Here is a 41048-nt window from a genome sequence, read left to right on the forward strand (position 1 = left end):
ATTACTCTCGAATGATTCCCGCCTAACCACTTTTCCCACTTGTTTGGGAATCATTACTCTCGAATGATTCCCGTCTAACCACTTTTCCCACTTGTTTGGGAATCATTACTCTCGAATGATTCCCGCCTAACCACTTTTCCCTCTTATTCGGGAATCAAACGCCAATCCGACAAAATAAAAAGCCCTTCATAAAAAAGGACTTTGTGTAATTATCGTTTTTTCCTCTTCGCTAGGTCTGCTGCTGTAGGCTTATTTTTAACTACTACCTTCTCTACCATAATCTGTACATGTACATGTTTGTCATCTACCTGATTAACATCAGTGACCTTCCCTTTACGACCTTTAACGGTAATCATTTCACCGACGGATGGAACACTTCCAAGAAGCTGATTTAATAGTTCTATCTTGTCTTCAAAAAAATGAACAACATACATGATCCTCACCTATTTCATATTGGATTCTTCCTTATAAAATATTTGATTTTCACCAATTTTAGACCAATACCAGATAAGTTTAATTGACAGCTAGACATGATTTGTTCACAATAATAACAAGAAAACACTGTCTCCAAAAGAGAAACAGTGTTTTCTTCAAAACCATTATGGACTCTTTCACGATGTTACTTAATCCTTCTTAGCGGGACGATTAAGCAGATGGTTGAAAGGGTCTATTTTTTTACTGCTGGCACTACTGGCTGTTGTGCAGGGAAGTAGCTATTAATAGCATGATTCTTTTTATTCTCATTTACAGCTTCAGCTTGTACAGCAGTTTTTACTTTCTCAATCTCAGAATTAACCTCTTCGATGCTGACACCTTTTTTCACTAACTCTTCTGTTGCAAGGTGAATAGCATTATTGGATTGTACAACTGACTCTCTTAATGAATCCATTGAACCTTGTGGATTGTGGAAGCCTGAAGAGTTTTCAGCGGCTACAATATCCCAGAACCATTGACCTTTACGGACAAATTCCTGAGCCTGCTTGATTTTGTCTTGGCTGACTCCAGAAGTAATCATCTTGTTAATGTAATAGTGAGCTGTGGTTGAAATATCCTGTGCTTCATGTAATGCACTTACGTTTGCATCTTGGATTTCAATAACACGATCTTTTAATTTGTCTAAATCTCTATCACCATGACACTGTCCGCAAGACGTATCCATCGTTTTAAGCGGTGAAGTCCAATAGTGTGAGGTGATTTTCCTTTTTCCATCTACACGTTCATATGGCATATGACAGTCCGCACAGGAAACATTTGCCTTACCATGTGTACCGCTCGCATGGGTTTCAAATTCAGGGTGCTGTGCTTTTAACATTGGAGTTCCTGAGATATTATGAACCCAGTCCTTTTCAAATCCTTCTTCTTTTGCAATTGTATTATAATATTCATACATCTCTTCAGGTTTGAAACCATTATTCCATGGAAAGGTTACTTCACTGTTATCTGCTGCGAAGTGGTACTCCACATGGCACTGTCCGCAAACATAACTGCGCATATCGTTTTTCGTTGGGTTGGAAGTATCAACTCCCTGAGCTTCTAAAGCCTTGTAAAAGCTTGGACGTGTAACGCGTAAGTCCATTGTTTCGGGGTCGTGGCAATCAGAACATCCAATTGGTGAGTGTCCCATTGCTTCCCCTTTTGGCCAAATGTCTTTATTAAAATTGGCTCCCCAGTAATCGTCGCCCATTTCTTCAATCATTTGAGGTACTGCCGTTGATTTACAAGTATAACAAGAACCTACTGATTTATCTGTAATCCGCTTTACATTACGAATATCTTCAAGAGCATATACGTGCCCGCGGTCTTCATTATATTCAGTAGCAAAACCATAGCCGTTAAAAAGAACTGGAAGTAAAGGTTCTTTATCTGGATCGTATTTACTGCGTTTTTCAGAACCATTGTACTTTGTATCTTCCATTTTTTCATTCTTCATATAGCTATTATATTGAAGTGGAAATAACTCTTTAAAGGCCTCATTACTTATCTCGTCTTTAGAAAGGCCTGTTGTACCCTTCGCTTCCTTAGCACTTGCCGTTTTTTCACTTGCACCGTCACTGGAATTGCTGCAGCCAGTAATGATGAGAACAAATACTAGTAGAAGGAGGGATGCCCCATAGCGGAACCTATTCATGCTTAAAATCCTCCCTTATTCTTTAATAGCTCACCGGACTTAGGTGGCTGATGGTAACTATCATCTTTAAAATCGCTTCCATGCGGTACGGTTTGGTGACATGACATACAGTTTTCCTTTGCGTCATGTGAGACATTATCAATTGTGCTCTTATGACACTCCGCACAGTTTTGATTGATGACTCTTAATGTTCGTGTTGTCGCATAGATTCTATCTGGTATATCTTCAGTACCCAGTGTGTTGTAGAAAATATGTGTCATCCCTGCACGGCCTTTAAAAAATAACTTTCCAACCTCACTTTCATGCGGCAAATGGCAGTCGTTACACTGCAATTCTGCATGAGTCGAATCCACAAATGATGTATACACAGACTTCATTGTGTGACAGTTTTGACAAAAACCTGGTGAATCTAAGTATGCCATTGTCTTAACTGTCCCGAATGAAAAGAGTACGCCAGCGATAAGAGCGCCTAGAACTAATACCCTTTTATCAATTGCCAGCAATTTTTTTAACCCTCTTTTTAACATTCTTTCACCTCCCATAATTTATATCTTTCTCTCTAATTTATTGAATAAAGTACATGAGCACTTTATTGCCAAAAGGAATGTTCTTACTAGGCTAGCTCTGTGGACGTTTTCTTCTCATTAAGAAAACGAATGCACCTGCAGCAATTAAACCTATTCCACTAACTGCTGCAACGGAAAGGATAGCAGGACTTTTTTTATTCTCTATAGTGTCAAGCGGTTGTTGTTCTTGTTTCTCCATCATCTCAACAGTAGGTGTCGTCTCTATTCGTTCATACGTCAGTGTAAAGCTTTTTTCCTCTCCAGCCTTGATTCCTTGATAGAAATAGGAGTGAACTCCTTTTTCATCACCGTGAGTGTTTTTCTCTTCAGGTGCTGGATCAAGTGCGACCTTTTCTGCCTTTATAGGCTCTATGAACGAAACATTGAATAAGCCAATATCCGTAAAGCTTTTAAATTGGTATGGCAAAGATTTCTTATCATTTTCAACCATTATGTTATCTGTATAAAATTCAATAACAAATTTATAAACATCATTTGGTTTAATTTCTTTACTCGTTTTCCAGGAAATAGTTCTTTTTTCTAGATCTAGTATGTACTCAATTTCATACACCTTGGATAAGTCGCTTGAATAATCAGCAACATATCCAATTCTGAAGTTCTTAGCATCTATAGGAAGAGGGATTTCAATCTGCCCTATTTGTGGCTGTTCAGATTGATTGCGCATGGTTCCTTGATAGCCGATTAGTAATGGCGGATGCTCTTTTTTGACATCATTTGGGTGGTAGGCAAATTCAGGCATTATTTTTATTGCAAGTTCTTCCATACTTAAGGTGTTTTTATTTTCTTCTGCTGCGATCATTAAAGGGTTTATTAGCAGCAGTAAATATAGGAAAAAATTTATGTTAATTAGTAATTTTTTCATCATTCTTACTTCCCTTCTTATTTGTGAAGAATTTGTGAATGCGTTCACAATCAATCTTAAAAAAATATATAGTGCGGAATTTCTTTATCTTATTTATCGCAAATTAGCCCAACGTATTCTGTGACCAAAATCACAAAAACATATTGAGTTATTTCTAATTTGTGAACTGGAATTTTACCTTATTTTCAAGGTGTTATTAGGACTTTTAAATATAAAAAGACCTTCAACAAATGTCGAAGGTCAAATAAATGTATTAAGATGATTGATTTTTTTCTTGGTGAAATTTTGATTTGACTGGCTGACCGCCTGATTTTTCATATTGCTTTTTTGCTTGTTTTACAAGGTCGAAATCCTGACCTAACTCGAGATCTTGATTATTGCTGCCATTTCTTGTCTTTTGTTCTGGGTTATTTTTTTTCGAGCGCTTTTTCAAGTTGGGTTTCCTCCTGTATAAGTCTGCCCCTCTAATATCATGGTGTTTTGAAGCTGCTGTATTTGTAATCTCATACGATGGAGTTGATCCCGCTGCTGAGAATTCGCACTATGAGCCATTTTTGCAATATCCTGATAGGTTTGTTCAAGATCCTGTAAGGCCTTGGTATAGTCATCATTATTGTAATGCTCTTGAAGGCTGCTTGTTTCAAACTGTTCTTTCGCATAGCGAATTGTATCCTCACACTGCTGAATTAAATTATCCATTGAATCACGAGTAGCCATTGTTGACCCCCTTTATTTTGGTGCCAAAAATACGTGAAGCGAATTGCTTCATTTGTTATTTTGTTCTCTCTGCATTTTCCTATTACATTAAATGATTGATAATTACTACCAAATTTGAAAAGCGGAGGCGCCTTGTTCAAGGAAAAAAGCAGTTCATTTTTTCCCAGGGGCGACAGGCATAAGGCGAGCCGGCAGGAAGGTTACGTTCTTTAACCTTCTTGACGGATTGACTTATGACCCCGAGCCCCTAGGCGCTGGAGCTAGATCATATACATTTATTACAAATGGATAAGCCCTTCTTTTCATGTTAAAATGTAAGTTATGTTGAAAATTAAAAAAAGGAGGTTTCTGATTTGACTCAGACCAACCCTTTTCCATATGCTACTGACGATAAACGTTATCATACATGGAATTATCACCTGCGCCAGCAATTTGGCCATAAAGTTTTTAAGGTTGCTTTAGATGGCGGTTTTGATTGTCCAAACCGTGATGGTACGGTTGCTCACGGCGGGTGTACTTTTTGCAGCGCAGCTGGTTCTGGTGATTTTGCCGGTGACCGTACCGATGATTTAGAAACACAATTCCTTGAAATCAAGGAAAAAATGCATACTAAATGGAAAGACGGCAAGTACATGGCCTACTTCCAAGCCTATACGAATACCCATGCACCGGTTGAGGTTCTCCGTGAAAAGTTTGAGAGAGTTCTCAAGCAGGAGGGTGTCGTTGGATTATCGATTGCTACTCGCCCTGATTGTCTCCCAGACGATGTTGTTGAATATCTAGCTGAGTTAAACAAGAGAACTTATCTATGGGTTGAACTTGGCTTGCAAACAGTACATGAACGGACAGCATTATTAATCAATCGTGCCCACGATTTCCAATGTTATGTTGAAGGTGTAAATAAGCTTAGAAAACATGGAATCCGGATTTGCTCTCACATTATCAATGGATTACCTCTTGAATCAAATGAAATGATGATGGAAAGTGCCAGAGAAGTTGCAAAGCTTGATGTTCAAGGAATCAAAATTCATTTGCTTCACTTACTAAAAGGAACGCCAATGGTTAAACAGTATGAAAAAGGAATGCTCGAATTTCTTTCTCAAGAGGATTATGTCAATTTAGTATGTGATCAATTAGAAATTTTACCGCCGGAAATGATTGTTCACCGAATTACAGGTGATGGACCGATTGATTTAATGGTAGGACCGATGTGGAGTGTGAATAAGTGGGAAGTACTTAATTCCATTGATGCCGAGCTAAAAAGTAGAAACAGCTATCAAGGAAAATATTATCAAGATAGGACCGTGAGGAACTAACCATGAAGCTAGATCGAATCCTTCCATTCGCAAAGAAATTACTTGAAAAAGCTATTACTAGCGGCGGAGTGGTTGTTGATGCTACTTTGGGCAATGGTCATGATACAGTCTTCCTAGCTGGTCTTATTGGTCCTAGCGGTAGATTGTATGGATTTGATGTCCAGGAGGAGGCCATTCGTACCAGCACGGAAAGACTGAAGAAACATGGTCTGGCTGATCGAGTCACTATTTTTCATGCAGGTCACGAACAGCTTTTTAAGCTAATCCCTGATGAACACCATGGTACGGTAACGGCAGCGATTTTTAACTTAGGGTATTTGCCTGGAAGTGATAAAGCAATTGTTACAAAACCAGAAACCACCATATCTGCAATACAACAATTGCTTGAGATAATGGCTCCAGAAGGAATCATTATCCTTGTGATTTACCACGGTCACACCGAGGGTGCTGTTGAGCGCGATGCTTTATTGACGTATTGTCAGGACATTGATCAAAAGAAGGCACATGTTCTACAGTATCAGTTTGTCAATCAACAAAATAATCCCCCTTTTATCATTGCAATTGAAAAAAGGTAAACCAGGCTGCTTTGGCTTGGTTTACCTTTTTTTACGAAAGTCTGGTAAACAATGAGGGAATCCATTTTTGTACAGAACGATAGGCTAGTCCATTGATATAGAAGAAATAGCTAATCATGCCGCCAGTCTTAATAATCCCCTTTGCTAATTTTCGGATATTCTTCTGTTTGCGAACCTTTCCATCCGATAAGTAAATCCCTAATAATCCTCGATTAATAAGCTGATGGAATTTTTTATGCGGCAGGAACTCCGTATGTCTGTCTGCTTCACTGACAAAATGTTTTAAACGTTTAAAAAGGGTTTCTGGGTTTTCATAATAAAAACAAAAATTCAAGTCGCCGCCTTCTCGATCTTCTTCTTGGTCGATAAAATAATCTAATAAAATATGAAGCCCCTGTATGTAAGGAAAATAACCTTTCCGAATATTTTCTCCATCCTCCGCACGAAAATCTTCTCTCATTGCATAAGAAATAAGACAGAATATCCCCAAAGTGGAACCCGAGCAGGCAGAAAACTCATACCATTCCATCTCCGGCAGGTTACTTTGATGGTCTGCAAACCATTTTTCCAGTCTGGGTACACGTTCTTCTTGAATCACATGCTTGTGGATTTGCAGGTTGCAATAATATTCGCAAAGCTCCAAAAGATATTCTTTTATTAAAGGATAATGTTCCACTTCATTTAATACAGATCTGCACGTTTTCGCTAAATCATTTAAATAACCGCCATCGTTTTGATCCTCACGGAACCGGTAATAGTTCTTAGGCTGGCTTTCTAATGTAAGCGCATCATGCATAGATTCATGGAGGGCTGCAAAATCCTCGGGATCAAGCGAGGTACTTCGGTCACAAAGATTATCTAAGTAATCACTAATGGTTTGATAGGCAACAATAAATTTCACTGCTTTCTTATACTCATCAATCGCGGATAAAGCTAGAATACCTCCGCCCTCACAGTGAAAGGTTTTATGTTCAATACTCGCCAGAGCCTGTGTCCTAAGCTCCTCATTAGGGATGCTTTCTGCCCGGGACCTCCAATACCCAAGTTCTTGATGAACAGCTGGAATAATTCGACGATATACCTTTGACATGAGTCTAATTGGCATCATGGAGAGTTCCTCTTTCCTTTCTTAGAGGCTCTTTTCTTATACTTTGTTACTTTTTGAACACAAAATATATAAGAAATGAGCCTGCAAACTAAATTCAAAAGCAAAATAACTATTTTCACGTTAAAATCGGCTTTAAGATTTTAACAACAATCTTTGAAAACATGCCTACTTAAACAATATAACCTATTGCTTTTAGTTGGCTGATGACAAAATCCCTCGCGTATTCAAATATATCTTCCCGTTCTGATTCATTAAAAATTTCATGATAATGCTTTGGCCATTCTTTAAACCTTTTTTCTGATAAAGGTGCATGGTTGAACCACTCCTTAACAGGAGCTTTATTAACAATTTTATCATCGCCGGCTTGCATGACCAGCATCGGCACATCCTTGGTGCCTTCAATAGACAGAAATGCCTCTTTCATGGCCTCAACTAATTCACGGTACCATCTAACAGAGACTTTTGTTATGTAGAGAGTATCATCGGCATCTGCCTCTATAACATCCTTGTTGCGGGTGGCCATATCAACCGTTATTCCTGAATTCATTCGAAAAGAAGGAAAAACCACATTAATTCCATGTGATAGTAAATCTAAAAATTTGGATGGTGATTGCATAAGTCCGAGACACGGAGAAGAGAGAATGACTCCAGCTAAGTCCATTTTTTCTTCCTGTAGCAACCGAATAGCAATTAATCCTCCCATACTATGCCCTAACAAAAAAACAGGCAATTCATAACGATATGCTGCTTTAATCCAATCTTTCACTTCACTTAGATACTCATCAAAAGAATCTATATGGCCCCTGCGGGATCTTGTTGTCATACCCTGCCCAGGAAGATCACCCATGATGACATGAAATCCGGACCTGCGCCACATTTCAATGAGCCAGCCGTACCGTCGATGATGTTCCATTGCACCATGAACCATCACAATCACAGCCTTCGCTTCCCCTTCTGCTTCCCACTTCCACATAGTTTTTCCCCCTAGAAAAATATTCTATTTAGTATAATATTAAATTGAATATGTATTTCAGTCAAAAAGGAGCGACGAATATGATCTATCCCTACAAAGGAAAGTATCCAAAAATTGCAGATTCTGCATTCCTTGCAGATTTTACTACTATTACAGGTGATGTTGAAATAGGCGAGGAATCGAGCGTCTGGTTTAACTCCGTCATTCGAGGAGATGTCGCACCTACTGTAATTGGGAAAAAAGTAAATATTCAAGACAACTCTGTATTGCACCAAAGCCCGAATAATCCATTGATTTTAGAGGATGAAGTAACGGTTGGACATCAGGTTATTCTCCATAGCTGCATTATTCGTAAAAAGGCTTTAATCGGGATGGGTTCGATTATTCTAGATCAGGCCGAAATCGGAGAAGGAGCCTTTATAGGTGCAGGCAGTCTCGTGCCGCAAGGTAAAAAAATTCCTCCTAATACATTAGCATTTGGCAGACCAGCAAAAGTTATTAGAGAATTAAATGAACATGACATTAGTGAAATGAACAGGATTTATACAGAATATGCAGAAAAAGCTCAATATTATAAGTCATTACAAAAATAATAGTATAGAAAAGCACCCATAAATTTTTTATGGGTGCTTTCTTCTTATCTTAATGTTTCATTGTCAGCAGTTCTTTTTGTCCTGAAAAGGAATACTTGCCTTCTACATATACTTGATGCCAAATCATAAAAATAAGAACGGTCCAGATTTTACGGCTGTTATCAGCTTTTCCTTGGCAATGATCCTCAAGAAGTTTTAAAACATAAGATTTATTGATTAAATGCTCTGTACTGCTTTCGCGAATAATTGTTTTTGCCCACTCATTCATTTCGTTCTTCAGCCAATGGCGAATTGGCACTGGGAAACCAAGTTTCTTACGGTTTAATACATGCTCAGGGACAATTCCTTCAGCAGCCTTTCGCAAGATATACTTTGTCGTACCATTAGCCGTTTTCAAGCTCGTTGGAATTTTGGACGCTGTATCAAACACTACTTTATCCAAAAATGGAACACGAAGCTCTAATGAATGCGCCATCGTCATTTTATCAGCCTTCAAAAGAATATCCCCGCGCATCCAAGTATGAATATCAATGTATTGCATGGTGTCAACAGGATCATAGCCCCTTGATTCTTTATAAAGCGGTTTAGTGATATCTGTGTAATGTAAGCCTTCACGATAGACAGAAAGCACTTCTCTCTTTTCTTCCTCAGTGAACATTTTCGCATTGCCAATATAGCGTTCCTCCATAGGAGTTACACCACGTTCAATAAAGCTTTTACCCTTCATTCCCTCAGGCATCATGTTCGCAATCCCTTTTAACAATACTTTTCCTACTCTTGGGATTTTATTAAACATTTCTAAATCCTGCGGCTCCCGGTAAATATTGTAGCCGCCAAACAATTCATCAGCCCCTTCACCAGAAAGAACGACGGTTACATGCTTCCTTGCTTCACGCGCAACAAAGTAAAGCGGGATGCAGGCAGGGTCAGCAAGGGGATCATCCATATGCCACATGATTTTCGGAAGTTCATTCATGTATTCCTGTGGTGTTATCACATAGCTGATATTTTCTACACCCAACTTTTCTGCTGTTTCCTTTGCTACATCGATTTCACTGAATCCCTGGTACTCGAAACCAACAGAAAACGTCTTAATAGCTGGGTGAAATTGTTTCGCAATGGATGCAATAATCGAAGAATCTATTCCGCCTGAAAGAAAAGAACCGACCGGAACATCACTTCTCATATGCATTTTTACTGAATCTATTAACACATCTTGTATTTCTTTAATAAAATCTGACTCTGATTTTTGGATCGGGTTAAAATGCGCTTTCCAATACCTTTTGATCTCCATTGGCGAGCCAATCTTTTTCGTAAAATAATGTCCTGGCTCCAACTTATGAATACCTTTAGACATCGTATTAGGCTCAGGGACAAACTGATAAGTCAAATAGTGCTGAAGTGAATCATAGTCTAAAACATCATTTTCAAGGGCTAAAAGGATACTCTTTTTCTCAGAAGCAAAGAATGTTCTCTCTTCATCCACAAAATAAAAGTATGGTTTAATCCCAAATGGGTCTCTGGCACCAAATAGTGTCTGTTCTTGTTTATCCCAAATCGTAAAGGCAAACATCCCGCGTAATTTTTCTACCGCCTTTTCTTTCAAATGGCTGTATAGAGCAATAATGACTTCTGTATCTGAATTTGTGGCAAACTGTAAGCCCTCTTTGAGCAATTCTTCACGAAGTTCTACGTAGTTGTAAACCTCACCGTTAAAAATAATCCAATAACGCTCATTTTCATATGTTAATGGCTGATGTCCACATTCAATATCAATAATACTTAAACGGCGAAAGCCAAATTGAATATGATCATCATAAAAAAAGCCATCATCATCAGGTCCACGATGGGTAATAATATCGTTCATATTTTTGAATTGTTGTTTTTGTTCATCACGATAGTTTTGTTCCTTGTCGTGTACACAACCAATAAAACCACACATTATGTACGTCACCTACTCCAATCTAAATATCCAATCTAAAAAACATACTCTCTTATCCTACCACTATTATTTGAAAAATGGCAGTGTGAAAGGTAGGAAAATTCAGGTATAAACAGTTTTTACATAAACACATTGCCCTAAACTTAGACGACTAAATGAAAAAGAGAGTTACATGTAAAATGCAACTCCCCTGTATTTTGGTTAAATATTTGCTTGTTGACGCAAAGTGTCTGCTTTGTCTGTACGCTCCCAAGGAAGATCAACATCAGTACGGCCAAAATGACCATATGCAGCTGTTTGTTTATAGATTGGGCGGCGAAGATCCAACATTTTAATGATTCCAGCAGGACGAAGGTCAAAGTTTGAACCTACCAGTTCAACTAATACATCTTCGCTCACTTTGCCAGTACCAAATGTATCAACAGCAATTGAAACGGGTCTTGCTACACCAATTGCATAGGCAAGCTGTACTTCAACTTTATCAGCAAGTCCTGCTGCTACAATATTCTTCGCAACATAACGTGCTGCATAGGCCGCAGAACGGTCAACCTTTGTAGGATCCTTACCGGAGAAAGCACCTCCGCCATGACGAGCATATCCGCCATATGTATCAACAATGATTTTACGTCCTGTTAAACCAGCATCCCCTTGAGGTCCGCCAATAACGAAACGTCCTGTTGGGTTGATAAAGTATTTTGTATTTTCATCGATTAATTCCTTTGGTACCACTGGATTAATAACATATTCCTTCAAGTTACGTTGGATTTGCTCCAATGTTACCTCTGGATTATGCTGAGTTGAAATGACAATCGTATCAATTCGAACAGGCTTATCATTTTCATCATACTCAACGGTTACTTGAGTTTTTCCATCGGGACGAAGGTATTCAAGAACTTTATCTTTTCTTACCTCTGTTAACTTACGAGCAAGCTTATGTGCAAGAGAGATTGGAAGAGGCATAAGCTCATTTGTTTCATTACAAGCAAAACCAAACATTAAGCCTTGGTCCCCTGCTCCAATTGCTTCGATTTCTTCATCAGACATTAGTCCTTCACGTGCCTCAAGTGCCTGATCAACACCCATTGCGATGTCAGGACTTTGTTCACCGATTGAGGTTAATACTGCACAGGTCTCGGAATCAAAACCATATTTAGCACGATCGTACCCGATACCCTTCACCGTTTCACGAACGATTTTTGGAATATCAACGTAAGTAGATGTAGTAATTTCCCCTGCAACTAAAACTAAACCAGTTGTTACAGAAGTTTCACAAGCAACTCGAGCATTTGCATCCTTTGCTAAAATTGCATCTAAAATCGAATCAGAAATTTGGTCACAGATTTTATCTGGATGACCTTCCGTTACTGATTCAGAAGTGAACAAACGTGCGTTTCTTGACATCTGATTTCCTCCTATATTATGAGATAAATCAAGGTTCACATGAAGGTTACAGGAATACTTCTTGAACCACTGACATTATTGATACGGTACTCATTCCCTTAGTATGAAATAAACAAAGGATTTTTATTAAGGCTATTTTCATAAAATTGTTGTTAAAATCCTAATCCGATTTTAACGCGGAACAATTTATTTTTGTGCTTGAGATTAAGGTTGCAGCTCTTTTCTTACAATGAAAATTCTTTTGCAACAATTCATTGCTCAACAAGGGCCTCAATCTACAATAGCAGCAAAGTATAAGAAAAGAGCCTTTATTAGCACATTAAATAAAAGGTCTTATACAAAACAAAAAACCTTACCACTTGAGGAAAGGTTGTTCCGGGCCTTTCACTCTTATCGTTCAAGGTCAAAGCCTTGCGTCAGATTAGCACCTTCGCACTTGAGAATTGAATCGAATATGCGATCCATTTCTCATAAAGCAGGTTGCTGGGTTTCATAGGGCCTGTCCCTCCACCAGCTCAGGATAAGAGAGTATCCGTTCAAATTAAAATCATACTTGAACATGTCGAACATTGTCAATAATTTTTTTAGCAAATTAAGGGTAAAAGTATGAATTTTTCCCACTTCTACATTATAGTAAATAATACAACCTAATTTCGCTAATTAGTATAGACTATTCAGTTCAATGTGTTATACTATTCGTAAATATATTGAATATTAAAAACCAAAAAAGGAAGGGTTTTCTCTGATGAATTCCGTATATGTTCCAAATGAATTAAGTCAATTGTTAGAAGAAAATAATGTTCACATTCAATTGTCAGTACCTCAATTAGTGGAAAAAGTCTTATCAAGGAATGAAGGAAAATTAACCTCTACTGGTGCCATTAGTGTATCTACAGGTAAATATACAGGACGATCTCCACAAGACAAATTTATTGTAATGGAAGAATCTATAAAGGATAAAATCGATTGGGGTCAATTAAACCAGCCAATTTCGGAAGATGTTTTTAACAACCTCTATCATAAAGTTTTAGACTACTTAAAAGAAAAAGAAGAAATATTTGTGTTTAAAGGTTTTGCGGGTGCAGATAAAAAGACACAATTGCCAATTCAAGTTGTGAATGAATTTGCATGGCATAATCTATTTGCGCATCAATTGTTTATCCGCCCAAATGCAGAAGAATTACTGACACATAAAGCCGGTTTCAACGTGATTTCTGCTCCAAACTTCAAAGCAAATCCTGCCGTTGATGGAACAAAGTCTGAAACCTTTATTATCATCTCTTTTGAGAAACGTACGATATTAATTGGTGGAACTGAATATGCAGGTGAAATGAAAAAGTCCATTTTTTCAATTATGAATTACCTATTGCCTGAGAATAATATTTTCTCCATGCATTGTTCGTCAAATATTGGTGTTGAAGGTGATGTTGCTCTGTTCTTTGGCCTTTCTGGGACAGGTAAAACCACCTTATCTGCAGACCCTAAACGTCGCTTAATTGGTGATGATGAGCATGGTTGGTCGTCAAACGGCGTCTTCAATATTGAAGGTGGCTGCTATGCAAAAACCATTAATTTATCTCGTGAAAAAGAACCACAAATCTTCGATGCCATCCGTTTTGGTTCTGTACTTGAAAATGTTGTGCTTAATCCGGAAACTAGAATTGCAGACTATGACGATGCGACACTAACTGAAAATACACGGGCAGCCTATCCGATTGAAGCGATTGATAATATTGTGAAGCCAAGTATTGCAGGCCATCCGAATACCATTGTCTTTTTAACAGCCGATGCATTTGGTGTACTGCCTCCAATCTCAAAATTAACGAAAGAGCAAGCCATGTATCATTTCTTAAGCGGCTATACATCAAAATTAGCAGGTACAGAGCGTGGTGTTACATCACCTGAAGCAACCTTCTCAACATGCTTTGGTGCACCATTTCTACCTTTGCCTGCAACACGTTATGCCGAAATGCTAGGTGAAAAAATTCTTGAGCATAATGCTAATGTCTTTTTAGTGAATACTGGCTGGACTGGCGGGGAATACGGAGTCGGCAGCCGGATGAAGCTATCCTACACAAGAGCTATGATTCAGGCTGCACTTGAAGGAGAACTAAACCTAGTTGAAACAGTTAGAGACGATATTTTCGGTCTAAATATTCCACTCCACATTGCTGGTGTTCCTGATGAGGTCTTGCAGCCAAGCAAAACATGGGTAGACCCACAGACATATGAAATGAAAGCGAAAGAATTAGCAGGTAAATTCCGTGAAAACTTCAAGAAATTCACGAAGGTCTCTGCAGAAATAGAATCAAAAGGCGGTCCGATCGCTTAAAGTGAAAGCCCTTATCGTTAATCGATAAGGGCGATTTTTTTAATTCGTGGAATTTAATGAAATTAATTGGTAGGTGATTATCGTGCTGCTGTTTTGCCATTCTACTTTTTTAATCACAGCTGTTCCGCTCGTATCGCTTTCAAGAGTTTTTCTAACATCAATTGGAATATCAATTGGATAAAGTCTATAGCCTTCTTTTTCTAATTGGAAAAGGTTTTCTTCTACTCTCTTCTCTCTGCCTTTTGTTACAATCAAAGTATTTAACTCAAAGGGCATACCCATATGTATCCGCTCCTCAGCTTTTGGACTTACTTTATTTTATCATCTTTTGATTTGATTTTTCATCCACTTCGATAAATCCTTCACGATTTTTCTGTTTACCACTGGAGGGAAGTAGTGAGTATACTCATCAAAATACCAGGATTCCACCTGCTTATCTAGTATCCTAAGTCTGCGTTCAAGTCTGTAGGCATGCTCCACGGATACATTATGGTCTTTTACCCCGTGGATGATGAGAACAGGAGCTTTAATCCTTTCAAGCTCATAGAGAGGAGTTCGTTCCTCATATCTTGTTGGATATTTCCCCGGTGTACCGCCAATGACCCTTTTTAGCATCTTCCGTAAGTCTTTTCTTTCTTCGTATGTTAAAAACATGTCACTTACTCCGCCCCAAGTCACAATGGAAGCTGCCTCAGGAAACTCAACTCCTGTCATCAATGCCATTACACCACCTCGGGAAAAACCAAATACATGGATATCTCTCACCCCAGGTATTGTTCTTAATAGCTCAAAGGCTGTAAATGCGTCGTGTCTATCCTCTCCAGCAAAATCTTCATTCCCCTCCCCTCCTTGATTCCCTCGATAATAGGGAGCAAATACGATGAATCCCTCAGAGGCAAATTGTGCAATTCTAGAAGGTCTTACCTTTCCAACGTTTTTAATGCCTCCTCGCAAATATAAAAAGCCGTCATAGCTTCTTTTCATTTTCGGTTCTGCCAGCAACCCTTTTACTCTCAATCCATTAGATAGATAGGTTATTTCCCATAATTCCACACGAGGATTGGGTGAAGGGAATCGATACGCCTCGATGATTTTTTCATTTGGTTTGATCACCTTACAGTTCACCCTTTCATTTCAATCATCAAAAAATTGATGTAACTGGGCATTCACACATTAATTACTTTATCATACGATATGGTAGGCAAACAGCCCAGATTTTTCCTTACCTAAAGGGGGTTTTAGTGTGAAAAAATGGTTTAAATTCGGTTTTTCAGCTCTTCTCATTGTGATTCTCATGTTTTCAATTGCAGCTTGTAACGCTAATGACACAACCGACACTGAGAAAATCGAAAAGGTCCGATTAGTGGAAGTTACCCGTTCTATTTTCTATGCTCCTGAATATGTTGCCATCGCAAAAGGATTTTTCGAAGAAGAAGGTTTAGATGTTGAACTATCAACAGCCTTTGGCGGTGATAAAACCATGACTGCTTTGTTATCAGGCGGTGCCGACATCGCCCTGGTAGGCTCTGAGACATCTATTTATGTGTACGCCCAGGATTCGAATGATCCTGTCATTAACTTTGCGCAATTAACGCAAACAGACGGTACCTTCCTTGTTTCAAGGGAAAAAATTGATAATTTCTCATGGGATCTATTAAAAGGGTCTACGTTTTTAGGACAGCGTACTGGCGGTATGCCGCAGATGGTTGGTGAATTTGTTCTTAAGAAACATGGTATCGATCCTCATCTGGATTTAAATCTTATTCAAAATATAGATTTTGCAAACATTGCCAGTGCCTTCGCTTCTGGAACAGGCGACTTTGTTCAGTTATTTGAACCTCAAGCAAGTATTTTTGAAAAAGAAGGAAAAGGACATATTATCGCTTCCTTTGGAACAGAATCAGGGCATGTCCCTTATACAACCTTCATGACAAAAGATAGCTACATGAAAGAAAACCAAGATATCGTAGAAAAATTCACAAGAGCCGTTTACAAGGCACAGCAATGGGTTGAAACACATAGTTCTGATGAAGTGGCTGAGGCTATTCAATCCTATTTCCCAGATACAGACCTTGAACTTATTAGTACAGTAGTAGACCGCTATAAAGAGCAAGGCTCCTTTGCTGCTGACCCCATCCTCGATGAAGAAGAATGGAACAATCTCCAGGGTATCATGGACGAAGCTGGTGAACTTCCGGAAGTAGTAGATCACAAAACACTTGTTAATACTGAGATAGCTAAAAAAGTAATAGAAGAATAATTAAAATGGGAGGCCGTCCAAATGAGTTTTTTAGCTATTAAGGATGTTCATCACACTTATTTCACTAAAGCCTCTGCAACCACGGCCCTCTCCGAGATTACCTTGCAAGTTGAGGAAGGAGAATTTGTTTCCTTCCTCGGCCCTAGCGGCTGTGGCAAGACAACATTGCTCTCGATCATTGCCGGGCTTATAAAGCCTACCCAAGGGACCATTTTACTTGAAAACAAACCGCTGTCAGGATTAAAAAATCAAATCGGCTATATGCTTCAGCAGGATTACCTATTCCCATGGAAAACAATTGAAGAAAATATCCTCCTTGGTTTAAAGTTATCTGAACAATTGAATGAAGAAACCAAGTTAGCTGCTTTAGACCTATTAAAGCAGATGGGTTTAAGCGGGATTGAGAAGCAGCTGCCCAAGCAGCTATCAGGCGGTATGAGGCAGCGTGCTGCTCTTGTAAGAACACTGGCAACTGAACCTAAACTGCTCATGCTGGATGAACCCTTTTCAGCTTTAGATTATCAGACTAAGTTAAAGCTAGAGGACCTAGTATCAAAGACGCTTGATGCATTCGGGAAAACAGCCATCCTTGTCACACATGATATCGGGGAAGCCATTGCTATGAGTGACCGGGTTGTCCTCTTTTCACCAAGTCCGGGCAGGGTTCATAAGGTATTTCAAATGCCAGATGAACTAAGAAGTTTATCTCCTTTTATTGCAAGGAACCACGAGACTTTTTCTAGTATCTTTCAAACAATATGGAAGGAGTTGGAGTCACTTGAGTCAGGGAAAGAATAAGGTGAACCTCCTCCATAAAGATTATTTACATTCACTTACGATTGAAAAAAGATGGGTTCGATTTTATCAGGCGGTCATATTCTTAGTCTTTTTCACAGGCTGGGAAATATCTAGTCAGGAGCGGTGGATAGACCCGCTGCTGTTCAGTTCCCCATCTAAGATTTGGAACCTATTTTTAGAGAAATTTCAGGATGGATCATTACTATCAAATCTTGGTGTAACCTTAACAGAAACTATTTTCGGTTTTATTTTAGGTACCCTGCTTGGAACTTTACTAGCTGCGTTACTATGGTGGTCACCGATGTTTTCGAAAATTATTGACCCATATCTGGTAATCTTAAATGCAATGCCAAAGGTAGCCTTGGGACCGATTCTAATTGTTGCCCTAGGTCCTGGATATCCTTCGATCATTGCGATGGGTGCCATTATCTCGATTATTATTACCACACTTGTGGTCTATACATCTTTTAGAGAAGTGGACCCTAACTATTTAAAAGTGCTGCAAACATTTGGGGCGACACGTTTTCAATGCTTTAAAGAAGCCATTCTGCCCGCGAGTTTCCCAACAATCATCTCAACTTTGAAGGTGAATGTTGGATTATCATGGGTCGGTGTTATTGTTGGTGAATTCTTAGTTTCCTCTAGGGGACTTGGTTACTTGATTATTTACGGCTTCCAAGTATTTAATTTTACACTTGTCTTTTTATCACTGATGGTGATTGCTGTCGTCGCCACGATTATGTATCAGCTGGTTGAACTGTTGGAGAAAAAACTTATCAAGGAATAGCGGCTTATAAAAATTTGCTGCTATTCTTTTTCAACTTGGAGCTTATTAATATAATTTATACACGCTGAAATCACTTCATCTTTCATAATAAAACTGTACTCATCTCCAAATCGTAATTGCAAAATATCTCCTTCCACCACAATAGGTCCATTCGTTTCGTAATAGTTATTTGCTTTACTAATCGATTTTATTTTGCCCCAAAAAACGGCTTTCACAAAAGATTCATTTCCTTCCGTTACTTTATATTCTGCTATCTGTGAAAGTTCGTCCACTTTTGCACCCGTTTCTTCATAAACCTCGCGACGAGCAGCTTCTACAAGGGTCTCCCCTTCCTCCACTTTTCCACCTGGAAATTCTAGACCTCGAACCTTATGATGGGTTAAATACCATGCACCCTTGTATTGACTAATGACAAGCACATGCTTTGCTTTTTTTTCGAATGCGTTTGTTGTAAAAGCTAGCTCCACCTTGTTCCCATATTTATCATAAAACTCCTTCATCTTTGCTCTCCCCTTGGGTTCCCTTTTTGCATTTATTATAATCGAAAAAAGCGGAAAATCCCTATTGAAAGGATTTTCCGCTTTTTTAACCTTCTTTTGGTAAAATATTCATCGACTCTATATGGTTTTTTGCTTCCTCATCTCCGAGGTTGTAAATCATCCCATATACTTGCTCTATAGTATTGTCATAGGCGTCGTTTTCACGGTCATGATGATATTGAACATATGGAACATGGGCTCTCATGAAGTTTTGCCATTCCGTTGAATAGTTTTGGTCAAATAGCTCTCTTAATTGCGTGATTTCCTCATCATTTGCTTGAATTTTAAAGCTCCAAGTGGAAGCAGTTGAACTTTGGGATATTTGTCCATGCCCAACGTCTATATAATAGGTCTTTTTTTGCTCATCCATTATGTCATCCCCTTATTAATATTATTTAGAATTTCCCACAATCAAATAAAATTTATTCTTTTTTCAAATTTCGATGTTTTTTTTAGAACTGAATCGTGTATAATTGTCATAATATTAAGAAAATGGATTAAAACTTTTTACTATCTTTTTGCATCCAAGATAAAGGATAATTTTCATCATTAAGGGAATTGAATAAGTAAGGAAAACTTTTTAAAAAATTCTTTGGAGGTGAACGAGATGAGGTTAGTCGATGAATTATTTCAAATGTATCGCGACAAGCTGACAGGTGATGAAGAGGATATTGATATGTTAGCATTCGCCTTCTTAGAAGAAATGTCACATGAGGATCTTCTCCATTTGATTAAAGAGATGGATAAACAAGAATTATATGATTTAATGGGGCTCTATTTAATTGAGAGCTTGAAAGGAAAATTCGCGCAAGAAGAGTACGGACAACAGCGCACCCATACTTATTATCCTAGAAATATCCACTAATGATTACATACTAGAGACCAAAAGGGAAGCTGCAATATGCAGTTTCTTTTTTTTCAGTGTAAAACCATGCTAGAATAGAAGAATACAAGGGGGAGAAAAAATGTATACGTTATTTGTGGTAAGCATTGTTATCATTATCGTAGTTCTATTGCTTGCAGTCATTACTACATCAAAAGCCTATTCCTTTAAACATACAGTGGATCCACTTGATGATAATCCATACGAAAATACCGGCAAAAAAGAGGAAGATGAAAAAAATCCATAAAAAATTCCTATTCTTAAAGAATAGGAATTTTTCCGTTTATGCAAAAACCTGTTTTAAGTCTTCTTTACTTTGTTCAAGCCAAAAACGCATTAAAACCTTTGCTCCTTCTAAATCGTGAAGCTTTGCTTGTCCGCATTGTCTTTCATTTGCTGCAGGAATCTCGGTAATTTCAACAGCAGTCTTCATAGTATCTTCAAGAAGATCAATGATTTCTTCTACAGTCGGCTCGCCGCTGACAACTAAATAATAACCTGTTTGACAGCCCATAGGTGAAATATCGATAATATCGAAATGATCATATTTTTCTACGTGTGCACGAAGATTAAAGGCAAGGAGATGTTCTAATGTATGAATGGCATCTGGCTTCATAGCCTGTTTATTCGGCTGACAAAAACGGATATCATATTTATTTACCATTCCATCGCTTCCTACCTTATGGACGCCACAATGTCTAACATAAGGTGCTTTAACGGCATTATGATCTAAATCAAAGCTTTCTACTGAAGGCATTTTCTCCACTCCTTATATATATCTAACATTAATCATACTATAAATTCCGAGTTTTTTCATCAACATTGTATCATTTAACAATTTAGACGTTTTTTCTTTTATATGATATCTTTTAGTAAACTGATAAAGGGAGTGTCTTATGTTAAAAAAAGTTTTTATTTCCATAATACGATTTTACCAAATTGCCATTTCCCCAATTAAACCGCCTAGCTGCCGTTTTTATCCTACCTGTTCCCATTATGGGTTAGAAGCCGTTCAAAGGTTTGGAGCTTTAAAAGGCGGCTGGCTAACGCTAAAAAGGATATTAAAATGTCATCCCTTTCATCCCGGCGGGGTGGATCCTGTTCCAGATAAAAAGGAAATTTAACTTTGATAACCATCGACCACAAGATCAAGTTTTCCTGTCTTAGGATCTATAACTAGTCCGTGTACCGGGACACCTTCTGGCATTAATGGATGGTTTTTTATTACCCCCACACTGTGCTCTACGCTTTCTGTGACATTATCGAATCCATGCAGCCATTTCTTTATATTTATTCCTGAATAAGTTAGGGTATCAATGGTTTCATCTTTTACCCCGCGGTTTTTCATACTTTCGATTACCGGCTCTGCCTTTAATCCGCTCATCCCACAGTCATGGTGAGCAATAACTAGGACTTCTTCAGCTTTCAGCTCATAAACAGCGATTAGAATACTCCTCATAATACTTCCAAATGGGTGAGACACCAAAGCCCCCGCATTTTTAATGGTTTTTACATCTCCGTTGCCTAGATTCAAAGCCTTTGGCAATAATTCCAATAATCTTGTATCCATACATGTCAGAATAACCATCCGTTTATTTGGGAACTTAGTCGTTTCATATCGCTCATATTCACGTGTTTCAACAAATTCCTTATTATATTCCAGTATTTCATTTAATAATGTCATAATTATCCCACCTTTTTTTTGGTTACTATAAGCATACATAAATACTAAATGAAGTATCAACTTTATGCTTGCAATTATCGTATTTTTTTTGTAAGATACATAAGGAAATCGGAATCGTTCCGTATTATATATTTTTAAATAATTCGAATCCCAAAAATTTTTCGACTATAAATCGTAATAACTCCGGTTTATTATTCTTTAAAGGAGCAAATATGAAAAAATTTATCTTTTTACCTATGATCATTTTATTACTGTTAATAACAGCCTGCAGTGCTGAAAAGGATGTAACACAAAAGGAGAAAGATCACATCACCATTTATACCACTGTATTCCCACTTCAACATTTTACGGAGCGAATCGGTGGTAAATTCGTTACTATAAATACTATTTATCCACCTGGAGCAGATGAGCATACCTTTGAACCATCCCAAAAGGATATGATTAAACTGGCTGATTCAGACTTATTTTTCTACATCGGTTTAGGATTAGAAGGATTTGTGGAAAAAGCTAAGGAATCATTAAAAAATGAAAATGTCTCGATGATCCCAGTAGCTGATAATTTGATATTAGAACCTGCTGAAGAACATGAAAAACATGATGACCATGAAGATGAGGGTCATGGAGATTTTAATCCCCATGTATGGCTTGACCCCATTTATTCGAAGGAAATGGCTGCTGTTATAAGAGATTCTTTAGTTGAAAAAATGCCCCAAAATAAAGAAGCCTTCGATCAAAATTATCAGCAGCTTGCAAAGGAATTAGATCAATTAAATTCTGTATTTGAAAGTACCATTCAAGATGCAAAACATAGAAATATCCTAGTGACTCATGCTGCTTTTAGTTATTGGGAGCAAAGATACGGTATCGAACAAATCAGTATTTCTGGTCTTTCTACAACCAATGAACCAACACAGCGAGAATTAGAAGAAATTATTACACTCGCTGACGAGCAAGGTCTGCATTATATCCTTTTTGAACAAAACGTCCAATCAAAATTAGCAGAGATTGTTCAGGAGGAAATTGGAGCAAGAGCTTTACCTGTCCATAATTTAGGGGTATTAACAAAGGAAAATATCAAGGATAATGAAACATATTTTTCTCTAATGAAGCAGAACTTAGAATCACTAAAAAAAGCCTTAAACTAGTTCATTAGTTCCCTTTTACTTACAGGGATGAGTAGAGGTAAAAAATCAAAAGCTATTTATGTATTACAAAGATTCTAAAGGAGTGATACAAAATGGCACAAGATGTATTATGTGAAGTTAACAACTGCTCGTATTGGGCAAAAGGGAATAAATGCAGTGCTGATAGTATTTATGTTGTCAGCCATAAAGGGAAAACAGCTGATAACAGTCAAGAAACTGATTGTAAAACATTTGAAGCTTCAGATATATAATCAAAAAATAAACCAGACATTTTTGTCTGGTTTATTTTTTATCGAATTTAAATAATTTCTCTACTACTGTGGTTTTTCGGAGCCTTTTTTCATTTATACTAAATCCAATTCCCAGTGTATCTGGTACATCGACATATCCATTTACTACTTTTACTTCAGGTGTAATGATATCTTCTTCCCAGAATCGATTGGAAGCGGAGATATCGCCGGGGATCGTAAAGCCTGGAAGTGAAGCAAGCGCAATATTATGCGCACGAGATATTCCAAATTCAATCATTCCCCCGCACCATACTTCTATTCCCTTATCAAGGCAATAATCATGAATCCTTTTTGCTTCATAAAGACCGCCCACTCTTCCTGCTTTAATATTTATGATCTTACAGCTTCCCAGGTCAATCGCATTTTTAGCATCTTCAAAGCTCACAATACTCTCATCTAAACAAACTGGGGTCTTTAACTCTTTTTGAAGCAATGAATGCTGAATGATATCGTCGCTTGCCAGCGGCTGTTCAATCATTAAGAGATTAAAGTCATCAAGTGCTTTTAATCTCTCCATGTCTTTCAATTTATAAGCAGAATTGGCATCAGCCATTATAGGAAGTTCAGGATAATGGAGCCGGATACCTGCTAAGAAGGAATAATCCCGTTGAGGATTAATCTTAACTTTAATTCGCTGGTAACCTTCTTCAAGGTATTTTTCGATTTGATTAAGAGAACTGCTTAGAGAATCAGCTGCAACCACCACACCAGAAGCAACTTTTTTCCTAGTACCGCCAATATTATCCGAAAGGGATTCAGTATTCCTTTTTGCATGCAAATCCCAGATGGCCATTTCTAGACCAGCCTTAGCCATATTGTTTCTTCTAATGGACTTAAATAAGATAGCTGCCTCATCAGGATGTTTTATTGGGTTCTTCATGAGCAATGGGATTAATATATCGGTTAACATATGTAAACTGGTCTTAACCGTTTCTTCTGTATACCAGGGCGTAGAAAAGGCCACTCCCTCCCCGAAGCCTGAAACTCCATCAGAATCGATTACCTCTAGGATGATTCCCTCACGTTCTGTTACTGTACCTAGGTGAGTGTGAAAAGGCGATTTCAAAGGCATACTTATTACGTTAAGTTTAATTTGTGCAATGTGCATACGCTATTCCTGCCCTTCTAAACCAATTCACACAGCTTTCTGCGCAGTAACTTTTTAGCAGCGTTCCTTGGAAGTTTTTCAGTAAAATGGAACGTTTTTGGAACCTTGTATTTCGCCAAGTTTTCTAAACAAAACTGTTTGAGTTCTTCTTGAGTAACACAAGCCCCTTCTTTTCGTACAATAAATGCAGCGGGAATCTGTCCCCATATTTCATCATCAAAGCCTGTGACTCCAGCATCAGCTACGTCGGGATGGGCTAATAAAACGGATTCAATTTCGGCAGGATATATGTTTTCACCACCTGAAATAATGAGATCAGAGCGTCTATCAAGCACATATAAAAATCCTTCTTCATCTAAGTAACCAATATCTCCTGTATGAAACCAACTTTCTGTAAATTTTTCCTTAGTGACCTCTGGACGATATAAATAACCCATAGTCACATTTGGACCTTTAACAATAATTTCACCAGCTTGTTTTGGCGGTGCTATTTTTCCATCCTCCAAAGTAATCTTAAGCTGGGAAGGAAATAACGGCTTACCTGCAGAACCAAGTTTTGTGATGCTGTACTCCGGAGATAGTGTAACGAACTGTGAAGCAGTCTCAGTCATTCCATAGGATTGAAAAACTGGAATGTCCTTTGCCTTACAGTTCTCTAACAACGGTAAAGGGGCAGGACCGCCTCCTAAAAGCGCACAACGGAAATGATTTGGCAGCCGAGTATCCTTCAAAGTTTCAACCATCCTAAATAGCATGGTTCCTACCACTGACATAATAGTGACTCGTTTCGTTTTTATATCCTCTATTATTTTGCCAGCGTCAAATGTTTCATGTAAAACGATTGGCATCCCATAGATCACACTCTTCATTAATATGGAATAGCCGCTAATATGAAAAAGTGGAACACTGCAAAGCCAGCGGTCAGTTTCGGTATATCCTAAATTTAATGCTGATCCGACAGCACTCCACCAATGGTTTCCGTATGTTTGAATAACACCCTTCGGATTTCCTGTTGTACCTGATGTATACATGACCGTACAGATATCTCCTAAATTAATTTCTTCTTGTATTTCAGGATCATTTGGAGTCACTGCAAACAATTCATCTTTTGTAATAACTGGTACTTCTACTTCTTGCTTTATTTCATGAAAATCATTTTCGAGAATTAACGAGGCTGCCTTTGAGTCATGTAACTGCCAAATTAACTCTTTTGTCGTTAAGCGATTGTTAAAAATAACAGCCTTGATTCCTAATAGCTGAAGTGCAAATAAAATCACGACGGTATCAAGATGATTCTTAAGTAATACACCTATATATTGATCCTTTTTCAATCCTAAGCTTTGGAGCTTCCCAGCACTTTGATATGATTCCTCATATAATTCTTTAAACGTTAATGTTCTTTCATTAAAATAAACAGCAACCCTATCCGGTGTAAGGAACGCCCTATTTTTCATAAAGTTAGACATTGTTTCGTTACTCAATATTTCACCTTCTTATTTTGTCTAGCGCAAACGGCCAAGGCGCTGGAGCATTTCGATATAAAAACAGCCTGATGGAGTCCATCAAGCTGCGTTCAAAAATTTTAAAATCAAGGGAAGCGTGGGAATTGACCAAAATCTGGCTTGCGCTTTTCTTTGAATGAGTCACGTCCTTCTTTGGCTTCTTCCGTAGTATAGTAAAGCAAAGTTGCATCACCAGCGAATTGCTGAAGACCTGCTAATCCATCTGTATCTGCATTCATTGCTGCCTTTAAGAAACGAAGGGCAGTTGGACTTTTCTCAAGAATTTCATTACACCACTGAATGGTTTCCTCTTCAACTCTTTCAAGTGGAACAACTGTATTAACTAAGCCCATATCAAGAGCTTCCTGTGCATTATACTGACGGCATAAGAACCAAATTTCACGAGCCTTTTTATGACCCACAATTCTTGCTAGATAGCCTGAACCATAACCAGCGTCAAAGCTTCCTACCTTTGGACCAGTTTGTCCAAAAACGGCATTATCGGCTGCAATCGTTAAATCACAGACAATGTGTAAAACGTGGCCGCCGCCAATCGCATATCCCTTAACCATCGCAATAACTGGTTTTGGAATAACACGAATTAAGCGTTGTAAGTCTAGAACATTTAAACGTGGGATTTGATCATCTCCAACGTATCCTCCATGACCACGTACACTTTGATCACCGCCTGAACAAAATGCCTTATCTCCAGCTCCTGTTAAAACGATAACTCCTACACTAGAATCATCACGCGCAATGGCAAACGCATCAATTAACTCCATAACGGTTCTTGGTGTAAATGCATTATGTACATGTGGGCGATTAATTGTGATTTTCGCGATTCCGTTATATGTTTCGTATAGAATTTCTTCATATTTACGTCCTGCTACCCATTCTACTGTCAAAACAATCTCCTCCTTAGTTTTTTAACAAAAAGTCACTTACTATTGTACCAAACTTTTCTCTTTGTTCCACATGAATTGCATGGCCACTATCATTAATTACAATCCCTGCAGCCTTTTTCATATCCTCTAGCATTTTTTCGGCTATCTTACAGAATTTTTCATCCTTTTCCCCTGTTAGCAATAAAACTTCACCGTTGAGGAGGCTTAATTTTCCCCACCAAGATGGCTGAGAACCTGTTCCCATCCCTAGCAGGCTATTTGCAAGACCCATAGCATTATTGGATAATCGTTGACTCCTAATACTTACTTGAATCGACTCGGGAAGATCCTTCATTGTTGAAAAGAGTGGAATTCCCTCCCAATAGTCAACAAATGATTTAATTCCTTGGTCATTTATAAAGTTTGCCAGTTCCCTATCTTTCATACGGCGATGCATTCTTTCTTCTTCCGTCCTCAGTCCTGGTGACACACTTTCCAATATTAGCTTTCTAACTCTCTCCGGATAAAGTATTGCAAAGGTCAGAGCAAGCCTTCCTCCCATTGAATACCCTAGCAAATCCGTTTGTTCAATTTCCAGCCCATCTAAAAGCTTAAGCAGGTCTTTAGCAGCTGATTCGATATTATAGTGATTTACATCTATAGGTGATTCTGTTTTACCGTGACCGATAATGTCTGGAATGATTAAATTAGAATGCTTGCCCCAAGCAGAGCAAAAAGGTGTCCAAGTGGAAGAATCCCCAGTAAAGCCGTGTAATAAAAGTAATGGAAATCCTTCCCCGCACATTTCGACATGGTATCCAATATCATTAATCTGTAGCTGCATTACTGAATACCTTTGACAAAATTTGATATTTCCTGGGAAACAACACGCCAAAATTCGCGGTGTTGTGTCAAATTGCTGTCTCTATTTGTTACCACTTCATATACATTTAAGCCTTTGACTTCGTTAGATTTGTTCATTAGTTCACGGAGATGCTCCCAATCCTTTACTTTCGTATAATTCCCGCTGAACATTGAAACAGCATGTTCAAATTCTAAGTTTAGTGGAGTACCAAATAAAAGCTCAAAATTCTTTGAATTCTGCGATTGAGGGAGGAAGGAGAAAATACCTCCACCATTATTGTTAACAACAATAATTCGTATATCTAAACTATATAGCTTCGCTGCAATCATCCCATTTAAATCATGGAAAAAAGTTAGGTCTCCTAAAACCAGGTATAATGGTTGAGAATATAATGCTGCTCCTAAAGCGGTTGATACAGTTCCATCAATCCCATTAGCGCCTCTATTGGCCATAACTTTTATTGACTTATGATTATTGAGAAAGAAACTATCTAGGTCTCTTATAGGCATGCTATTCCCAACGAACAAAGTAGCTTCCTCAGGAAGCATTTCCGCTAATTGATAGAACAATCGACCCTCGCTTAACATCTGGCTATCCTTAATTAAAGCCATGTTTGCTTTTGTAAGCTCATTAATTTCCTGCCATTTGTCCAAGAATTCTGTAGACGCTCTTGTTTCCGTTAGGCTTGCCAACTGCTCGCAAAAAATGGTTTCATTACAGAAAATCATTTCCGTTGATAAGGTTGCCGGATCCCTCCAGCCCCCTGCCCCGTCAATGACAAATTGTTCAGCTTGATGATTTTCTTTTAGGAATATAGTTAATGCCTTTGAAACAGGCATTGCACCAAAGCGGACAATGACATCCGGCTTCAAATATTCCTTGGCATCTTCATTCCTTAAAAAAGTATCATAGGCCTCCACAATATTCTCTAGTGGATGTAGTCCACTCCTGAGCTGTGACAATGGATCTGCTAAAACTGGAAATTTCAAGGCTGCTGATAACTCTGTGACAGCCTGAGCAAACCGGTTGTCAGCAATGTTTCCGCAAACAATAATTCCTTTTTTATAACCATCCAGCTTTTGAGAAATCTCCCTAAATTCATCCTCACGAACTGTCAATTCCCCATTTCGAACATTAACATAGCCCGCAGGACGTTCTTTTAATTCGAAGATTTCTTCATCAAGTTTAGGTATAAGCGGTTCCCTGAACGGAAAATTCAGATGGACTGGTCCAGCAGGTGCCTGACTTGCAATGGCAGCTGCACGTGCACCAACGGTGCGGGCATAACGGATTATTTCATCCCTATTCTCAGGCAAAGCCATATCTGCAAACCATTTTACATGCTGACCATATAAATGAATTTGGTCAATCGCTTGTGGGGCGCCCACTTCTCTAAGCTCATGTGGGCGGTCAGCGGTTAGAACCAGTAACGGAACACGTGAATACCGAGCTTCAATAATTGCTGGAAAATAATTTGCTGCAGCTGTCCCAGAAGTACATAAAATGGCCACTGGCTTGTTTGCAGCTTTCGCGATGCCTAAGGCAAAGAAAGCCGCTGAACGTTCATCTACATGGATATGGATATTTATTTCTGGATGTTCTGCCATTACCATTGCCATAGGGGTTGACCTAGACCCCGGGCTGACAACAACATCTTTTATTCCTGTTTGTACTAACTCAACTACAAAGGCAGCTAAATAAGCTGTTAATGATACTTGATGATTCATATTAATTTCCTCCAAGGGCGCGAAGCATCGGTCTGAATTTTAAGCTTGTTTCCAAATATTCACTTTCTGAATCCGAGTTCGCAACGACACCACATCCTGCAAATAATGAAGCTTCCTTATCTTGAATGAGACCGGATCGGATAGAAACGGAGAATTCACCGTTTCCTCGATAATCACACCATCCAAGTGGAGCCGCATAAAACCCACGATCCAATTCTTCGACTTCTCTAATTTTTTCAATTGCTTCTTGCTTAGGAAGTCCACCTAGGGCAGGAGTTGGATGAAGCCTTTCAACTAATAAAAGCAATGATGCGTCCTTCTGACATTTACCAATGACAGGTGTATAAAGGTGTTGAATGTCCCTTATTTTCATTAATTGCGGCTTATCTGGAAGGATTATTTCCTCACATGATTCTTCTAAAGCTTCCTTTATCATTTCAACTACATATCCATGCTCAATAAGGTTTTTCTTATCATTAAGTAATGTTTGCCCTAACCTCCGGTCTTCTTCTGCGGTTTTACCTCGTCCAATCGATCCTGCGAGACAGGTAGAGAATACATCGTTTCCTTGTTTTTTTACTAACCTTTCAGGTGTAGCACCAATGAAACAGTCTCCATTAGATTCAAAAACAAAAATAAAACTTTCACGCTGTTGATTATACAAATTCTTAAGAATTACCTCTGCTTTAACGCGTTGATCAAAAAATAATCTTAGTTCCCTAGCAAGAACTACCTTTTTTAATGAGCCAGATTTTAAATCCTCAACCACCTCATCCACACTCTGTTTCCATTCCTGTGGAGATATTTCTTTTGTTTCAAGGAGTTTTACCGGTTTTATTACAAAATCTTCTTTAGAAGACATGAGTAATTGGACTCGCTCATTTACTACTTTTTCAAAAAGTGTATAATCATCATTTTGGGTACAAACAATATTCGTCGTTAAAAAAGTTTGCCCTTCAACAATTGTCAACATAAACTTTGGAATATGAAATAAAGAATCTGCATATTTAGACCAAAGCGTTGTTTTCGACTTATGCGGATCAAAGGAGAATCCGCCAAACATTACGGGACCTAAGCCATTTTCTTTGTACGGGTTAAAGATAAGACTGTCCTTTAAAAATCCCTTCCATTCCTCTTCAACATGAAAAAAGCGGTCAGTAGCCTGATCCGACTGAATTTGTTTTGATATGCCAAGGCCAATAAGCACCACTTCTTCCGATGGGTCTTTCCAATAGAACCTTTCTCCTAGATAGCGCTCTCTTCCACTATTAAAAAAGGATATTGGTTCAACACTATCCATTTTATGTACTTCACTTATTAGAATGGGCCGGCCTAGTTTTTGAGCAGTACTAACTGCCAAAAGACCCCTTTCCTTTAATTCCGTTTCCTGAATGGTAACCAAAAAAATCCCTCCAAAACAGTCAAATGACTGTTATCCATTCATTATTAATGCCAATTTAAAGATACTACTTTCATTGTAAAGAAGTCAGTAATACTTGTCACTATCTATCCTCTTTGACTTCCTCATTATATCTTAAATAATACCGATCAGGGTTGTTTTTGATTTTCACTCGTTCATTTCATTTTCCCTCCAAATTCTCATTAATAATCAGACAGGAATAATCTACTAATTCCGCTAATAAAAAATAATTGACTATAGTCGCCGAATTCGCATAAACTTAGGGTTGGAAAGTTTCAAGCTCATATTACAAATTAATTATGTTATAGATAAATTTTTAAAAAGGGAGAGAAGAAAATGCAGCCAAATATTCAGCACACTTCTAAGCCTGCTGTTGAATCGAATCGTGGTTTTCAAGTTTGGTGGCAAATGACACGTCCCCATACGTTAACTGCAGCATTTGTTCCAGTTTTGCTAGGTACAGCACTTGCACTTGCACATGGGGAAATACATTTTGGACTTTTCTTTGCCATGTTAATTGCGAGTTTATTAATACAAGCAGCTACTAATATGTTCAATGAGTATTATGATTATAAACGCGGACTTGATAATGAACATTCAATTGGAATAGGCGGTACCATTGTCCGCGATGGTATTAAGCCGAGAACAGTCATGCAGCTCGCTTTAAGCCTCTATGGGATTGCATTATTGATTGGGATCTATATTTGTATGAGTACTAGCTGGTGGCTGGCACTTCTTGGGCTTGTTTGTATGGCAGTTGGTTATTTGTATACAGGAGGTCCTTATCCAATTGCTTATACTCCATTTGGAGAGATTTTCGCAGGGTTCTTTATGGGTATGTTAATCATTTTAATTTCATTCTATATCCAAACGGGAACGGTAACATCTACTAGCCTCCTAATTTCAGTCCCAATTTTAGTTCTAGTTGGTGCCATTAATTTCTCTAATAACATTAGGGATTTAGAGGGCGATAAGGAAAATGGCCGAAAAACATTAGCCATTTTAATAGGTAAAAATAGGGCAGTTACTTTAATGGGTTACATGTTCATTTTTTCATTTCTTTGGATATTAGGTCTCATCGTCACAGAAATTGCTCCAATTTGGACAGTAATCGTGCTTCTTAGTATTCCTAAAGCAATGAAAGCAATTAAAGGCTTTAAAGCAGGTGTTTCACCCATTCAAATGGCCCCTGCCATGAAGGCAACCGCACAAACTAATACAATATTTGGGTTCTTACTTGCAATTGGTATTCTTATTGGACACTTTGTTTCATTTTAAATAATAAAAGGCTTCTGCTATTTTCTAGTAGAAGCCTTTTACTATTTATAATGGTTTAATACCCCAGATATTGTCCGCATATTCTTGGATTGTCCGATCACTGGAAAAATATCCTGCATGGGCAATGTTTATTAGGCACTTCTTTTGCCAGATTTGCTGATTCCTAAAGGTCTCACCAATTTTCTTTTGTGTGTCAGCATAGGAAGCAAAATCCTTTAATACAAAGTACTGATCATTTTCCTCCAGCAAGGAATCAAAAATCGGTTCAAATTCGTTATAGACACCAGGGAAAAATCCATTAACAAGCTGATCAACTGCCTGACGGATGCGGCTGTCATGGTGATAATATTCAATCGATTGATAACCGCCATGCTGGTAATAATGTAGTACTTCATCAGCAGAAAGTCCAAATGTAAAGATATTCTCATCCCCAACCAATTCATGAATCTCAATATTGGCCCCATCCATTGTTCCTACTGTCAGTGCTCCATTTATCATAAATTTCATGTTTCCAGTACCAGAGGCCTCTTTACTTGCGGTGGAAATTTGTTCACTTAAATCAGCAGCAGGAAAGACTTTTTCCGCAAGCGAAACGCGGTAGTTTTCGAGGAAAACGACTTTCATTTTATCGCCAATAGCGGGGTCATTGTTAACCTTCTCAGCTACCGTATTAATAAGCTTAATAATTTTCTTTGCATAATAATAACCGGGAGATGCCTTTGCTCCAAAAATGAATACTCTTGGCACCATTGAAAAACTAGAATCCTCTTTTATTCGATTATAAAGATACATAATATGTAATACCTTTAGAAGCTGTCTCTTATAGGCATGCAGACGCTTAACCTGGACATCAAAGATAGCAGAGGAATCCACAACAATGCCGTTATGGCTTTGGATCACGTCAGCGAGTAGCTTTTTGTTATTTCTCTTAATATCTAAAAGTTTATCCATAAAGGACGTATCATTCTGATATTTAAGTAATTGAATTAAATCACTTGGTGAATTTGTCCATGAAGAACCAATCGATTCAGAAATTAAGGCTGATAAGTCAGGATTTCCTTTTAATAGCCAACGGCGGTGGGCGATACCATTCGTTTTATTATTGAATTTTTCCGGAAACAGCTGATAAAATTGATTCATTTCACGTGTTTTTAGAATTTCTGTATGCAGCTTGGCCACTCCATTGACACTGAAACTCCCCACAATCGCTAAATGAGCCATTTTTACATAGCCATCAGCAATGATCGCCAGCTTTGCAATCCTATCCCAATCCCCTGTATATTGGTCCCATAACTCCCCGCAAAATCGTTCATTTATTTCTTCGACAATCATATAAATTCGTGGTAATAACGGCTGAAAAATCCGAATTGGCCATTTTTCCAACGCTTCTGATAAGGTCGTATGATTGGTATAGGAAATGGTATGTTTTGTAATATACCAAGCTAGATCCCAATCAAAACCTTCGTCATCAATTAGGATTCTCATTAGTTCTGGAATAGCCAATACAGGATGGGTATCATTTATGTGAATACAAACGTGTTGATGAAGTTCCTTTAAGTTTCCGTGTTGTTTACGATACGTTTTGATGATGGATTGAATACTTGCTGATACTAGGAAATATTGCTGCTTTAACCTTAGTATCTTCCCTTCATCATGTGTATCATCCGGATAGAGGAATTCTGAGACAGACTCCGTTTCACGTTTATACTTTAAGATATCCTCATGGAAAGGGAATTGAGATGGTTCTGCATTCCATAGTCTCAATGTGTTAACCGTTTCAGAATTAAAACCAATGACCGGCATATCATGTGGAACAGCCGTTACACTTTCAGCATTCAAATGTTGAAACGTTAAACGGCCATTCTCTGTTCTTCCTTCGATCTTCCCCCAAAAAGGAATTTTAACAGCTAAATCTGCTTTTCGGACTTCCCAGACATTACCACTCCTAAGCCATTGCTCTGGGAGTTCTACTTGATAGCCATCGACTATTTTCTGTTCAAAAAGACCATGCTTATAGCGGATACCATGACCATGTCCAGGGAGATCCAGCGAGGCAAGGGAATCAAGAAAACAAGCGGCTAATCTGCCTAAGCCACCATTTCCTAAGCCTGCGTCACTTTCTAATTCCTCCAAGTCACTTAAATCGATTCCAAGGTCCCGAAGACCAACTTGTACGGTTTCTTCGATTCCCAAATTGATTAGGTTTTGCCGCAGGAGCTTTCCTAACAAATATTCTATCGATAGATAATAAACTTGTTTTCCTTTTGCAGCCAAGTACCGTTCATTCGTTTTTATCCAATCGTGACTTACAAATTCCCGAATCATAATCCCAAGTGTTTGGTATTGGTCTCGCTCTGAGCTTTCTGAAAAGCTCTTGCCGCAAACCATATTCACCCTCTTTAAAAAATGGTTTTTAAACTCTGTTGGATTAGAAAACATGGGTTTCACTCCTCAAGATCAGCTCTGCATAAAGCTGATTATACTTAAATGCAGACTGGGCCCAGCTGTTATCCTTTTCCATCGCTTTTTGAACGATTGTTTCCCAAGCGGGGTCATGATAAAAGCGTAATGCCCTTCTAATGGTGTAAAGCATGTCATGGGCATTAAAATTTTTGAAAGAAAACCCATTTCCCTCATTAGTAGTCTCATTCCAAGATTGTACCGTATCATTTAGACCGCCTGTTTCACGTACAATAGGGACCGCGCCGTACTTCATCGCAATAAGTTGACCAAGACCGCATGGCTCAAATAGAGATGGCATTAGGAAAAGGTCAGCAGCTGCATATAGCTTATGAGCCAGTCCTTCACTAAAACCGATGTGCACCTTTAATTTATTTGGATAGGAGTTTGCTGCATAACGCAAATACTCTTCATAGCCATAATCCCCAGTACCCAGAACAACCATTTGAATATCTTCATGAAGAATGTCTCTTAATACACATTTAACGAGGTCTAATCCCTTTTGTTTTGTCAGCCTAGTAATCATCACCATTAATGGTGTGTTTGGGCTCTGTGGCAGCCCAAAGTGCTTTTGGACTTCACTTTTGTTAATCGCTTTATCCTCAAGTTTATTTGCTGAAAAAGTTTTGTAGAGCAGCGTGTCATGCGCTGGATTATAGAATTTATCATCTATACCATTTAAAATTCCAACTAGATCTTCTTCTCTCGTTTTCAAAAGACCTTCCAGTTTTTCTCCATATTCCGGAGTTTGAATTTCCTGTTTATAGGTTGGGCTAACCGTTGTTATTTCGTCTGCTGCAACAAGCGCGCCCTTCATATAATTTATACAGCCAAAAAACTCTAAATTTTCAGGGTGGAAAGCTCCCCAATCTAAGCCAAGCAAGTCTCCCAGCGTTTCTCTTGGGAAAATGCCCTGAAATTGTAAATTGTGAATCGTGAAAACAGTACGAATCAAACCATAGTCTTTACGTTTGTAATATTCCATTCTTAATAAAAATGGAATCATGGCTGTATGCCAGTCATGGCAATGAAGGACATCTGGATAAAAGTCTAGATGTGCCAAAGCTTCCAATACAGCCCGGTTAAAATAGGCGAACCTTTCGCCATCATCATAATATCCATAGAACCCTTCACGTTTAAAATAATATTCATTATCAACAAAGTAATAGGTTACTCCTTGATAGATAAACTCTTCAATTCCACAATATTGGTTTCTCCAGCCAACAGGAACACTGAACTCAGTCAGTTTCTTCATATCCGCTTTAAAGTCATCGGCAATACTTCCATACTTAGGCAGAATAACCCGTACGTCAGTACCTAGACTTTTCAGTTCTTTAGGCAGAGAGCCTGCAACGTCTGCAAGCCCCCCTGATTTTGCAAATGGACCACATTCTGATACTGCAAATAATACTTTCACGTATTCATCAACGCTCCTTGCTTCGACCCTTTACGCACAACAAAAGGATCTCTGGCGGTACCTGTTAAGATTGTACCTTCCTCAACCTTTACGTCTTTGTCTAATATAACGGAATCAAGATAACAGTTATCTTCAATCACACATTTTTGCATGATAATACTATTTTTAATAACTGCTCCTTTTCCAATTTTTACGCCTCTGGAGATGATACTATTTTCAACTGAACCATTGATTAAGCAGCCATTAGCAATCATTGCATTTTGGACAGTTGATCCCTTCAAATAACGAGTTGGCGGCTCATCTTTAACTTTTGTTAGGATTGGCTGTTCTTTTATAAATAATTGCTTCCAAACATCGGAATTCAATAAATTTAAACTAGTAGAATAATAGTTTTGAATAGAGTTTATCATGACAGCATAGCCAGAATATTCATAGCGGCAAATGCTGTAATAATGGTCAGGGTCTAACACTACATCTTTCATACATGTATAACCTGTTTCATTTCTTGTTTCAATTAGTTTAATAAGTAAAGATGTTTTCACTAAATACATTTCCATTGGTGTTCCATCTTCATGGTGAATTTCGGTTATATCACACTCAGAATGGATATGGTATTCTAGCAATGGTTTGAAATTCATATTTAGAACGGTATAACAATTCGTAATAATCGAATACTCTTGAGAACTGCGGTAAAAGAAATCTAAGTTTGCTGCAAAGTTCTCAAATGAACCAATTTTATTAATATCTGAATCAACAACGGGAGTAGGGAAAAAGAAAAGGCCATCGCGTTTACGATTCAAATCCCAATTCTTTCCTGATCCAAGGTGATCCATTAGCGATCGATACATCATTTTCGGAAAGATGGCTACACTTCTAATCCCAGAATTAACCATATTCGAAAGAACAAAATCAATAATACGATAACGTCCTGCGAAAGGCAGGGCTGCAAGTGAACGATGTGTCAAAAGGTCCTCTAGATCATCATGGTACGTTGTTGCGTCAATAACACCTAATAGCTTTCTCTTCAATACATGTCCCTCCCGTATATTATAAAGCAGGATGTAACCCACTTAACATTTCTTCTGTAACAAGAATAATTTCATCATCAAATGAACGAATCACAGTTCCATCCGGAATGACAGCATCACTTGGAACAATTGCTTTTTCAATCTTAACGTTTTCACCAATCACTGCATCAGGCATGATGACCGATTCCTTTATGATGGATCCTTTACCGACGCTGACGCCTTGGAATAAAACAGAATTATCTATTTCCCCCTCAATCGTACAGCCCTCATTAATTAAAGACTCCTTAACAATTGCTTCAGGAGAAATATACTGAGGAGGTTGATTTGGATTTACAGAATAGATTCTCCAATCGTGATCAAATAGATCTAAATCACATTCGTCATTTAATAAATCCATATTTGCTTCCCAAAGACTCTTAACTGTCCCTACATCCTTCCAATAGCCTTTAAAAGGATAGGCATACAACTTCTTATTTTCTTCTAGCAGCGTTGGAATAATATCTTTACCAAAATCGTGGGAGGATTTAGAATTTCTTGCGTCCATCTCAAGATATTCTTTCAGTATATTCCAGCTAAAAATATAAATGCCCATCGAAGCTAAATTATTTTTCGGCTCTGCAGGCTTTTCCTCAAACTCTGTTATTCTTAAATCCTCGTTTGTATTCATAATCCCAAAACGGCTAGCTTCCGCCCAAGGAACTTCTATTAAAGAGATCGTTACATCTGCTCTTTTCTCAATATGATATTCAAGCATACTCTCATAATTCATTTTGTAAATGTGGTCACCTGAGAGAATGAGTACATATTCAGGCTGGTATTGCTTTAAATAATTAAGGTTTTGATAAATAGCACTAGCCGTTCCGGTATACCACTTTACCTCAGAAGTCTCAGCATATGGGGGTAAAACAGTTACCCCTCCATCTTTTCGGTCAAGGTCCCATGCACTACCTATACCTATATACGAGTTTAATAGCAATGGTTGATATTGTGTTAAGACTCCCACTGTATCAATACCTGAATTTGCACAATTGCTTAATGGAAAATCAATGATTCTGTACTTTCCTCCAAAAGGAACAGCAGGCTTTGCCAAATCCTTCGTTAGTGAGTTAAGTCTACTTCCTTTCCCTCCTGCCAATAGCATAGCTACGCACTTCTTCTTTCCCATTCCCTTTTCTCTCCTTTCGTTTTTTCACCGGTCGTATGATCTGAAAGCCAAAAGGCGGAATCGTCACATTAACGGAATATGGTTTACCATGAAATGGCACTTCTTCAGACATAAATGTTTTCTTATTCACAAATCCAGCGCCGCCAAAGTCTTGATGGTCACTATTTAAAATTTCCCTAAACTCACTTTGAATGGGTACGCCAATTTTAAATTCTGGATAGTGAACACCTGTAAAATTGCATATGATGACTAAATAATCATTTTCCGTCTTACCTTTCCTAATAAAAGAAAAGACTGATTGGCTTTCGTTATTACAGTCAATCCATTCAAAACCATCATGATTATGGTCAAGCTCATAAAGAGCTTTAGAGCGTTTGTAAATTTTTGTTAATTGTTTAACGTATTGATTTACATTTTGATGCATTTCATAATCTAATAAATTCCAATCTAATTGTTCTTTATCTTTCCACTCTGAGAACTGACCAAGCTCAAATCCCATAAACAGTAGATTCTTCCCAGGATGTGCAAACATATACCCTAGAAGCAAGCGGAGCTGCGCAAACTTCTCCCAATAATCACCCGGCATTTTATCTAATAATGACTTCTTACCATGGACCACTTCATCATGTGAAAATGGGAGCATAAAGTTTTCAGAGAAGGCATAAAGAAGTGAAAATGTCACTTTAGTATGGACATTTGCACGTGCAAATGGCGGAGTTTCCATGTATTTTAACATGTCATTCATCCAGCCCATATTCCATTTATAATCGAAGCCTAATCCACCATAATGGACAGGGGAGGTAACATTAGGGAAGTCTGTTGAATCTTCACCAATCATGACAAACGTTGGATCATATTCATGTACTTCTACGTTTAGCTTTTTAAGAAACTCAATTCCAAATGGATTTTCTTGATTATCGTCTGAATTTGGCCAATAAATGATATTCGCAACAGCATCCATCCTAAATCCATCAATATGAAAATAATCTATCCAAAAAAAGGCATTTGAGATGAGGAAGCTTTGAACTTCACCTTTTCCAAGATCAAAGTTTGCTGTCCCCCAGACTTTGTTTTCCCTGTCACTCTCTGTTTCGTAGGAATAAATATGTGAGCCATCAAAACGATATAACCCATGTGAATCCTTACAAAAGTGACCAGGCACCCAATCAAGAATAACGCCAATGCCATTCTGATGACATTGGTCAACAAAGTACATGAAGTCCTTTGGTGTTCCATAGCGAGAGGTTGTGGAAAAGTACCCAGTTCCTTGATATCCCCAAGAACCGTCATAGGGGTGTTCAATAAGAGGTAATAATTCAATATGTGTAAATCCATGTTCAAGCACATAAGGAATGAGTTCTTCTGCCATATCCCTATATGTTAAAAAATCGCCATTTTCATGTTTCTTCCAAGATCCAAAATGAACTTCATAAATTACCTGCGGCTCTGACAAGATGTTCTTTTTTTGTTTCCGATACATCCAATGGTTATCCTGCCAATCGTAGTTTTTCAATGAGTAAACGATTGAAGCAGTATTTGGCCTTAGTTCGGAATAGAAGGCATATGGATCTGCTTTTAAAATTTTTTCATTTTGCGTTGTTGTTATTTCATATTTATAGAGGCAGCCACTTAGGTCCTGATCAATAACTATAATCCATACACCTTCATTGTTTACCCTATGTAAATCGTAACCTTCTCCATTCCAGCTATTGAAATTACCCACTAGCCTGACTTCTTTAGCATTGGGAGCCCAAACACAAAATCTCGTATAGACTTTGTCTGATTCTTTAAACACGTGTGCTCCAAAAAGCTGATGACTTTGAAAAAGGTTTCCCTCATGAAATAAATGCAACTGATATTCTGTTGGATATAAAGTATTCACTGCCATTAATAACCTCATCCTTGTGAAAATGTATTTCAAGGGTTAATTATAAGTGCAAATAACAAATAATCCTTATAAAACTTTTTTATCTTTTCTGACAATAAGTTTTATAGTTTGTCATATAAACGGACATTTCAACAACTTACGACAACATTCAACAAAGATTCCTTCAATTAACGACAAAAATATATAAAGTTTTTTTGCAATTTTGGGTAAAAAATATTATTTGATTTGTTATAAATTAAGCAGTATAAAATTATAGAAAACCCGGAAGATGTAAGCGTTACCAACGTTTTTCTCGGTGATGAGGAATGGAGGGAATTATATTAAAATAGTATTGTTCCTTAGAGATTGCTCTCTCCAGTCTTGGACTAGCTATGGACGTTTTAGAGGATTGAATTGTTTGTTTTTCTTATATAATAACAAATATTTAGAGATGATTCTTATATAGGGGTTAGTTAGGAAAATTAAGAATAAAAGGGACATTTCATAATGGCTAATGCAGCATGTTATCTTAAAGAGGCTGGAGTTTACCCATATGGAATAATCTACAGGAGTTCGATCACTCCAAGGGCGCTGGAGTTACCCTAATGGAATTATCTACAGGCTTTCGGTCACTCCAAGGGCGCTGGAGTTACCCTAATGGAATTATCTACAGGCTTTCGGTCACTCCAAGGGCGCTGGAGTTACCCTAATGGAATTATCTACAGGCTTTCGGTCACTCCAAGGGCGCTGGAGTTACCCTAATGGAATTATCTGCAAGTATTCGGTCACTCTATAGATGTAGGTATCGTTTTTTTACTATTAAAAAAGCACAAAAAAACTGATGATAATATATCATCAGCCTTTTTGTATGACCCCTACGGGATTCGAACCCGTGTTACCTCCGTGAAAGGGAGGTGTCTTAACCACTTGACCAAGGGGCCTTAAATTTTATGGCGGAGAAGGAGGGATTTGAACCCTCGCGCCGGTTACCCGACCTACACCCTTAGCAGGGGCGCCTCTTCAGCCTCTTGAGTACTTCCCCATAAAAAATGGCTCCGCAGGTAGGACTCGAACCTACGACCGATCGGTTAACAGCCGATAGCTCTACCACTGAGCTACTGCGGAACAGTATAAAGTTATTTTGCTTCGCAAGAAAATCTGGTGGGCCTAAATGGACTCGAACCATCGACCTCACGCTTATCAGGCGTGCGCTCTAACCAGCTGAGCTATAGGCCCATATGGAGCGGGTGATGAGAATCGAACTCACAACATCAGCTTGGAAGGCTGAGGTTTTACCACTAAACTACACCCGCACTATTATAATAAATAGATGGGGCGACTGATGGGAATCGAACCCACGAATGCCTGAACCACAATCAGGTGCGTTAACCACTTCGCCACAATCGC

40 protein-coding genes, 6 tRNA genes and 1 riboswitch are annotated in these 41048 nt (G+C 38.2%); of the genes, 13 read left to right on the forward strand and 33 right to left on the reverse strand.

What is annotated here, in order from left to right; translation table 11 throughout:
- Positions 1-209: 209 nt before the first annotated feature.
- From MLOOGBEN_RS20375 to MLOOGBEN_RS20400, 6 genes are all read right to left on the reverse strand, one after another.
- Positions 210-434, reverse strand: coding sequence for a hypothetical protein (locus MLOOGBEN_RS20375; protein WP_179160109.1), 225 nt, complete (start codon positions 432-434; stop codon positions 210-212).
- A 233-nt stretch (positions 435-667) separates the two neighbouring features.
- The gene (locus tag MLOOGBEN_RS20380) at positions 668-2128 is read right to left on the reverse strand and encodes an ammonia-forming cytochrome c nitrite reductase subunit c552 (protein WP_179160110.1); all 1461 of its coding nucleotides are present in this window, start codon (positions 2126-2128) and stop codon (positions 668-670) included.
- 2 nt (positions 2129-2130) lie between these two features.
- Positions 2131-2655 (reverse strand): cytochrome c3 family protein, encoded by a 525-nt coding sequence (locus MLOOGBEN_RS20385; RefSeq protein ID WP_179160111.1) that lies wholly within the window; start codon positions 2653-2655, stop codon positions 2131-2133.
- Between the two features lie 91 nt (positions 2656-2746).
- Positions 2747-3577, reverse strand: coding sequence for a hypothetical protein (locus MLOOGBEN_RS20390; protein ID WP_179160112.1), 831 nt, complete (start codon positions 3575-3577; stop codon positions 2747-2749).
- A gap of 253 nt (positions 3578-3830) precedes the next feature.
- Positions 3831-4010 carry a glycogen biosynthesis protein GlgD gene (locus MLOOGBEN_RS20395; protein WP_095252078.1) on the reverse strand — a complete coding sequence of 60 codons (180 nt, stop codon included), beginning with the start codon at positions 4008-4010 and terminating at the stop codon, positions 3831-3833.
- Positions 4007-4294 (reverse strand): YtzC family protein, encoded by a 288-nt coding sequence (locus MLOOGBEN_RS20400; RefSeq protein ID WP_179160113.1) that lies wholly within the window; start codon positions 4292-4294, stop codon positions 4007-4009. Before MLOOGBEN_RS20400 ends, MLOOGBEN_RS20395 begins: the two co-directional genes overlap by 4 nt.
- A 353-nt stretch (positions 4295-4647) precedes the next feature.
- Here MLOOGBEN_RS20400 and mnmL point away from each other — a divergent pair, with 353 nt between their 5' ends.
- Together mnmL and mnmM are read left to right on the forward strand one after the other, a co-directional pair.
- Positions 4648-5610, forward strand: a complete 963-nt coding sequence (gene mnmL, locus MLOOGBEN_RS20405; RefSeq protein WP_179160114.1) for a tRNA modification radical SAM protein MnmL/YtqA — start codon at positions 4648-4650, stop codon at positions 5608-5610.
- Positions 5611-5612: 2 nt separating this feature from the next.
- The gene (gene mnmM / locus MLOOGBEN_RS20410; RefSeq protein ID WP_179160115.1) at positions 5613-6185 is read left to right on the forward strand and encodes a tRNA 5-(aminomethyl)-2-thiouridylate-methyltransferase MnmM; all 573 of its coding nucleotides are present in this window, start codon (positions 5613-5615) and stop codon (positions 6183-6185) included.
- Between the two features lie 31 nt (positions 6186-6216).
- Here the strand turns inward: mnmM and MLOOGBEN_RS20415 are convergent, their stop codons facing one another.
- A complete protein-coding gene (locus MLOOGBEN_RS20415; protein WP_179160116.1) occupies positions 6217-7293 on the reverse strand; it encodes a tetraprenyl-beta-curcumene synthase family protein in 1077 nt (358 codons plus the stop codon).
- Between the two features lie 169 nt (positions 7294-7462).
- The gene (locus tag MLOOGBEN_RS20420; RefSeq protein ID WP_179160117.1) at positions 7463-8266 is read right to left on the reverse strand and encodes an alpha/beta hydrolase; all 804 of its coding nucleotides are present in this window, start codon (positions 8264-8266) and stop codon (positions 7463-7465) included.
- Between the two features lie 80 nt (positions 8267-8346).
- On the opposite strand from MLOOGBEN_RS20420, the gene MLOOGBEN_RS20425 reads away from it, so the two are divergent.
- Positions 8347-8859 (forward strand): gamma carbonic anhydrase, encoded by a 513-nt coding sequence (locus MLOOGBEN_RS20425; RefSeq protein ID WP_179160118.1) that lies wholly within the window; start codon positions 8347-8349, stop codon positions 8857-8859.
- Positions 8860-8908: 49 nt separating this feature from the next.
- Here MLOOGBEN_RS20425 and asnB read toward each other — a convergent pair whose 3' ends face one another.
- Positions 8909-10801 carry an asparagine synthase (glutamine-hydrolyzing) gene (gene asnB, locus MLOOGBEN_RS20430; protein ID WP_179160119.1) on the reverse strand — a complete coding sequence of 631 codons (1893 nt, stop codon included), beginning with the start codon at positions 10799-10801 and terminating at the stop codon, positions 8909-8911.
- Between the two features lie 201 nt (positions 10802-11002).
- Entirely contained in the window at positions 11003-12202 is a 1200-nt protein-coding gene (gene metK / locus MLOOGBEN_RS20435) for a methionine adenosyltransferase (protein ID WP_179160120.1), read from the reverse strand.
- A gap of 387 nt (positions 12203-12589) precedes the next feature.
- A riboswitch (SAM riboswitch) is annotated at positions 12590-12729 on the reverse strand.
- Positions 12730-12947: 218 nt separating this feature from the next.
- Between metK and pckA the strand changes: the two genes are divergently transcribed.
- Positions 12948-14534, forward strand: coding sequence for a phosphoenolpyruvate carboxykinase (ATP) (gene pckA, locus MLOOGBEN_RS20440; RefSeq protein ID WP_179160121.1), 1587 nt, complete (start codon positions 12948-12950; stop codon positions 14532-14534).
- Positions 14535-14573: 39 nt separating this feature from the next.
- Here the strand turns inward: pckA and MLOOGBEN_RS20445 are convergent, their stop codons facing one another.
- Both MLOOGBEN_RS20445 and MLOOGBEN_RS20450 read right to left on the reverse strand, forming a co-directional pair.
- Entirely contained in the window at positions 14574-14816 is a 243-nt protein-coding gene (locus tag MLOOGBEN_RS20445; protein ID WP_179160122.1) for a DUF2584 domain-containing protein, read from the reverse strand.
- A gap of 39 nt (positions 14817-14855) precedes the next feature.
- Positions 14856-15647 (reverse strand): alpha/beta hydrolase family protein, encoded by a 792-nt coding sequence (locus tag MLOOGBEN_RS20450; RefSeq protein WP_179160123.1) that lies wholly within the window; start codon positions 15645-15647, stop codon positions 14856-14858.
- A gap of 130 nt (positions 15648-15777) precedes the next feature.
- Here MLOOGBEN_RS20450 and MLOOGBEN_RS20455 point away from each other — a divergent pair, with 130 nt between their 5' ends.
- The 3 genes from MLOOGBEN_RS20455 to MLOOGBEN_RS20465 are packed head-to-tail and all read left to right on the forward strand — an operon-like array spanning position 15778 to position 18379.
- Positions 15778-16794, forward strand: a complete 1017-nt coding sequence (locus MLOOGBEN_RS20455) for an ABC transporter substrate-binding protein (RefSeq protein WP_368737811.1) — start codon at positions 15778-15780, stop codon at positions 16792-16794.
- A 21-nt stretch (positions 16795-16815) separates the two neighbouring features.
- Entirely contained in the window at positions 16816-17592 is a 777-nt protein-coding gene (locus MLOOGBEN_RS20460; RefSeq protein ID WP_179160124.1) for an ABC transporter ATP-binding protein, read from the forward strand.
- Positions 17573-18379, forward strand: coding sequence for an ABC transporter permease (locus tag MLOOGBEN_RS20465; protein WP_179160125.1), 807 nt, complete (start codon positions 17573-17575; stop codon positions 18377-18379). Before MLOOGBEN_RS20460 ends, MLOOGBEN_RS20465 begins: the two co-directional genes overlap by 20 nt.
- A 20-nt stretch (positions 18380-18399) precedes the next feature.
- Here the strand turns inward: MLOOGBEN_RS20465 and ytkD are convergent, their stop codons facing one another.
- Both ytkD and MLOOGBEN_RS20475 read right to left on the reverse strand, forming a co-directional pair.
- Positions 18400-18879, reverse strand: coding sequence for an RNA deprotection pyrophosphohydrolase (gene ytkD, locus MLOOGBEN_RS20470; RefSeq protein ID WP_179160126.1), 480 nt, complete (start codon positions 18877-18879; stop codon positions 18400-18402).
- An 85-nt stretch (positions 18880-18964) separates the two neighbouring features.
- Complete coding sequence (locus MLOOGBEN_RS20475) at positions 18965-19288, reverse strand: hydrolase (protein WP_179160127.1); 324 nt, start codon at positions 19286-19288, stop codon at positions 18965-18967.
- Between the two features lie 237 nt (positions 19289-19525).
- Between MLOOGBEN_RS20475 and MLOOGBEN_RS20480 the strand changes: the two genes are divergently transcribed.
- Positions 19526-19783, forward strand: coding sequence for a DUF6154 family protein (locus tag MLOOGBEN_RS20480; RefSeq protein WP_179160128.1), 258 nt, complete (start codon positions 19526-19528; stop codon positions 19781-19783).
- Between the two features lie 100 nt (positions 19784-19883).
- Positions 19884-20048, forward strand: a complete 165-nt coding sequence (gene ytzI, locus MLOOGBEN_RS20485) for a YtzI protein (RefSeq protein WP_179160129.1) — start codon at positions 19884-19886, stop codon at positions 20046-20048.
- A 36-nt stretch (positions 20049-20084) separates the two neighbouring features.
- On the opposite strand, the gene MLOOGBEN_RS20490 is transcribed toward ytzI, so the two are convergent.
- On the reverse strand, positions 20085-20558 hold the full coding sequence (locus MLOOGBEN_RS20490) for an S-ribosylhomocysteine lyase (RefSeq protein WP_179160130.1): 474 nt from the start codon (positions 20556-20558) through the stop codon (positions 20085-20087).
- A 139-nt stretch (positions 20559-20697) separates the two neighbouring features.
- On the opposite strand from MLOOGBEN_RS20490, the gene yidD reads away from it, so the two are divergent.
- The gene (yidD, locus tag MLOOGBEN_RS20495; RefSeq protein WP_179160131.1) at positions 20698-20925 is read left to right on the forward strand and encodes a membrane protein insertion efficiency factor YidD; all 228 of its coding nucleotides are present in this window, start codon (positions 20698-20700) and stop codon (positions 20923-20925) included.
- Here yidD and MLOOGBEN_RS20500 read toward each other — a convergent pair.
- Positions 20922-21485 (reverse strand): beta-class carbonic anhydrase, encoded by a 564-nt coding sequence (locus tag MLOOGBEN_RS20500; RefSeq protein ID WP_179160132.1) that lies wholly within the window; start codon positions 21483-21485, stop codon positions 20922-20924. The genes yidD and MLOOGBEN_RS20500 overlap by 4 nt on opposite strands.
- Before the next feature lie 212 nt (positions 21486-21697).
- On the opposite strand from MLOOGBEN_RS20500, the gene MLOOGBEN_RS20505 reads away from it, so the two are divergent.
- Both MLOOGBEN_RS20505 and MLOOGBEN_RS20510 read left to right on the forward strand, forming a co-directional pair.
- Positions 21698-22630: a metal ABC transporter solute-binding protein, Zn/Mn family gene (locus MLOOGBEN_RS20505; RefSeq protein WP_179160133.1), complete on the forward strand. Its 933-nt coding sequence runs from the start codon at positions 21698-21700 to the stop codon at positions 22628-22630.
- Between the two features lie 92 nt (positions 22631-22722).
- Positions 22723-22881: a DUF1540 domain-containing protein gene (locus MLOOGBEN_RS20510; RefSeq protein ID WP_179160134.1), complete on the forward strand. Its 159-nt coding sequence runs from the start codon at positions 22723-22725 to the stop codon at positions 22879-22881.
- Between the two features lie 31 nt (positions 22882-22912).
- Here MLOOGBEN_RS20510 and menC read toward each other — a convergent pair whose 3' ends face one another.
- The 6 genes from menC to MLOOGBEN_RS20540 all read right to left on the reverse strand — a co-directional run bounded on the left by menC (position 22913) and on the right by MLOOGBEN_RS20540 (position 30408).
- Positions 22913-24028, reverse strand: coding sequence for an o-succinylbenzoate synthase (gene menC / locus MLOOGBEN_RS20515; protein WP_179160135.1), 1116 nt, complete (start codon positions 24026-24028; stop codon positions 22913-22915).
- A gap of 17 nt (positions 24029-24045) precedes the next feature.
- Positions 24046-25509 (reverse strand): o-succinylbenzoate--CoA ligase, encoded by a 1464-nt coding sequence (locus tag MLOOGBEN_RS20520; protein ID WP_256989199.1) that lies wholly within the window; start codon positions 25507-25509, stop codon positions 24046-24048.
- Between the two features lie 107 nt (positions 25510-25616).
- On the reverse strand, positions 25617-26435 hold the full coding sequence (gene menB / locus MLOOGBEN_RS20525; protein WP_179160136.1) for a 1,4-dihydroxy-2-naphthoyl-CoA synthase: 819 nt from the start codon (positions 26433-26435) through the stop codon (positions 25617-25619).
- A gap of 13 nt (positions 26436-26448) precedes the next feature.
- Positions 26449-27258, reverse strand: coding sequence for a 2-succinyl-6-hydroxy-2,4-cyclohexadiene-1-carboxylate synthase (menH, locus tag MLOOGBEN_RS20530; protein WP_179160137.1), 810 nt, complete (start codon positions 27256-27258; stop codon positions 26449-26451).
- Positions 27258-29006 (reverse strand): 2-succinyl-5-enolpyruvyl-6-hydroxy-3-cyclohexene-1-carboxylic-acid synthase, encoded by a 1749-nt coding sequence (menD, locus tag MLOOGBEN_RS20535; protein WP_179160138.1) that lies wholly within the window; start codon positions 29004-29006, stop codon positions 27258-27260. Before menD ends, menH begins: the two co-directional genes overlap by 1 nt.
- A 1-nt stretch (position 29007) precedes the next feature.
- Positions 29008-30408: an isochorismate synthase gene (locus MLOOGBEN_RS20540; RefSeq protein WP_179160139.1), complete on the reverse strand. Its 1401-nt coding sequence runs from the start codon at positions 30406-30408 to the stop codon at positions 29008-29010.
- 354 nt (positions 30409-30762) lie between these two features.
- Here MLOOGBEN_RS20540 and MLOOGBEN_RS20545 point away from each other — a divergent pair, with 354 nt between their 5' ends.
- Positions 30763-31704, forward strand: coding sequence for a 1,4-dihydroxy-2-naphthoate polyprenyltransferase (locus MLOOGBEN_RS20545; RefSeq protein ID WP_179160140.1), 942 nt, complete (start codon positions 30763-30765; stop codon positions 31702-31704).
- Positions 31705-31749: 45 nt separating this feature from the next.
- On the opposite strand, the gene MLOOGBEN_RS20550 is transcribed toward MLOOGBEN_RS20545, so the two are convergent.
- From MLOOGBEN_RS20550 to MLOOGBEN_RS20600, 11 genes are all read right to left on the reverse strand, one after another.
- Positions 31750-34143, reverse strand: coding sequence for a glycogen/starch/alpha-glucan phosphorylase (locus MLOOGBEN_RS20550; RefSeq protein WP_179160141.1), 2394 nt, complete (start codon positions 34141-34143; stop codon positions 31750-31752).
- A complete protein-coding gene (gene glgA, locus MLOOGBEN_RS20555; RefSeq protein WP_179160142.1) occupies positions 34133-35581 on the reverse strand; it encodes a glycogen synthase GlgA in 1449 nt (482 codons plus the stop codon). The genes MLOOGBEN_RS20550 and glgA overlap by 11 nt, the downstream gene beginning before the upstream one ends.
- Positions 35578-36609 (reverse strand): GlgC family sugar phosphate nucleotidyltransferase, encoded by a 1032-nt coding sequence (locus MLOOGBEN_RS20560; protein WP_179160143.1) that lies wholly within the window; start codon positions 36607-36609, stop codon positions 35578-35580. The genes glgA and MLOOGBEN_RS20560 overlap by 4 nt, the downstream gene beginning before the upstream one ends.
- Before the next feature lie 19 nt (positions 36610-36628).
- Positions 36629-37774, reverse strand: a complete 1146-nt coding sequence (locus MLOOGBEN_RS20565; protein WP_179160144.1) for a glucose-1-phosphate adenylyltransferase — start codon at positions 37772-37774, stop codon at positions 36629-36631.
- Positions 37722-39662 carry a 1,4-alpha-glucan branching protein GlgB gene (glgB, locus tag MLOOGBEN_RS20570; protein WP_179160145.1) on the reverse strand — a complete coding sequence of 647 codons (1941 nt, stop codon included), beginning with the start codon at positions 39660-39662 and terminating at the stop codon, positions 37722-37724. Before glgB ends, MLOOGBEN_RS20565 begins: the two co-directional genes overlap by 53 nt.
- An 848-nt stretch (positions 39663-40510) precedes the next feature.
- Positions 40511-40582: transfer RNA gene (locus MLOOGBEN_RS20575), tRNA-Glu, on the reverse strand.
- 10 nt (positions 40583-40592) lie between these two features.
- A tRNA-Ser gene (locus tag MLOOGBEN_RS20580) sits at positions 40593-40683 on the reverse strand.
- An 8-nt stretch (positions 40684-40691) separates the two neighbouring features.
- Positions 40692-40766 (reverse strand) — tRNA-Asn (locus MLOOGBEN_RS20585).
- A 34-nt stretch (positions 40767-40800) separates the two neighbouring features.
- Positions 40801-40877 (reverse strand) — tRNA-Ile (locus tag MLOOGBEN_RS20590).
- Positions 40878-40880: 3 nt separating this feature from the next.
- Positions 40881-40954, reverse strand: a tRNA-Gly gene (locus tag MLOOGBEN_RS20595).
- Positions 40955-40972: 18 nt separating this feature from the next.
- Positions 40973-41048: transfer RNA gene (locus MLOOGBEN_RS20600), tRNA-His, on the reverse strand.

The sequence above is a fragment of the Bacillus sp. EB106-08-02-XG196 genome, assembly GCF_013396335.1.
GTDB lineage: Bacteria > Bacillota > Bacilli > Bacillales > Cytobacillaceae > Neobacillus.

Bases quoted from the DNA above. Each gene is read 5' to 3' on its own strand.
- MLOOGBEN_RS20375 (WP_179160109.1), bottom strand. From the start codon at position 434: ATGTATGTTGTTCATTTTTTTGAAGACAAGATAGAACTATTAAATCAG.
- MLOOGBEN_RS20380 (WP_179160110.1), bottom strand. From the start codon at position 2,128: ATGAATAGGTTCCGCTATGGGGCATCCCTCCTTCTACTAGTATTTGTT.
- MLOOGBEN_RS20385 (WP_179160111.1), bottom strand. From the start codon at position 2,655: ATGTTAAAAAGAGGGTTAAAAAAATTGCTGGCAATTGATAAAAGGGTA.
- MLOOGBEN_RS20390 (WP_179160112.1), bottom strand. From the start codon at position 3,577: ATGAAAAAATTACTAATTAACATAAATTTTTTCCTATATTTACTGCTG.
- MLOOGBEN_RS20400 (WP_179160113.1), bottom strand. From the start codon at position 4,294: ATGGCTACTCGTGATTCAATGGATAATTTAATTCAGCAGTGTGAGGAT.
- mnmM (WP_179160115.1), top strand. From the start codon at position 5,613: ATGAAGCTAGATCGAATCCTTCCATTCGCAAAGAAATTACTTGAAAAA.
- MLOOGBEN_RS20415 (WP_179160116.1), bottom strand. From the start codon at position 7,293: ATGATGCCAATTAGACTCATGTCAAAGGTATATCGTCGAATTATTCCA.
- MLOOGBEN_RS20420 (WP_179160117.1), bottom strand. From the start codon at position 8,266: ATGTGGAAGTGGGAAGCAGAAGGGGAAGCGAAGGCTGTGATTGTGATG.
- MLOOGBEN_RS20425 (WP_179160118.1), top strand. From the start codon at position 8,347: ATGATCTATCCCTACAAAGGAAAGTATCCAAAAATTGCAGATTCTGCA.
- asnB (WP_179160119.1), bottom strand. From the start codon at position 10,801: ATGTGTGGTTTTATTGGTTGTGTACACGACAAGGAACAAAACTATCGT.
- metK (WP_179160120.1), bottom strand. From the start codon at position 12,202: ATGTCAAGAAACGCACGTTTGTTCACTTCTGAATCAGTAACGGAAGGT.
- pckA (WP_179160121.1), top strand. From the start codon at position 12,948: ATGAATTCCGTATATGTTCCAAATGAATTAAGTCAATTGTTAGAAGAA.
- MLOOGBEN_RS20445 (WP_179160122.1), bottom strand. From the start codon at position 14,816: ATGGGTATGCCCTTTGAGTTAAATACTTTGATTGTAACAAAAGGCAGA.
- MLOOGBEN_RS20460 (WP_179160124.1), top strand. From the start codon at position 16,816: ATGAGTTTTTTAGCTATTAAGGATGTTCATCACACTTATTTCACTAAA.
- ytkD (WP_179160126.1), bottom strand. From the start codon at position 18,879: ATGAAGGAGTTTTATGATAAATATGGGAACAAGGTGGAGCTAGCTTTT.
- MLOOGBEN_RS20475 (WP_179160127.1), bottom strand. From the start codon at position 19,288: ATGGATGAGCAAAAAAAGACCTATTATATAGACGTTGGGCATGGACAA.
- MLOOGBEN_RS20480 (WP_179160128.1), top strand. From the start codon at position 19,526: ATGAGGTTAGTCGATGAATTATTTCAAATGTATCGCGACAAGCTGACA.
- ytzI (WP_179160129.1), top strand. From the start codon at position 19,884: ATGTATACGTTATTTGTGGTAAGCATTGTTATCATTATCGTAGTTCTA.
- MLOOGBEN_RS20490 (WP_179160130.1), bottom strand. From the start codon at position 20,558: ATGCCTTCAGTAGAAAGCTTTGATTTAGATCATAATGCCGTTAAAGCA.
- yidD (WP_179160131.1), top strand. From the start codon at position 20,698: ATGTTAAAAAAAGTTTTTATTTCCATAATACGATTTTACCAAATTGCC.
- MLOOGBEN_RS20500 (WP_179160132.1), bottom strand. From the start codon at position 21,485: ATGACATTATTAAATGAAATACTGGAATATAATAAGGAATTTGTTGAA.
- MLOOGBEN_RS20505 (WP_179160133.1), top strand. From the start codon at position 21,698: ATGAAAAAATTTATCTTTTTACCTATGATCATTTTATTACTGTTAATA.
- MLOOGBEN_RS20510 (WP_179160134.1), top strand. From the start codon at position 22,723: ATGGCACAAGATGTATTATGTGAAGTTAACAACTGCTCGTATTGGGCA.
- menC (WP_179160135.1), bottom strand. From the start codon at position 24,028: ATGCACATTGCACAAATTAAACTTAACGTAATAAGTATGCCTTTGAAA.
- menH (WP_179160137.1), bottom strand. From the start codon at position 27,258: ATGCAGCTACAGATTAATGATATTGGATACCATGTCGAAATGTGCGGG.
- menD (WP_179160138.1), bottom strand. From the start codon at position 29,006: ATGAATCATCAAGTATCATTAACAGCTTATTTAGCTGCCTTTGTAGTT.
- MLOOGBEN_RS20545 (WP_179160140.1), top strand. From the start codon at position 30,763: ATGCAGCCAAATATTCAGCACACTTCTAAGCCTGCTGTTGAATCGAAT.
- MLOOGBEN_RS20550 (WP_179160141.1), bottom strand. From the start codon at position 34,143: ATGTTTTCTAATCCAACAGAGTTTAAAAACCATTTTTTAAAGAGGGTG.
- MLOOGBEN_RS20565 (WP_179160144.1), bottom strand. From the start codon at position 37,774: ATGGGAAAGAAGAAGTGCGTAGCTATGCTATTGGCAGGAGGGAAAGGA.
- glgB (WP_179160145.1), bottom strand. From the start codon at position 39,662: ATGGCAGTGAATACTTTATATCCAACAGAATATCAGTTGCATTTATTT.